Source organism: Granulicella sp. S156 (genome assembly GCF_009766105.1).
Lineage (GTDB): Bacteria > Acidobacteriota > Terriglobia > Terriglobales > Acidobacteriaceae > Granulicella.
In genome coordinates this window covers 253190-310860 of the sequence record NZ_LMUH01000025.1, presented here as the reverse complement: position 1 = coordinate 310860, position 57671 = coordinate 253190, and the positions used below count along the sequence as shown (strand labels likewise).

The following is a 57671-nucleotide window of genomic DNA, read 5'->3' as shown; positions in this document are numbered from 1 at the left end:
TCCTCGGCCACATTGAAGACGACAGTAATGGGCTGCAGCTGCGTGATAACGACGATCGGGCTCGCGCTGCCGGAAAAGATGGTGTTCCCTGGATCCACCAGACGAAGCCCCACACGCCCATTAATGGGGGATGTGAGATGGCAATAACTTAGTTGTACCTTCGCATACTGCACCTGTCCCACATCGTTCTTGACGGTACCTTTGTATTGCTCGACGGTAGATTGTTGATCTTCGAAGGTCTGCCTGGCCAGCGCTCCGGGTGTGGATGCCTGCTCGTAGCGTGCGAGGTCCATCTTCGCCTGTTGCAAAACGGCCTGATCGTGCTCCAGTTGGCCCTGCGACTCCTGGAGCTGTGCCTCATAGGGGCGTGGGTCGATGTCAAGCAGGGGATCGCCGCGGTGAACGATCTGGCCTTCTGTGAAGTGCACTGCCACAGCCACGCCATTGACCTGACTATAGAGATTGACGGTGGCTACAGGCGTTACTGTGCCGAGTGCTTCGACATAGTAACCAATAGATCCTCGATGGGCTTCGGCCACTTTAATATTGGGGATCTGAGGTGGTGGCGTAGTTTCCGAGGCTTCTTGCTGGCTCTTGTGTCTACGGGCCAGGATGAAAATTGCCGCGACTACGAGTAGGAAGATCAGCCAGCCCAGCCATGGTCTGCGTTTCCTGGTATGGACTACGATCTCGTCTTTGGTGGTCAGAGGATGATCCGTTGTGTCCTCGTGGTTGTTTGTCACGTTCTCTACCTCTTCTTAAAGTTTCTGGCTTAGGTTAGCGACTCTACGTCACGACCCGGGTCTCGCTGCAAGCCCCTGGTGCCCGATATACTGGTAATGGCAAGGAGGGGGGATGTTCTGCTTGCGTTTGTTTTCCTTCGCACGGTTAAGATGATCCTCTCGCGCTTTAGATCAATAACTTTCAGTGGAATCTTTCATCTACGCAGCGTCCTTCGTCTTCTCGTGCCCTTGAGGCACTCGTTCAAGAGGGAACTGAAGCCTGGCAGCAAACTCAGCAAGAGATTCGGGGTGGCTGCGTATTTGCATCCATGTATCCAGCAGAATAGCCTCGGCATTCGTTCGCGAGAGCGCGCAGTAGCGGCACGCATCCGCAGTTGAGATTCCTTCCCATATCCGCAGTACGAAAAGAATACGTGGAAAGTTCGAGCAGAACGGAACGGGCAGTGAATCGCTCCAGCAGGTATCGTGAGCTTTGCCGAGAGATGCTTCAGTGTTTAGCTTGCGAATGTGTTCGACGCTGGCTGAGATCAGGCAATGTTTCACCCAGCGAGTGTGCCAGTTAGGCTTCACATAGGTAGCCACCCTGGCGCGCTCGTAGGTGTCTACAAGAATCCTTTCTGCCGATACTGTATCTCCACATAGCACAAACGCAAGTCGATAAAACTCCCAGAGATGTTGCCAGAACACCTCATCCACGGTCACATCGGAGGCTAGTGGTACCCGATGGTTCGGTTGGGCAGAGCTCGTTGCAGAGAGCTGCCGCCGCAAACCATGGAGAGTGGAGTCCCAGGCCCGCATAGTTATTTGTCTCCAGTCCACCAAACCGGCGGTAGCGGGATATGCGGTACATGGATTTTTCTTAGGGCATGGCCGAGGTCCGGTGCAAACTCTTGCAGAAGGTTCTGGCCCGCTAATCCTCCAAAGGCATCAATGCTTCTCTGGCCCGCATGGGTCAGATTGTCGAAGCCGGGAGGAAGGTATAGGTTCCCGATAAATCCATTGGCTGCCGCTCCGGTGAAGTTTGAAATCGCAGGAGTGAGACTTCCACCATCTGTCCTGTCGACGAACGTGTAGCTGAGGGCATGCGCTATGCGCATGGGAACGAAGGTGCTGGAGGAGCGTCGATAGCGAGGGTCCTCGTGCAAAAGCGTCGAGGCCGAAAAGCGTCCAATACTCTCCGCTCCGTTGCGAGCAAAGCTATCTCCGTAGAGGCGCCCATACGCTCCTATGCCCGAGTGCCAATCGTGAGGATAGCCTTTGGGTGGGTCTGCCATGCGTATTCCGGTGCGAACCGCCGTGCTGAAAACGGCACGAGGCCCGAATGCGGGCTCGATAAAGAATTTGAACTTGTCGTCAAGGTCCATCGGCTCGTCAAGCTGGCCATAGCGATGCATCCAGAAAGGAGTCTGTGATTGGGGGTTTTGTTGTGCGGGTGCCGGCGCGTCGGGCAGATTCTGGCTTTGGGGGTCCGAAGACGATGTAGATTCAGCGATAGTCTGAACTTGTGCCCTTAATACGGAGCTTGTTGAAATAGCGATAACCACCGGAAGCAACAGCCTGATAGAAGGTCGTGGCCGCTGCTTTGTAAAGAGGGATGAAAGTACCACGCTGTATCGATTTTTCCATCCATTCTTCGTCCAACAAGTACTCAATTGCGCCATACGGGTCATGCCTTCGACATCTGGAGTGGTATTTCGTTCTTGCGATTGGACTCTCCGAGTTGCAGAAGTTATGTCAAGTTTGGTCAAGTGCGTGTCGAGGATTGTCAAGGGAAAGGGGTTGACATTTCTCGACGGCGCAGTAGAAGAGGAGACCTACAATGAAAGGTGCGGCGAGAAGCCTCGTAGAAAGGTAAAGCTGAGTGCCTCATGCCTGTGGCGGATTACAAATCGGAGTCGGTGGCGGGACGTATCTTAGTCGTCGACGATGATGCAGAGCTCTGTAAGCTGGTTTCGCGCTTCCTCGGGGCGGAAGGATATTCGGTCCAGACGGTTCAAGCCAGCGGACTAGGTGTTGAACGGGCTCTTTCTGATACGTACGATTTAGTTGTCCTCGACGTAATGCTCCCGGACATGGATGGTTTTGAGGCTCTCCGGCAGATTCGGACGAAGTCCAGTACGCCGGTCCTGATGCTCACCGCCCGCGGCGATGATCCCGATCGGATCTTAGGGCTGGAGATGGGGGCAGACGACTATCTCTCCAAACCATTTATCACCCGTGAACTCCTGGCGCGCATCCGCGCTATCTTGCGTAGAACGAGCTCGACGAAGACCAATGGCGCAATCTCTGGAGCCGCCTCGATTCAAATCGGCGATATGGAGCTGAACCCCGGTGCGCGAACGGTCCGGTGCGGAAGCGTAACGCTCAATCTAACGACCGTCGAATTTGATCTCTTGGAGAGACTGCTGCGCTCGGCGGGATCTGTCGTGGGGCGCGAAGAGCTCACCAAAGATGTATTAGGGCGAGAGTTTTCGCCCTATGACCGAAGCATCGACACGCATGTCTGGAGTCTGCGAAAGAAGGTTGGCAACGCTCCGAATGGCACCGAACGAATCAAGGGTATTCGTGGAGTCGGCTACCTTTATGCTCTGACGGATCGAGCAGGGAGCGAATAGGGAAGATGCGAAACCTGTTCCTCAAGATTTTCCTTTGGTTCTGCCTGGCATTTCTGATGATTGCTGCGACTCTGTTTGTTGGCACACTCATTACGGGCATGAATGAATCATTGCGTAAAGAAATTCTGAACAGAATATCGCTCTATCTGCCTCTCGAAGCAAAGTTGGCCGCGGATATCTATGAGCACGATGGTCCCGCAGGCTTGAAAAATCATTTGCATCGTATGAATCAAAGCGGCGATGTAGATGCATACATCTTTGATGCAAGTGGCAAAGATGTATTGGGTCGCAGCCCTTCTGCCGATGGGATAGAGGTCGCGAGATCTACGAGCGATGCGGAACCTTTCGTCGGAAGAGTTGGAAATCGAGGCAGCTTCGCAGCCCAGCAGACGGTTGCAACGAGCGGACACAGATACACGATACTGCTCGTCATCCCTGCTCCTTCCATGATTAAGATGGCCGGAAGACTCGGCTTTTCCAGGTTGTTCGGCTTGCTCACAATTATTTTGGTTGGAGGGGGCTTCTGCTTTTTGCTTGCCCGTCACATCTCTAATCCGGTCGTGCAGCTAAGCACCGCTGCAGGCCGAATCGCAGATGGCTGGTTGGATACGCGCAGCGACCAAAGCATTAGGTCGCGACGCGATGAGATTGGACGCCTCGGCAGGAGCTTTGACCGAATGGCCGAGCGAATCGAATCCCTGGTCCAGGGGCAGCAACGGCTTTTGGGAGACGTCTCCCACGAACTGCGTTCCCCTCTGGCTCGCCTCAGCGTTGCAGAGGGCTTGCTGCGGCAATGTCCTCCAGAGGAACGGACAGAGTATCTGGACCGCATCGAGTCGGAGGTGGAACATCTCGATCAGTTGATTGGACAGCTTCTTACTCTTGCCCGCATCAACAGCGGAGCAGATCCGAGCCCTCAGGAGACGGTAGACCTCACCAGCCTCGTTCAGGAGCTTGCCGTCGATGGAAACTTTGAGGCACAGACCAAACAATGTGCTGTCGTCGTCTATTCGTCGGACCCATGCGCGACCAGGGCCACCAAGGAGCAGTTGCGCCGGGCCATCGAAAATGTAGTCCGCAATGCCATTCGCTACTCGCAACCCAACAGCAAGATAGAGATCACAATAGACAGGCAGATCTTCTCCGAGCACTCGTGGGCTGTAGTTCAGGTGCGCGATCATGGTCCTGGTGTGTCCGCGCAACATCTTGAAAAGATCTTCCAGCCTTTCTATCGGGTACTCACAAATAATGCTGAGCAGACTGGAGGCGCGGGTTTAGGGCTGGCGATTACGGATCGCATCGTCCGAATGTATGGCGGCACGGTGAAGGCAACGAATGCTTCGACCGGCGGACTCGTCGTTCATCTGGAGCTACCCCTTGCGGTGTGATGTTCCGCCGCCTAGCTGTATTTGCGATTGAACCGGCGGCTATAGTCGCCGGCTGTCACCCCGAGAATGCGTAGAAACGTGCGGCGCATCGAGTCGGCATTCTGAAAGCCGCAGGCATCCGCGATCTCTTTGAGGCCCATATCGGAGCTGTCGATCATCTGTTGGGCTGCTTCTACCCGCATTCGATCGACAAATTGCCCTGGGTTCATCTTTGTTTCGCGTAAACACGTGCGGGTAAAGTGGCGAGGACTCATGCCCATCCGCTCCGCCAGGCGCTCAATCGTCAGGTTGTCGCGTAGGTTCTCCATCATCCACACCTGGAGCTCGCGGAGTGGTTTGGACGTAACCGCCTGGTGTGACAGCATATGGCTGTACTGTGCCTGCCCGCCCGGACGAACAAGGAACATCACCAGCCGCCGGGCTACATCAAGCGCCACCTTATGTCCGTGGTCCTCTTCGACAAGTGCGAGCGTAAGGTCGATGCCTGCGGTGATACCAGCTGACGTGTAAACAGACCCATCGTGCATATAGATAGGATTGGGGGTTACGGTCACAGCCGGAAACTCGCGTGCCAGCCGATCACAGAAATCCCAGTGAGTGACGACTCGCTTCCCATCGAGCAGCCCCGCTGCCGCCAGGGGGAATGCTCCGGTACAGATGGAGGCCACGCGTCTTGAGCGCTCAGCCGCCTTGCGCACCCAGCCAAGAAAACGCTCATCGTATTGGCCGCTCTCTGCTCCGGGGCCACCCGCCACCATCAACGTATCGATAGGGCCGTCAAGGTCGTAGAGGGATTTCGCAGGGCTAAGGGAGATTCCGCGGCTGGTACGCAGGGCATTGTCCCCATCGGGGCTTCCAAGAACGATCTCGTAGCCCGGTACTTGGGAAAATACCTCGAGCGGCCCGGTCACATCGAGGATCTGTACCGGTGGAGGTCCGGTAATGACGATGGTGCGCATGGCCTTCATTGTATGGAAACAAGTTTGGTTTCTTGCCTAGTCTGGCCGTATGCTCACATCATCACGTTCTAAATTTCCCCACTCATTGGAGGTAACATGCGATCCGTCGTTGTAGGTTTCACGGGCTTCAGCACTCTAGTGCTTTTAACCATCGGGTTAAATACAACATCCGTTCAGGCTCGAGAGGACGCTTCGAAGCCTGAATTTTATACAGCCCGCGTTAAGCCGATCTTCGATACGAACTGCGCACGTTGTCATGGTGGAATCAATCATCGCGGTGGCCTGAACATAGACACGCGCGAAACTCTGCTCAAGGGCGGACATACTGGACCCGCGCTCGTGCCAGGCGATCCGTCCAAGTCTCTTCTGCTCACGCTGATCCGTCACGAAGGCCCATCGTCGGACCCGAAGGATATGCCTCCGAACAAGCCGAAGCTCTCAGACGCTGACATCCAGACCGTGACGGATTGGATCAAGGCTGGAGCCATCATGCCGGCAGCAACTCCCAAGTAAAGAAAAACACTTTGCCAGAAAGAGGCGTGTGCGATATTCGCACGCGCCTCTGCTTTCCTAGGCCCTACAGTCAAAAAGCACGTTTTACGGCATAGTCCAACAACACCGAAAAGGGCTACTTTGAAGCGCCGTTATAAACGGCAGGCTCCCCAAGGCTACCGGCCTTAGGCAGATGGCGAATATAAAGAACCATCTCCCACATCTCGTCATTGGAGAACTCGCCTTTTGACGGCGGCATACCGGAAGGATAGATTCCGTTCTCGATGATCCACTTGAGCTGGCCGTCTGTATAGGCCTGAACCTGCGGCAACGCCAGCGAGGGAACAGGCGGAGAGATGGTTGCGGCAAAGGGAACACCGGTGTTCTGGCCATCGAGGCCATGACAGACCATGCAGTAGGAAGTAAAAAGTTGTTTTCCTTCTTCGATGTTTTCAGCGCTCGCCTTAATGGGATTGACATCCTTCTTTCCACCGATAGTGATGTGGTGCTTGGTCCAGTAAGCGACCTTGGTTTCGGTGGACGAGGGCGGGGTAGCGCGGCAGCCGGCAAGGGCTAGCGTCGATAGCAATGAAATAGCTGCAAAATGCTTCATGGTTCCGTTCACTATAGCAATTTTTCGAAGAGGGAACTCCGCTCAAAGGCTTTCTGGTGGCGTCTGTCGGGAATGCTGTCCAGACGGAGCGGAAGAATACAGAGTACGAGCCAGGGCGCGGATTCCCGAGTCGATGCGTTCGACTGGTATCGAAGAATAGCCAAGTCGAACGAAATTCTCTGGTGGATCCGGATGGTCGAAGAACACCGATCCGGGGTCGAACAGTAGTCCTAGCTTCGCAGCCATCTTCACCTTAGAGTCAAACGATATTTCGGGCGGTCCTTCTGCCCATAAAGCCGAACCACCGGTTGGCAGATCGAACGCCATCTCCGGCAGATGCAAGCGTAACCCCTCGGCTAACGCTGTCGCCCGGCTCCGGTAGGCCGCGATAAGACGCTTGATTGCAGTGTGGTAATGGCCTAGTTGTAGAAAGAGTGCGATGGCGCGTTGGTTGTTGCTGGGAGGATGGCGAACCGTCAACCGTCTCATCGCCCGTGCCTCAGCAATGAACTCCGGAGCTGCAACCATGTAACCCAGGCGCAAGCCGGGGGCGAGTGTTTTAGACAGGCTGCCGATATAGATTACCCGGTCATCTTGATCGAGCGCTTTGAGTGCGGGGCTGGCTTCCCCTGCGAAGGTCAACTCGCTGTCGTAGTCATCCTCAACGACCAGGAGATCGTGAACGGCTGCTGCCTGCAACAGTTCGCGCCGCCTGGATAGTGATGTTGTTACGCTCGTTGGGTTCTGATGGCTTGGCTGAACGAACAGGAGGTCGCAGTCGGCGAGGGCGGCAGTTAGGCTCAGTCCTTCCCGATCCATCGGCAAACCGACGATGTGCGCACTAAACTGCCGGCAGACATTGCGAATGTCCGGGTAGCAAGGCTGTTCGAGACCAACGGTTCTTTCCCGGTTAAGCAGCAGGGCTGCCGTCAGATATAGCGCTTGCTGTGCGCCGATTGTGATTAAGATCTGATCCTGCGAGGCCCATATGCCTCGCCGCGGCAGAACTTGTTTTATTAGTTGCTCGATGAGCACGGGATCGTCTGCATCGACCTGATCTCCAGCCCACGTACGGATGACAGGAGAACGCAGCGTCAGTTGCACGGCTTCGCGCCACTCTGCCGTTGGGAACAATGTCGGATCGGGCTGACCGTAAACAAAAGGGTAGGGATAGTTGTACCAATCCACCGGCTTGGTCACGTGTCGAGCACGCGATGGCGCGTGTAGCAATCGCGTGTTCCAATCGGGCCGTCTCCGATAGATTTCTGACTGTTTCCCGGCCGCTTGTGACGCATTCTCCAGCGCGGAAGGATTAACGACATGCCGCGCCCGGCTCTGCGCAAGCAGAAAACCATCAAGAGTAAGCAGATCGTAGGCGGACACTACAGTGTTTCGGCTGATACCCAGCATCTCGGCCAGCCTGCGCGACGACGGCAATGTAGTACCCGGAGGCAATCGGTGATCGATCACAGCTTGTGCGATAGCGCCTCGCACCTGGGCTTGCAGCGTCAGATCGGGCCGGTTCGACAGCACTATCAGTTGCGGCCACAAAATGTCTTCGGCGGACATGAATTGCTCCTGCGCCGCCACACCTGTGGCGGCATAAAGTCACAGGGAATTGCATGTCCCTATCACAGACACCGCGCTCAGAAGTAAAACGACTTTCTTGAGCTACGGGAGAATGAAATTATTATGACTAGAAACGAGCGAATTGTAGCATGCCGCCGCACCCTCCCTGCATCTATTGCAGGAGCCGGACTCCAGTTAATGGAGCATCCTCCGCCAACTTTGGGATCCGTCACAGTGGTATCGAAGAAGGCCAATGCGCCGTAGGGAACCTCATCGGAAGTGGAAGTCGATGGCGATTCACAGACCAGACACTGGATGAAACCATACCCGTTGTCCGATGCATTCGATATCCCCAACTGCCTTCGTGTTAAGGGTTTTGTCCCAGTCGAACAATAGTTTGATGAACTCAATAAACTTTTCGAGGACGTTGACAATCTCGTTCCACAACTTCGCCATCCACTGAAGGATGACTTCCAGCGCGTCGCGAATGTCGTCAATCGTGGTCAGCATAAAGTTCTTGGTCGAGTTGTAAATCGAGACGGCGATGGTAGCCGTCTTCTCAGCGATCTCCAGTGCGATCTGTGTGATGTCATTCCAGGCTTGTTTGCAGAAATGCGCAAAACCGCCCCAGGCATCACCGAATACAGATTCGGAGGTTCCTGCAATCGCGGCATATTCCTCATGGGTAATCTGCCGACAGTGCAATTTTCCTTCGCGGATCTGCATCAGACTCGATCTCCGCGCGCCCTTAAGGGCGCTGCTCGAGGAGCCAGTGCCAAGGTTGACGGCCACGCCGCTCAACTGCTGCAGATTGGTGGCTAACTCATTCGAATCATCTGATGACGCGCTCGCTGGCAGCACACCGCCGGTAATGAGGCTCTGGCCGTTATAAATAAAGCCTTGCCCAGCGATCCTCTGATGCAGTTGCAGGTCGCCGCGATAGCTGTTTGCTGGGGTTCCGGTTAATGCTGCACCCGTGACCGACAGAATGGGTGAAGCCAAGCCAGTGGCAGCCGAAGTAACGGTCAGATTGCCGCTGGGATCAGTTTGGACGATCGCCGGAGAGGTTGGCGAAGAGTTGTAAGCGATGTTATTGATGACCAGCACCTGGGCCGGGTTTGAATAAATACTTAGGACTTCCCTCGGCATCACCATACCGGTTGATGTCGAAGTTAACGTGAATTGCTGACTGTAGCTCGCCGTCTCAGTGATCGGCTGCGTGTCCAGTGAGGGCGTTGCAATGGGCAGCGTGAACCAGGAACCCGTGCTTGCACGCTGTGTGATGTGCGACACAATTGTTTTTTCACTGCACAAGAACATCTCGGGCCCGCCCGCCATAAACTGCGGTGCGGCGATTGCGATGCCGATATTGCCCATCGGTACCCAGGCGTAGCTTCCCCCTGAGGAGGTCTGGGTCAGTGTCCATAGGGAATTTGAAGCAGCATCAAGTGCAAAGGCTGTGAAGGCACCTCCACCTTCCTGGCTTCCACCGGTGATAGAGATTAAAGCTGCCGGTTGATTGGTTCCACCGGTGATCTGCGTGGCTGTAGCTGCGGGACTCCCATCAAGACCATTGCCAACCACCAGGTATAACGACTGAGCCTGAGTGAGTAGAAGAAAGCTCGGCTGGGGGGCTGAACCGCGCGCAATCGGAACAACTGTATCCGCAGTAAGGTCACCGACGCCGAGGTCCTGGCTACTGGTCTCTCCCGTCAGGCTGATGCTTCCGGCCTCTTTGATCGCGCTCGCGAAGGTTGCTGTCGAACACTGTAGGCTCATAATGATGAGTTGTTTGTTCTGTGTGCCCGAAAGCAGCTTATAGCTGGCACCTGTGATCGCCGGTCCCAAATAGAGCGTCGTCAGTTCGAATCCATTCGGCTCCACGCCGACAATGACGAGGGTCGCCTGGTTGCTGAAGCTATACGTCACGCCATACAGATAGCCCATGCCGTCTTCATCGAAGAACAGCGAGGCCTGAGTCATCTGCAACAGAATGGATCGCAACGGCGAGGGCAGGCTCGCCTCAGCCCACCCTCTGGACTCAGTCCATTGCATGCCTAACAGTTGAGCGGTAGTCACTCCGTTGCTCGGTTCATTGCCGTACTCGGCAAAAACATAGAGCGTCTCCCGCTGATAGAAGGGCAACAAAGCAGTCGGTAGAATCGGGCCATTGCTATCCGTTGGCGCGTCATAAATAGTGCTTACTTCATGCGACCAACCGGAATTGGAGCTATGGTCTGGATAAAACCAGATCAGGCCATTGTCGGGGTTGACGGTCACCAACTCAGTCCTCTTCGCGTGCTTCGGATGACGTTGGACCGCGAAGAAGGCGTTGGCCATTTGGTTCGACACCGGTGGCTGCATGATCTGCTGATAATCCTGAATCATGCCCTGAGCTTGTGTCAGAGTGGCGGCTGGGCCGGAACCTGTCTGAGCTTTGCTGCGTGATGCGCTGCTGGACCTAGCCATGATGGTATCCCCGAGGGTGTGTTTGAGTGGTGGGTGCTGCGACCCCAAACATACTCGCGGCATAAATGCCCGGGTAGAGCCAGATTCCAGGTTTCGATGGTGCCAGATCCCCAGATTTATTGAGGGCGAAGCACGATTGTGCCCATGCTCAAGTGGCGTCGTTTCTGGTGAGACCACCCTGCCGTGTGTTCGATGGTGTGGAGTCTTTGGTCTTACTTGCCTTGTATAGACCTGATCTCTACTTGATCAAGAACTTGGAAATGCTTGTATTTTTAGGGGGGAACTATTCTGAAGGCTCTATGAACCGTATTCTTGCAATCAGAACTTGAATCGATTGGAGTCCCTCGAGCTTGCCGCCTAAACTGCTGATCTTTGACTTCGATGGGACACTTGCAGACACTTTCGCTTTATCTTTGGAAATCTTTGATGATGCAGCGAGAAAGTTTCGATTCAGGAAGCTCGATCGGGAGAATCTGGCACTCCTGCGGGGCATGACTGCTCGCCAGATCTTCGAACATCATGGTGTGCCGCTTTACAAGCTTCCATTGCTTGCAAGATACATGCGAGCAAGCATGCAGAATCATGTGAACGAGATATCTCTCTTTGGTGGCGTGGATACGATGCTCAGGGAGCTATCAGAGACGCGCGCCATATTAACGGTCTTGAGCTCAAATGCCTCAGCTGTTGTAGAGCATGTCTTGTCGCCCACGCACGTTGGGCGCTTTCGCCATATCGAGTGCGGGAGTTCTCTCTTCGGTAAGGCGTCACGCATTCGCAGAATTTTGGGTATGACTGGGATTGCGGCGTCCGATGCGCTCCTGATAGGAGATGAAATCCGGGATGTTGAAGCTGCTGGCCAGATCAAAATTCCCTTTGGCGCTGTTGCCTGGGGCTACACTCGGCTCGATGTGCTACTACAGCACCATGTCCAGCACGCGTTCTTGAGTCCAGAGGCGGTGGCGGTGGAGCTGTATGGAGAATCGTTTCCGACGTCAAAGCCGCAATAGCCAGCCAAGTAAGTTCGATTTTGAGTCAGATGAAGGTTCAGCAGGAATCGATGGAGGAGAAAGTCGTTGAAAGTAGGTTTAGGGAGTTCTTATTTGGGGGTTGGTTTGGGGTTGAAACCTCGTGGGGTGGGCTTGATTTTGTGAGCCTTGGATCGTCGCCTTTTGTTCGCATTTCCGCTTCGGGATTTCTCACCAATGGTCGTTGGATTCGTTTTTCGCTTCCGGCGACCTCATAAGCTGTATCCCAAAGATTAGCCAGCCGACGGTGTGTGTCGCTCGTTGCCGTTTACGGCGGGACTGAAAGTCCCGCCCCTCCAAAGCAAGGACTTAATCCGAGGTTCCTCAGCACTTCGTCGTGATCGGACCGGAACAACTGCGGGGCTTGTCCGTAGCGGACCTGTCAGAGTTTGGGGGCCGGTGGGGCGGCCGCTGTAGCTGCCGGTTCAGAACTAACCGGGAGCGGCTTGCGAGGATCGGGGATGGATGTCTCCGGCATGTCGGTGTCGCTGATCTCCTGGTCGCCGATGTTCAGGACCGTCGCCCCTTTGGGCAGCTTCAGACGGCCGTCGGCCAGATAGGCAACGACCGCTCCACCGGTCAGTTCAGGAGCGAACACGGCCAGGGGGATGACATACTTTTTACTCTTCACCAGGGATTCGGCTACGCCATCGACAGGATGGCTGCGGGGTATGCTGCCAGGCACCTGCCGGATGATGAAGGCGGTCATGTTGACCTCGGGATACTTCTTCCCATACTCCACCAGAGAGCGTGCTACCTGCTTGGGCGTCGTGAGGCCTACATCGGCGATGAGGTTGCGGTGAACCGCGTGCGGCATATAGATATCGAGCACCACGCGAGAGAAGTCCGCGCAGTTGTGGAAGAGCAGATTGAAGTGACCGACGTTTTTGCGGTCGTTGAAGATGGCAATGAAGCGCTGATCCTGCTCTGAATTGCTGTCTACCTGGAAGCCGTGAATGGTGCGGTCGTACGACGATCCCACCAATTCGGTCCACTCACCCTTCGGGACGCCACCCTTTTTATCGTCCGGGGCGAGATCCAGCAGATGCTGCTGGCGATAGGCATTGCGCAACGCCGCGACTTGGTCCTTGTCCACCGTCGAAGGAATACCGCCGGGTGCGTCGACGGCATAGAGATACGCGACTAAAGGAATAGCGATCCAATCATAGCCGTCGATCTTGTGATAGCGGCTGATGACAACGCCAAACTCCCCATCATGACAGGGCCGAAGGACGATGGGAGAATCCGCGCAAATGTGATTCAGGTAGATCGCCGCATGGCCGGTTGGATTCATGGCCCCGAACTTGCCGTAGGGTTCTTCCATCAGCAATGCGACGGAGGCATGTCCATAGTTCTCCATCACCAAGAGGCTGAGCAAGGCAAGGGAGACCGGAAAGAGACGTTTCGAGCAAGTTCTGCCAATTCTTACGCTATAGTTCACCCTTGATAGGATGCTAACCAATGGGATAGACCGTGCCTGCGAACTGGAAACGACTCCGATTTAGGAAAGTTTTTCCTGAATGAGCGCAGTGATCTTTTCCCATACAGAGGGGTCGTTCTCGATCTCAATATGAGGTTTCATGAAAACCCTGGCAATCCAGGGATACTTCGCGCAGGAAACGGGGCTGTGTCTGTAGGATGACTCGAAATTTCCCAGGATCGTCGTCTTTGCCGGGTCCATGGCCACAATCAGAGTGCGGCCATGCAGCAGTCCCTCGGTCTGATAGAAGTTGATTGCTTCACGGACATTAGGTGGAATATCTGCATCATTTTCGTTCTGTTTCTGGACGCTATCCACCTGAATGGTCAGCAGCACGGGAATCTTGAGCACGTTAAGTTGCCTGGCGAAGGCGACGGTCTCCGATGCTCCCCAGCTATGTCCGTAGATCACAATACGGGCAGAGTTCTTTTCGGTCGCGCTCAGATGGCCATCCTGATTCCGGTCCAGGAGATGCAGGACGAGTCCGAGAGCATCTTGCGCATGGTGATTGGCAAAGACGGCAGCATCCACACGGAGTGGATAGCTCTCTTGCAACTCCTTCGCGAGCTGGGCTTCTCTGTGTATGAGATTGCCGCCCTTGACCCGCCCTCCCATAAAACCGATCACGATAAGTCGTGGTGCGATTGCGGGAGAACTCGCTTCCACCGCAGAGAAACCCGCCGAACGAATGCATCCTGTGTATCCTGGGACTCGGTCTCGATTCGGAAGGCCGGCACGAAGGATGGTCGATGAGGTGGAGAGATCGCTTTCGGCAGGGCAAGCGAAGTGCATGCCTTCCGCCTGAACCGCTTGAAACAGCAAACATGAAAGGAACAAACCTGAGGAGGCACCGAAGCAAAGCCTTCGAAGATACGGCTTGGCTTGTAAAGCCTTGCTCTGGGAGTCAGATCCGGTTGTATCGAGCTCAATTCTTGCCAGGAAAGCGGCCTCTCCCGCAGGACTACCGATGGGGAGCTGTTCTGCACTCTCTTCAAAACGCAACCGCGAAAACCACACTGCGACTCCCTTTGAAAGGGGGCCCAATCGATATTTCATAGACACGCTCTGTCAGTTCAAATTGTACGCCGACGTGCTGAAGAGGTGCTGGCACTCGAATGGGAGGACATCGACTTCGCGAACCTCAGTATGAGGGTCGTCCGAGCCGTTGTTCACGGTCGCGTCAAGATGGTGAAGACGGAGTACTCCGAGGATGAGCTTCCGCTCGATCCTGAGTTCGCGACGGTTCTTCTGGACTGGAAGCTTCAGTCCGAGAGGGAGGCCGCAACCGAGGATCCAACCCCATCCATGGGGTTGGAATTGGTCTTCCGCAGCCACGTCCCCTGGCGTCACTACCATGCGGCTCCCATCCAGCAGGACTATATCCGGCCTGCCGGGTGCTGCCTAGTTGAGTGTCCGAAGTGCGGTGCCGGGGGCGGAGTCTGGTGCCGACAGGACAGCCCAGTTCCGAACGGCGGTCGCTTGCCGATCCATGAGGATCGCTGGGAAGCAGCAGGGAAGTATGACGGGATCGGGGGGCACACCTTCCGCCACACCTACCGTTCCTGGCTGGATGACACGGGAGCGCCAATGGGGGTGCAGCAAAAGCTGATGAGGCACGCCCAAATCTCGACCACGATGAACGTCTACGGCAACGCGTTGATGGAAGCGAAACGCGAAGCAAATACGAAAGTCGTTAAGGAAGGCACTGAGGAGCGCATAGCCATGCAAAGGAACCTTGCAAACGCACCAAAACCCCACGGAGACCTGGAGTCGCTCTTACGTGGGGTTATTTGGGGTTGGCCTTTCGGCTAAGTGGTTGCGGGGGTAGGATTTGAACCTACGACCTTTGGGTTATGAGCCCAACGAGCTACCGGGCTGCTCCACCCCGCTCTTTGACTATAACGTTACAAGGCGGCAGAGGTCAATTCGGGCTACGGCCTCATGGGGTGTGCTGAAGAAGATGCACCTATAAGAAACCGGAACTTTTCTCTTGGAATCGCGTCAATGATAGTGCGGGGCAGCGGCCCTTAGATAGGAATATTGGCCGGGTTGGCAAGGTCAATGGAGTTGGTCTTATGGTCGCTAAATCCCCTGGAGGGAGAAAAGTTATGAGTTTTCGTCAAATAAATCATCTGAGTGGGGTCGTGCTGGCCGGTGGGCTTGCATTTGCTGCGGTAGGCGCGCAGGCGCAGGATAAGCCGACTGTTTCGGATGCTCAGATTGAAGCTAACGTCCTCCGGCAATTGGCTACTGCTCCCGAGCTTTCTACGCAGAACATCCAGTCCACGACTGTCTACGGTACTGTGACTCTCTCGGGAAATGTGCATGACGAGGCCGCACGCAGCAAGGCAGAGAACCTGGTAGCACGCGCCGATGGCGTGAAGAAGGTGGTTGACGAGCTAACCCTTGGTGACACTCCAGCGGCGGTTGCCGACAACAATGGCGACACTCAGCAACAGGGTGCACCGGGCAATAACCCCGGTTCCGATCCAGGGAACAACCCTGGTAACAATATGGTTCTACAGTCGGACGGAACGTATGCTCCGGCGCAGCCCGGCGATCAAGGCCAACAGCCTCCGGTGCAGGCAGACAACAGCAATCAACCCTCACAGCCTGGATACGGCAATGGCGCACCCGCTGGTGGGCCACCTCCGCCTCCCAATGGCCAGCCTGGACCTGGACCACGTCAGCCGTTGTATAGCAATAACTATGCGCCCGGCTCTCCCAACGGTGGACCTCATGCTGGTCAGCGGGCTGGCCTGCAAGTTACAGTGCCCGGTGGGGTGGCGTTGCAGGTACGTATCGATCGGGGCCTGGACTCTAATCATGTCCAGCCAGGAACGCCCTTTACTGGAATTGTGATGAATGACATCGTAGCGAATGGCGCAGTTGCTATTCCACGTGGCGCCTCGATTCAGGGAACGGTAGTCGACGCGAAAAAGGCTGGCACCCTAAAGGGACGGGGAGAGCTCTCTTTGCAGTTGACGAGCCTCACGCTTGGCGGTCAGACGTATCCTTTGGCAACGAACCCCTGGGGACAAGCCGGTCGTGACAAGACGACCGGAACGGTGAATAGTGCGATTGGCCTGGGTGCGCTCGGAGCGATCGTTGGTGCGGTGGCAGGCGGTGGTGCTGGTGCAGCCATCGGTGCGGGTGTTGGCGGTGCAGCGGGTGTCGCAAGCTCGGCTGCCTCGCCTAACGGGCGCGTGATTGTGCCACCGGAGTCTGTACTGACATTCACGCTTGCCCAGCCGACTACGGTAACGACGGTGTCGCAGCAGGAGATGGCACGGTTGTCCTATGCTGCAGGTCCTACACCGGTTCGCTATGGCCCCGGTCCTTATCCCTATGGCCCGGTGTACTACAGGCCGTATTAAGCTGAATCGGAAGACAGAAAGCCAAAGCCGCCGGAGAGATACTCCGGCGGCTCAGTTTTACGTGGAATCACAAAGTCGTGCCTTGGCGATGTTTGACTTGCGGCGAACCGAACCGGTTGCAAGGCACTGCGAAGTCCGGACCAAGACCGTTTAGGCCAGTTTCACAATACCGTGGCAGAATTTCTGAACATCATCCCTCAAATTTGCCATAGCGCCCCTGAGGGTTGCCGAAGGAGCGGATGGCGGGAGGTGCTCCTCTCGGTTGGACCAGGTAGCGGCGTTTATACCTCGATTGCCATCTTTTGCAGCGGAGCGCCGTGCTGCGCTGATTTATACTTTAGAGCGAGCCCCTGCAAGCAGGCGTGGTGCGTCCAACAGTATGGGACGGAGCATCAGCCGTGCGCAAAAATCCCGGGCACGCGAGGTTTCCTCTCTGGACTCGCGCGAAGTGAAGGTCGTTAGCCAAGCATGATTCGTATTCTGCAGCAAGACAACCGGCTCACCAAAGCCATCTTTGCGCTCGTTATTGGCGCTGCCATCATCACGATGGTCATCACCCTGGTTCCCGGCATCTTCGACAATGGCGCGAGCAACAACCCAGCGGTCTACGCGACGATCCATACGCCGGGTATCTTCGGCAAGATCCTCGGTGGCACCGCTCAGGTGCAGACAGCGGAAGTGCAGCGTCAGACGATGCAGCAACTCCAGCAGCAACATCTGCCTGAGCAGTATGCGCCGCTGTTGATCGGTCGCATCGGCCAGCAGCAGGTGGAGCGCAAGGTGCTTGGGTTGGAGGCCGACCGTTTGGGCCTGCAGGTGAGCGACGACGATCTGCGGACTTTCCTGCGGACGGGAACCCTCTCCCAATACCTGTTCCCGGGTGGCAAGTTCATTGGTCAGGATCAGTACATCAACTTCGTGCAGCAGTACTTCGGCATCTCTGTGCCCGACTTCGAGACCGAGGTGAAGTCGGATCTTGAACTGCAGCGCCTCCAGTCGTTGGTTACGGGTGGTGTCACTGTCTCGGACAGTGCCGTGCGAGCGGACTATATGCAGCAGGGAACCAAGGTCAAGTTCGACTATGCTGTGATTTTGTCCAGCGATATCAAGAAGACGATCAATCCCAGTGACAGTGATCTGCAGGCCTTCTTCACGCAGAATGCTGCTCGCTATGCAAATGCTGTTCCCGAGACACGCAAGCTTGAGCTCTTCTCCTTCGACGCCTCCAACCTTCCGGGCGGCAAGCCCCAGGTGAGCGATGCCGATGTGCAGGCCTACTATAGCGCGCATCAGGACCAGTACAAGGTTGCAGAGCAGGTGAAGACACGGCATATTCTGATCGCTGTCGCTAAGGGCGCGGATGCGAAGACGGATGCTGCCGCTAAGGCCAAGGCTGAGGACATCTTGAAGCAGATCAAAGCTGGTGGCAACTTCGCGGATCTCGCCAAGAAGAACTCAGACGATCCCGGCAGCAAGGACCAGGGCGGCGAGTTGCCGCTGATGCCGACCAGCGGGTTTGTTCCTGAGTATTCAAAGGCCGCGATGGCCTTGAATCCAGGCCAGACATCGGACTTGGTGCGTACGCAGTTCGGCTATCACATCATCCAGACCGAGCAGAAGGACGAGGCGCACGCGAAGTCGCTGGCTGAGGTCAAGGACACGATCGTTCCTCTGCTGGAACAGCAAAAGGCTGGAGCCGCGGAGCAGAACTATGCCAACCAGCTTGCCGCTGAAGCAAAGAAGAATGGCATGCAGAAGACCGCGGATGCTCACAGTCTGCATCTTGTGACGACCGACTATATTGGCCACGACGGTGTGATCGCCAGTTTGGCCGACAGCTCCAGTGTTCTGACACAGGCATTCACTGTGACCAAGGGCGCCGCTCCGGCAGCGGCTTCTACGGGTGAAGGCTATGCAGTATTCCAGGTAGACGACATTAAGGCGGCACATGCGCCGGACTTTGCTGACTACAAGCCTCACATTCTCGACGACTACCGCGCGCAGAAGACCCCGGAGATCCTCAATTCTGAGCTGATCAAGCTTGCAGATCGTGCCAAGGTGCTCAACGATTTGAAGAAGGCTGCAGCAGAAATGAACCTCCCGCTGAAGACGAGTGATTTGGTCGGTCGTGACGCTCAGGTTCCCGATCTGGGTGCGCTCACCGGACCGGCTTCTGTGGCGTTCTCGTTGCCCAAGGGTGGTATCTCTGGTCCCATAAATGAGGGCCCTGGTGGCGGTGTGCTGCAGCTTGTTGATAAACAGGAGCCTACTGCGGACGATATTGCAAAGAACCTTCCGGCTAGCCGGGAGAAACTCTTGAACGCGCAGCGCGAAGAGGTATTCAATGTCTTTGTCGGCTCTCTGATGGACAAATACGAGAAGGCTAAAGCGATTGTGTACAGCGCCAAGCAGCCTGCTTCGCCGTTCGGCGGGCGTTAGTGAAACTGCATCATTCTTTTCAGCGCCGGGAAGCGACTACGCATCCCGGCGCTGCTTGTTTACGTCCTACGTTTTAGATCGATTGGCGCTAGGGGGTTCGATGGCCACGGAGCGCATCTCAGGGGTCTTGTTGCATGTAACGTCACTGCCTTCTTATGGTGGTGTCGGCGATTTCGGTCCAGCGGCCTATAACTTTGTAGACTTTCTGGCCGCGGCAAAGCAGCGTTTGTGGCAGGTGCTTCCGCTCAGCCCGACGGGCTACGGCAGTTCGCCCTACTCCGCACTCTCGGCGTTTGCTGGAAACCCTCTTTTGATCAGTCTGGAACGGCTCGCCGAAGCCGGATGGATTGGATGGGATCGCATTCAAGGGCTTCCCGGCAACGACGGCCCGTGTGATTTTGGGGCCGCCTTTTCGCTCAAGCATCCGCTTATTGAAGAAGCGGCGGCGAATTTTCTCGACCGCGCCGGTGACGAAGACCGTGCGCGCTTCCATCGTTTCGCGCAGGACAATACCTCATGGCTCACCGACTACTCGATATTCAACGTGCTGCGCCAGCGTTTCGGCTATGCGAGCTGGATCGAGTGGCCTCCCGAATACGCCTTGCGCGACACGACTGCGATGGCCACGCTGCTGAATGAAAGCAGCCGCGAACTGGCGATCGAGCAGGTTGTTCAATTCTTCTTCAACGAACAGTGGATGGCGCTGCGCGCCTACTGTGCGGAGCGCAAGATCGCCATTCTGGGCGATGTCGCGATCTTTGTCAGCTACGATAGCGCCGACGTGTGGACGCATCCGGAGATCTTCGAGCTCGACGATCAGCGCAAACCAATCCGTGTCTCAGGAGTGCCGCCAGATTACTTCTCGAAGACGGGCCAGCTCTGGGGCAATCCGCTGTACAAATGGAAGTTGCTGGAAGAGCATGGCTTCGACTGGTGGGTTGCGCGCATCCGCCGTGCGCTGACGCTCTATGACAACGTACGTCTGGACCACTTCCGTGGTTTCGAGGCCTACTGGTCGGTTGCTGCGGAAGAAGAGACCGCTATCAATGGCCAGTGGGTGAAAGCTCCTGGCCGGCCCCTGTTTCAGCGGCTCAAAGAGATCTTCGGCGATTTACCGTTCATCGCTGAAGATCTCGGCCTCATCACTCCTGAGGTCGACGAGCTGCGCGAGTACTTCGGTATGCCCGGAATGCGCATCCTGCAGTTCGGCTTCGCGGACAGGGGTGCTCATCTATATTTGCCGCATCGTTATGTGCCCAACACCGTGGTCTACACGGGCACGCACGACAACAATACTACCCTTGGCTGGTGGCGTGATGACGCCTCGCCGGTAGAACGCGCCAATGTGCAGATGTATCTGCAGCGCATCGACCATGATGGTGACATCGTCTGGGCGATGATCCGGGCGGCGGCCGGTTCGGTTGCGACGACCTGTATCTTTCCTTTGCAGGACGTTCTGCACCTCGGTAGCGAGGCCCGCATGAACGTCCCAGCGGCTGCGAGTGGTAACTGGACATGGCGTTATGCGCCGAATGCGCTGCATCCGGACTTCGCGACGAAGTTGGCTGCGATCATGGAGATGACCGATCGCGACGGCTACGAAAAGCCGGTCGAGGGTGAGGGGGCAGGCGGTCCAACGGATGAGGCCCATTTCCGTGTGGATGAAGGGTCTGTTATTTGATGGAGCTAACCAAATTGCTCGCGTGGTGGAATGGGTTTCCCTCGTTGCGGGCGCGTACACTTAAAGAAAATTGAGGAGCTATTCGTGCCACTTTCTGGAGAAGCTATTCGCACCATGAACTACGTTGACGATATCTCAGTAACCCTGCGCCGCATTTTGTCCGTGCTGCCGGTGCTGACACCCGAGGAGCGTGAGCGCGTCGCCGAGCATATTCGCAAGGCAGACCCGAGCTACGAATCGGTTTTAACCGCCGTCTCGGCCAAGTAACGGTTTATGTCCGCTCAGGAGCACGGCGCCTTTCATGTGCGATCGGTAGCCGTCATTGGTGCTGGTTCTGCAGGGCGTGCCTTCGCGTTTCGTTGTGCGGGCGCTGGGGTACAGGTTGTGCTTGAGGATGTAATGCCCTCGAACCTCCGGCGCGCGCAGGATGAATATGTAGAGTTTGTTGCGGCGGTGGGCGCGACGGGTTCCTTGCGCTATGCTGGCACCGTCGAAGACGCTGTGCACGATGCGGACCTGGTGATCGACTTCGTTCCTGACGAACTTGAATCCAAGCTGGAGATCTTCAGTCTGTTGGACCGCATGGCTCCGCCACGCACGATCCTTTGCACGCCCACGCGCGCGTTGAGCATCACGGATCTTGCCTCCTGCACCTATCGCTCCGGGCGTTGTGTGGCGCTGCGTGGCGCGACGGCTAATCTGCTCGAGGGCGAGTTGGAGATCGTGCGCAGCCGGTTTCTCCAGGCTTCGATTGCCGATGCGGTGAGTGTTTTTTTGCTCGACATCGGGTTTTCTTCGCGGATTGTTGAAGATACCGAAGAGCCGATGCTGGTGAAGAACGCCAACTTGCGCCTATAGCTTTAGTTGGTCGCAACCTGCTCGCGCTGGTAAGGCTTCTGCATCAGTGCGCGGGCTTCGTTGATCGCACCCTGGGTGTTGTCGTTGGTCTGTACGGCGAGGCGGTACTCGTTGACGGCACGTTCGCGCTGTCCAGTCACGTCGAAGATCCTACCCAGATTGATGTGGCACCAGACCTCGGTCCACTTAGGGTCGCCGTCCCCGCGGAGAGCATCGCGGAAGGAATTGGCGGCGGATTGATAGTTGCGCTGGGTGAAGAAGATCTCTGCGAGGCGGTAGTTGGCCAGCGAACTGGCGCGATTGGAGTCGAGTGCCTTCTGGTACTCAGCGATGGCGGCCATCAGATCCCCTTGTGCGACCTCCTGCTGGCCGCGCAGCACGGCAATACGGACGGCTAGGTCGGGTGTGCTCTTAAGCACCCAGTTATCAGGATCGATGGTGATGCGACGCGGGCGTCCAAAGGTCTCGATAGAGTAAGCCGATTCCGTTCCGGAGAGATCGACACGGCGCTCTTCTGTTTTGCCCTCGGTTTCGATGCGCAGCTCGATAGGCATACGGAAGAGATCCAGGTCCTGTGTGACGGAGCCGACGGTGCGGAAACCCTTACTGTTGCCGAGTCGGAAGACGGTGAAGTTATTGCCGAACTCGGGTGCACCGGTGCCGTCAAGCCACTGCGAGAAGAAGGGAGTGAGTTGAAGCTTCGATTGTGCCTCGGCGACGGTTAGGACGTTTGCTGTATGGACAGATTTGTCAGTGTATTGAGAGAGCAGAGAGCGCAGAAACTGCTGAAAGACATCATCGCCCATCTCCCAGCGCAGCATATGGAAGACCATCGCGCCCTTTTCAAGGGTCATCGACTGAAATTGCGGTGAAAAGGGATCGAGTCGGCCGAGCGTGGTGAGAGGTTCGGTGTCGTAGGCCAGTGCACCTGCTTCTATGTCGGTGATGGCGGACTGCATGGCGTTCTTGCCGGCGGAGTCTTCGAGGTAAAGGAGTTCGGCGTAGCGCGACATGCCGTTGGTGATCCACGCGTCATTTAGAGACGCAGGAGATATCTCCGATCCCCACCACTGGTGCGCCACGGTGTTTGCAAACAGCCGTGTATTGGCCCGGTCGGGGCGGATGGCGACGATCTCGGGCGCCCAGGCGGCGGAGACCGAATCCGCCGGGAGTTCAACAACTTCTAGACGCCCTGACTCTGCACCTCCAAAGAGGTTGGTCATGAACTCGAATTCTCTAGCGACTGTGGAAGTGAAGTCGTGGCCTTTTTCCTTGTACTTATCGGTGACGAAGGCACGAATATTAGGAATGCCCGGTGAGCTGATCGGCGGGAGAAACTTGCCCGCGATGATGGTTCCGGGAAAGCCTGGCTTGGTCCAGTTGAAGACGAACTCGGTGCCGCCGCCGGGGAGTTTGTGTTCACCACTTACGCCGCTGCCGACGACGCGTTCGCCCTCGGGTACTGTGATGTGCATCTCGGCGGTGAAGCGGTCTGTGAAGAGACCGGTCATGGGAAACCAGCGACCCGCATAGAGCAGGATGCTGACGGGATCGGCTACCTGGACGAGCTTAATGCCATCGACCGGACTGGTTTCGACCGTTGGCGCCCCGGAGTAGATAAAGGTGTAGGTTGTCGAGGAACCCTTGGCTACCAGAGCCGGAGGCGTAACCCGGATGGTCGAGTCGGTGACGTTGCGCTCGGAGTTCAGTGTGGCGTTGGTCGAGTCGGTAATCTTGCTGACCTGCAGGCCGTTGTTCAGGCCGAAGACGACGACGTTGAGGTCGTCGAGCGCGGTAAAGGTAACGGCCGCCGTGGCGCTCAATTTTCCGGTCGCTGGATCGAGGTCGGCATGAATCACATAGCCGGTGATGTCGATCTGCGGTCTCCCCGGGGGCGCTGCGTGGAGAGCAAGTGGCGAGAGTCCAACCAGAAGGATGCAGAGGCTGCGGAGGTGTTGGATCATGCAGTAAAGTCCTTGGGCGAAGGCTGCTTGCCGCGGTTCCGGCACTGCGCCCCTATCGTTATGGTGCCCCGTCGTTTGGGTTGCTGGATGAATGATTCCGGTTCAAATGTCTTAGACGAGATTGTACGGTTAAGGGCTTACGGACTGTTCGGTGGAGAGAAGATCGACTACGGCTTCGGCGAGACGATTGATGGGAGACCCCTCTGTCTGATCCGTCGCACGGAGCTTGTTGCGGACTTTGGCCAGGGCTGCGATCTGGGTCTCGCGTTCTGGCCCCTCGGCCAGCAGTGGGGAGAGGGCAGAGGCGACGTTGGCGGCGGTGAAACGGCTTTGGAGAAGCTCCGGAACGATACGCCGTTCGGCGATGAGATTGACCATCGCTACCGGCAGGTTGCCGTCGAGATCGAGCATATTGGGGAATTCGGAGGGGTACTCGACGAGCTTTTTGGCCAGTGCAAAGGTCAGCGCCGAGACCCGGTAGACGACGATAAATGGATTGCCAACAATGGCCGCCAGGACGGTTGCCGTGCCGCTGGCAACGACCGAGGCGCGAGCATGGAAGAGTGCTTCGGAGGCGTTTGGGACCAAGGTGAGGCGTAGTCTGGAGGCCTCCGGGCCGAAGTACTTCAGGTGCTCGGCGTTCAGTTGGTTGATGTAGATCCGAAGCCGGGTCGGATCGATGGTGGAGGCGACGGGCAGCAGGAACTCATAGAGAGTATGGGCTGCTGGATCTCGTGGCTGCCGGACTCTGTTGCCGTCGAAGGTCGTATAGGCTGCGGAGCTGGCGATCAGGTCGCTCATGGCCAATTCCTGAAGCGTCGGGAGATTGGCGCGAATCTCCTTCCAACGGCTGCCGGGCAGAAGAGCGATCCAGGTCTTTGCCGGGTCCAGTTCGTGCTGCTCGGCGTATGCCTCGCGAGAGATTGAGGGCAACGGAAGCTCGGCCAGGGGGTGGCCGACGAATTGAGCATCGACACCGCGTTCGCGGTAGAACCTCTCCTCGAAGGGGAAGATGACGAGCATCTTGTCGACACGTTGCTGGACCCAGCGCAGGCGGCGACGCTTCCAGGCCCAGAGTTGGGGGCTGACGAACCAGACTACGGGGACTCCGGCTCGATGGAGATGCTTGGCTAGCCGGAAGTTCACATCGGGGAAGTCGATAAGTACGGCGATGTCAGGCCGGTTGGCGCGGATGGAGCGGACCAGTTTGCGGTAACTCGCATAGATATGCGGGATGTGGCGAAGGATTTCAGTAACGCCCATGACGGCGACCTCTTCGGCGCGGACGACGCGCTGCTGGCCAGCGCGCTCCATCTGAGAGCCGCCCAGGCCGGTAAAAGCCGCACCGGGAAGCCGTTCGGTCAGGGTATCGATGAGGGCAGCGCCGTAGGCGTCGCCGGAGGCTTCGCCGGCAGAGAGGAAGATGCGCGGATTGGGCTTCATCGCGATAGTTCCAGTGTAGTTCTGTTGAGCGAGGATTCCAGATGCTCTGAAGAGGGCATCAGTTTTGTGGCGTTTCGTGGTGGGATGTGACGTTTGTCTTTGGATGGCGCTATATGGGCGAATATCGCACGCTGATTGGTTTGCTTGAGGGGACGCTTTATTGCTTATTCATGAAGGGGTGCCAGAAAAGCTTTGACGCAACGGGCGCTAAGAGAGCAACGTTTCGCGACGGCTATTGTGAGGTCAAGGAAGTCTTCCAGGCTGGTCTTTTAGGTAGGTGAGAGGACGCGAGCGTGGAACAATACGAGTATGGCCTTGAAATCGAAGCCGTCGAAACGCGACGCTATTCTTGATGCGATGCTCGACATCGTTGTCGAGCGCGGCTTTCATGACGCGCCAATGTCGCTGATCGGCCAGCGTTCCGGGGCTAGCGCAGGCGTCATCTATCACCATTTCTCCAGCAAAGAAGAGATCATACAGGCGCTTTACGTGCGTATCTACGCTCTCAAGCTTGAGGCGTTCCTCGCTGATTTCGATGTCGAAAAGGAACCTGGTCACGTCTTCGTTCAGATATTCATCAGTCTCTACAACTTCTATCGCAAGCACCAGCGAGAGATGCGTTTCTATGAGCAATATCAGCATGCAGGTTTCGCCTGCACTCCCGAACAGGCGGCCACGGACGAGCGGTCAGTAGCTTTCGCCAAACGCTTCTCCAGCAAATCGCGAGGAGGCGTCCTCAAGGAATGGCCCTCAGATGTGCTGGAGGAGATGACACTCGGCGTTGTCACGCGTCTTGCGCGCCAGCCGAAAAAGATTGCCACACCCCTGTTACGCGAGATTGCCGAAAGTATGTGGGAGATGGTCAAAGCCTAAAACTAGAGCGAACGTTCGGTCTATGTGTATACTTTTTCCATGAGTAAAGACCTCGTTCTCGTCACAGGCGGCTCCGGTTTCGTTGCCATTCACTGTATCGACCAACTTCTCCGTGCTGGGTACCGCGTGCGCACGACCGTACGGTCACCCGGCCGGGAAGCGGATGTTCGTGCCATGCTGACGAACGCGGGCACGCCGTATCCGGAGGCGCTCACCTTCGTTACTGCGGATCTCCTTCGGGATGCCGGTTGGAGCGAAGCTGTTGCGGGGTGCCGCTTTGTTCACCACGTGGCTTCACCCTTTCCTCGATCACTGCCGAAACATGAGGACGAACTCATCGTCCCCGCCCGCGATGGTGCCCTTCGCGTGTTACGCGCTGCCCGTGATGCAGGAGTCGAACGTGTTGTTCTAACGTCTTCGTTCGCCGCCGTCGGATATGGGCACAAGCAGCAGACCGCTCCATTTGACGAAACGGTCTGGACCAACACCGATGCTCCAGGCGTGGGCGCCTACCAGAAGTCCAAGACAATTGCCGAGAGGGCGGCATGGGATTTCATCCGGAGTGAAGGCGGCAATCTCGAACTCTCCGTGGTCAATCCTGTGGGTATCTTCGGGCCGACCTTTGGCCCTGATTTCTCGACATCCATCTTCCTCATCCAGAGGCTCATGGATGGATTCCCCTTTTGTCCCCACATCGCCTTCGGCACGGTCGATGTCCGTGATGTGGCTGATATGCACCTTCGCGCGATGGTCAATCCGCTTGCCAGCGGCGAGCGATTTCTCGCTGTTGCCGGCGGATTGGTCTCGCTCCTCGATGTGGCAACTTTCTTGAGGCAGCGCTTAGGCGATGCCGGCCGCCGGGCACCGACCCGCGAAATTCCGGATTGGCTGGTGCGAACCTTCGCCCTCTTCGTGCCAGACCTGAGGCAGGTCGTGCATGAACTTGGAAAAAGAAAGAATGTCTCGAACGAAAAGGCTAAGCGCATCCTGGGATGGGCACCCCGTTCGAACGAAGAATCTATCGTTGCAGCGGGCGAAAGTCTGGTCCGCCTTGGACTGATAAAAAGCTAGCTCTTGCGTCTTTGCTTTTGTGCTCTTTGCGTCAAGGCTTTTGCTGTTGTTTGGTCTTCTCCCTGGCTCGCCTTTATGATGTCTGGCTGAGATACGCTGGTAGCTCTGGAGGCGCACTGTGGCAGGGAATCGAGCGAAGACATTCCAGGCAATTCTAGAGAAGGGTGACCGGGCTCTGGGCTGGACGATTGCCCGTGTCCCGTTCGAGCCCTCCGAGGTGTGGGGGAAGATGGTGCGGCTGCGTGTGAAGGGTGAGATCCGGTCTCCAAACGGTGTGGGTTTTGCTTTTCGCACCTCGCTCTTTCCTGATCCGCGCGGGGGATTTTACCTGTTGGTTAATAAAGCCATGCAGCGTGGTGGCCGGGTTGCGCCGGGAGCGATGGCGGAGTTTTCATTGCAGCCGGATATGGAGGCTCGTGCGGCGGAGCTGCCGGATGAGCTTGCCGTGCTGCTGGATGACGAGCCGGGGTTGCGTGAGTGGTACGACGAACTCACCGAGTACACGCGGCGCGAGTTAGGGAAGTGGGTCATGGGCGTCAAGAGTGACGACGCCCGTATGCATCGTGCCGAGCAGTCGGCTGAACGTCTGCTCGGCGCCATGGAAGGCGAGCGTGAGTTGCCGCCGGTGATTGCAGCGGCATTCCGTCGGCGGCCGAAGGCGAAGGCTGGGTGGGAGAAGATGACTATCCTCCAGCGGCGCGGGGAGTTGATGGCGGTGTTCCACTACCAGACGCCCGAGGCACGACAGAAGAGGGTGGAGAAGTTGTGCGATGCGGCAGAAAAGCGGGTAGTGGGATAGCTGCCGAATTACTTACCTATGCCGACTTCCCGGGAACGATTCAATCGTCGGGACAGTATTGGCGGTGTGGTTCTAATGGGCAGATTTTGACGCGGTGACCTTTTCGAAATCCGGGCGGGAACATATGATCGGCTTACTGTGATGAATCCAACTGGTTCCCGTTATCTTTCGCGTGTCTTGTGCCTTGCCGCAAGCTTTGCCGTGGCGTCGGCTGCTGCGCAATCGCACTCTGCCACCGAGTATCGGTTGTCCTTTCCGGATGCAGTACACCACGTGATGAATGTGGAGGCCACCTTCCACAATGTGCCGCAGCGACCGTTGCATATGCAGATGAGCCGGTCGTCGCCAGGACGGTACGCTGCCTTTGAGTTCGCCTCGAATGTCTTTGAAGAACGCTTCACAGACGGCGGTGGAAGGCCGCTCACCGTCACCAAGTCCGATCCGCGGTCCTGGTCTGTCACCAGTCATGACGGAACGGTACATGTTGTGTATAAGCTCTTTGGGGACAGAGTAGACGGTACCTTTCTAGCCGTTGATCTGACCCACGCGCACATTAACTTTCCGGCAACGGTGATGTGGGCGCAGGGTTTTGACGATCGTCCGGTGCGTGTCACGTTCGCTCTGCCCAATGGTTCCGATTGGAAGATCGCAACGCAGCTTTATCCCACACCGGACACGCAGACCTTCACCGCGCCCAACCTGCTATACCTCATGGACAGTCCCGTGGAGTTGAGTCACTTCGTCCTGCGGACCTTTCAGGTGCCAGGACTGAATCCCGGCAGCAAGGCCCAGACGATCCGCCTTGTGGCTCACAGCCAGGCGACCGATGCGGAGTTCGATACCTACTTTGCAGGGGTGCAGAAGCTGGTGCGCGAAGAGCAGGCGGTCTTCGGCGAGTTGCCGGATTATGAACCAGGCTCCTATACCTTCCTTGCGGACGCTTTTCCCTGGGACAACGGCGATGGCATGGAACATCGCAACAGCACTGTCGTCACGGGAAAGAAACTCTCGCTGGAGACCGCTGCGCATGAGTTCTTTCACTGCTGGAACGTGAAACGCATCCGTCCGGAAGGCTTGGAGCCCTTCAACTTCCGCGACGTGAATATTTCCGGCGAGATGTTCCTGGCCGAAGGCTTCACGCAGTATTACGGTAATCTTTCCATGCTGCGCAGCGGCCTCACGCCAGCCACTGATCTCAAAGCTTTTGCGGGAGACGTGTCTTACGTCCTGAGTGCACCCGGAAGCAGCTATCGCTCCGCGATGGATATGAGCCGCCTGGCGCCGCTGGTGGACGGCAGCAGTGATGACTTCCCGAAATATTGGAGCAATGACTTCGTTTCGTACTACTCATACGGAGATGCCGTCGCGCTGGGGCTAGACCTCACGCTGCGTGTTCGCTCCCAATCCCGCGTCACGCTGGACGACTTCATGCGCGCTATGTGGCGCGCCTACGGCAAACCGGGTGGACCCGCGCCGGGCCTCGTCGGCAAGCCGTACACCATCGCCGATGTGCAGACCCAACTGGCCGCGGTGAGCGGAGATCCAGCCTTTGCCGCTGAGTTTGTGAAGCGCTATATCGCAGGAACCGACAAGGTAGATTACGCTCCACTGCTGCTGCACGCGGGCTATGTGCTGCGAAAGCAGGCAGGGCCGGCATCCCTTGGACGTTTGCGCCTGGTGAAGAGCGACAAGGCTTTGCGCGTCTCAAACTCTACGATGATTGGCTCTCCTGCCTACAACGCTGGAGTGGATCTCGATGATGAGATTCTCTCCGTGGCGGGCACTTCGCTGGCTGCGCCTGAGGATCTGGTTAAGGCGCTGGCGGGACATAAAGCGGGAGAGACTGTGGAGATCGTCTTCCGCCGCCGCGGGCAGGAGGTGCGCGCGACCGCCACCCTCGCCGATCCGGGAGAGCTGGAACTGGTGCCGGTAGAGAGTACGGGAGTAACACTCTCGGCGGAGCAGAAGCAGTTTCGGGAAGCATGGCTGGGAAGCAAGACTAAGTAAGACGGAACACTGCGTCTTCTTTCGCTCCTTGCTACGTGCCGGGAGATGCGGCGGAGCTGCCGGATGAGCTCGCCGTGCTATCAGTTCTCTCTCTCGGCAGCTTCCAATGTGGGTAGGTCCAGTTTAATCATTCCCATCATGGCTGCCATGGCTTTGGGGTGGCTGACCAACTCGCTGATATTGCGTGGCACAATCTGCCAGCATAAGCCGTAACGGTCTGTGAGCCAGCCGCAGGCCATGGGTTTGCCGCCTTCGATCAACTTGTCCCAATAGCTGTCGATCTCTTTCTGGGAGTCGCAGCGGACGAAGAACGAGAAGGCAGGATTGAGCTGTTGCGAGGGGCCGCCGTTGAGGAAGACCATCTCCTGGCCTTCAAGCTCGATTGTGATCGTGGCAATCTTGCCCACGGGCCAGGGACCGACTCCTTTGGAGCGCAGCTCATCGAGCTTGCGAGCGTGCGGGAAGACGCTCAGGTAAAACTCAGCGGCTTCTTCGGCGTTGTCATTGAACCAGAGGAATGGCGCAAGTTTATTCATGGCGGGAATCGTACCAGAGGGGAATCTACTTCTGGCAAGCTGACTTTCAGGTAACCATTCAACCTTAGGGTGAGTGGCTCAGCTTTGATCAGGAACAAAATGGGTGCCCCACATCTCGAGATGTGGGTTGTAGGACAGGCCGAAGGATCTTGTTCCCTATCAACCGATGAGTCGAACGGTCACACTCAGGAAATCGTGCCACGACGAGTTCCTACGTCTATAGGACAAGAGAAGATCCAGACCACCTGCCGGTTATTCGTATCTGAGAGCCACCACGGGATCGACTCGCATGGCTCGCCGGGATGGGAGATAGGCGGCGAGTAGCGCGATGGTTAGAAACAAAAGGGAGACACCGATAAAAGAGAGGCCATCCATAGAATTGAGGCCATAGATAAGGCCTCGAAGCAGATAAGAGGCTCCTACCGCGAGAACCATTCCGGCGAGTAATCCGGCAAGCACGGGCCGCGTGCTTGTGCGCAGCATGAGTTCGAGGACGTCGCGCCTTTTGGCGCCGAGAGCCATGCGGATGCCGACTTCCCGTGTGCGCAGGACGACGATGTAGCTGACGGTGCCGTAGATGCCCATCGTGGCCAGCAGAAGTCCAAACACGCCGATGGTAGAAGCAATAGCGGCTGCTATGCTCGAGACCACAAAGGTTGATGTCTGTCGAAGCATCTCATCGAGAGTAACGGTGGAAGTCATCAGGCTAGGATCGATGGCCGCAACCGCAGGACCGATCGCATCCTTAAGCTGCATTGCGTCTGGTTGGGTCCGGATGAGGATTGGATGGTCTTGTAGATGATCTTCTGGTAACGGCAGGTAGACCTGCGCGGAGTCTCTGCCGTCAGACAAGACTCCACGTGTGTCGCGAGCGATGCCGATCACCTGGTACGCCGGTCCATCGGGTAGAGCTTCGTTCTTTCCGTGGTACTGCTCATCAGTGCCCATACGGAGACTGAGGCCGATAGGGTTCTTTCCCGGCCAGAGTCGTTTCGCTGCTGATTCGCTGAGGATGACGAAAGGTTCAGGCTGGCCCGACCGCAATCGAAAGTTGTGGCCGGAGAGCAGCGGAATGCCGAGGGTTTGAAGGTAGTTCGGTTGAACGTAGGTGTAGTAGAGAAGCGCCCGCGTATTGTGGGTCGAAGGTTTTTCCCCGTTGAGCGAAATGGCAGCCGTTCGCATGCTGGGGCCGTCGGGTGGTTCGGCGATGGTGATTTCGGTGACTCCGGGCAGAGTAGCGAGGCGCGTGCGAATCTCGCGGACGGTAGCTGTTTCACGGCTGGCTGTGTACTGCGATTCCTCGGGAAATCGGAGATTGAGATTAATGACGTGCTTGCTCTCGTAGCCGGTGTCCATCTTAAGCTGGTGAATGGAACTACGAATCAATATGCTTCCAGCGATCATAAGCATCAAGGAGATGGCGACCTGGCTGGCAATGAGGATGTCGCGGAGCCGACGGCTTCGAACCGGCGAAGTTCCCGCGTTCGTTTTGAGTGCAGACGAAAGAGCGGAAGCGGAGCTTTCGAGTGCCGGAGCGAGCCCGAAGAGAATGCCAGCGATCAGAGAGATTGCGAATACATAGGCGAAGATCTCGATGTCAGGTGTTACATGAACGATGAATGAGCCATACTCGACGGGCACGGCTCCGGCGGCTATGTTTGACGCCACCTGGAGAAAGGCCCATGAGAATAGGAACGCAACGACGCCTGCGAGCAGACCCAGCAGAGCACTCTCCGTTAGCAACTGCCGGATAAGGCGCATGCGGCTAGCTCCAAGCGAGAGGCGCATGCTTAGTTCATTTTGACGGGAAGCAGCGCGGGCCAGTTGCAGGCTGGCAACATTGGCGCAGGCGATCAGCAACACCATTCCGACAGCAACCATAACGACTAAAATAGCGAACTCAAATGCAGGAGGCATCTTGTTGGGGAACGGAGAACCTGGCGACAGCTGTGCGGAGGCGGGCTGGCTCAGCTCCAAGTGTGGATCGTGCAGGGTTCGGAGATGGTCGGCGAGTAGTGTCATCTCTGCCTGTGCCTGACCGCGGCTGACGCCGGGAGCCAGACGGGCATACAGGAGGTAGCCTTCCTCTTCGCGGTCGCGCAGGAAATGAAAGCCGGGATGAAGGAGCGGCAGTTCCGTGAGCGGAAGCCAGAAATCTGGTGCTGCTATGCTGGTGCCGGCGAAGTTGTGAGGCGTGATCCCAATGATGGTGAAGGCGACTCCATTGAGACGGATGGTTTTGCCCAGCAGCGTTGGATCACCTGCGAACCGCCTCTGCCAGTAGTTTTCACTGATGAGGACATAGGGTGAAGCAGCAAGCTTCGACGCATCTCCAGCCTCGAAGGTGCGGCCGCGCAAAGCCGTAACTCCGAGAACCTGGAAATAGTTTTCAGACACAATGAATGCGCTGGCGAGCTCTGCATTGCCGGGAACGGCGGGGGGAGGGATCAGACCGAGTCTTCCCATCAGTGAGCCGGCAGCTTTGCGCTGGCCGCCGATGTCACCGACGCCAGAGAGGGTTAGCAAATCGATGTTGATCGCGGCAATTACGCCAGTGAAGGAATGCAGGTGGTCCCGGTACGCTTCATAGTCGGGATAGCTGAACAGGGAATCGATGCCTGAATGGCGGACCAGCGCAAGATTGACCATCTTGCCGGGATCGCGGGCATCAAGGGACCGGGCGATCATCCCTTTGTAGGCTGTAAAGGTGGCTACGTTAATCCCAATGCCGAGAGCTAATGCGAGGACAGAAACGATGGTAAATCTGAGTTGACGGTGGAGCATGCGCGCGCCGTAGCGCAGGTCCTGCAGGATGGTCTGGGGCAGGATCATGAGATCGATCTCGTTCATCCGCTCTCGCCAATAGGTAGGATTGCCAAAGCGGCGCCGGGCGTCGCGGCGAGCTTCCGCCTGTGGCATTCCGTGATCGACGTTCCATTGCTCGCGCATGGAGAGGTGGAATTCGAGCTCTTCCTCCAAGCCTTTCGCGAGTTTGTCTCTTCCTAAGAGTGCGCGTAAACGGGAGATCCATGCCATTGAGAGCCTCCTCGACTTATGCCTTTCCGAAATCCAATACCAGGGCAACCGCACCGGTGATCTTCTGCCAGTTTTCCTGCTCGGCGCTTAGCTGCTTCCGGCCGAGTGCCGTGAGCCGATAAAAACGTGCGCGACGATTGTTTTCGCTGAGACCCCACTCGGAGGCGATCCATCGCTCCTGTTCCATGCGATGGAGCGCCGGGTAAAGCGAGCCTTCTTCGACACGCAGTACTTCGTGCGATACATCCTGAATATGCAGCGTGATGCCCCAGCCATGCATCGGACCCTGTTCAAGGCTTTTCAGCACAAGAAGAGCCAGCGTCCCCTGGAGGTTGTCGTTTTTCGACTTAACCATTGCGAACGTCTCCCCTAGATATCTATAGAAGAGTGCCGGAGTTCAGGCTCATCTGTCAATGAGGCAGGAGGGTGGGCCAGATTTAATCAGGGACAAAATGGGACCCGTCCGACGGCACGCACTGTTGCGGGGACGCTATGAGGTATGGGCTATCTGCCAGATACACAACGAGCGGGAAGTAGAGCAGCGCCCGGCCAGCAGAAGGGGCTTCGCCCTGCGGCGCACCTTCACACACCAGCGCTCGCTTACCGCTTCTTCCACATTGCGAATGCTTTTTGCATGCGCGGATCGGTGAAGAGTTTCACGCAGACCTCGCGCTCGACCGGCCCGGCCACTACGCAGTGCAGGTCGGTCCGCTGCGCCACTTCTTTTGCTGGGATCGTAATCTGCGAAACGAACCGGCTTGCATCGGCAATCGTGGCGCCGAAGACCAGCCGATCAAGGCCCGACCAGAGAGCACAGGCCATGCACATCGCACATGGTTCGCAGGTCGTATACAGCGTGTATCCCTTGAGTGACACCGAGCCCAGCTTGGCGCATGCTAATCGAATCGTCAGGGTTTCTGCATGCGCGCTGGGGTCGTGATCGGGGCCCACGCGATTCACCGCGCGCATCAACCGTTCACCAGTAGACGTGTTCACGATGTCTGCGCCGAATGGCACAGGATGGTCCGTACTCAGAGTCTCTGCCGTGAAGGCAGCCACGGATCGCATTCTCTCCTGGTCAACCGCACTCACATCCTCCGCAGCCAGCGCGTGTGTCGCCAAGGTTTCTGCGCTAAAGGCGGCCGCGCCTGCTTGCGCCAGAAAACTCCGCCGACTTACGCTCATACGTTCCCCCCATGGAGCATTTTCATGATTACTGTGAACCGGCCTGACGCATGACATCGTTGTATGTCTAGAAGGCGGTTCTCTATTTATGAAGCCGGCCAGTAAGAAAGAGGTCAATCGCGACATCGTTGTCCGCTTTCCAGATCAAAAAGCTTGGATTCTTCAGTCCCCATTGGACGTACGGTACGACAAAATGAGTCCTGGCCGTTGCGGTTGTGCCTTCAAGATGGACAAGGATGGGGATGGTGATCTCGTGAGGCGTGCCGAGGAGTGTGAAGGTACCAGCTACCTGAATGGTCGAGTCTCCTGAGGTGGCGATGGTGCCAGCGTAGGACTTCGGCTCAAACGAGACAGTTGCGTGCTGTTCGACCTTCAGGATGTCGTTGTACATCTTTTTGTCGCGGCTGCCATTGCCGGTTTTGCCGCTGCCGGCGAGGACGACCACCGAACCCGACATCTTAGGAGTGCTGCGGTCAAACTCAATCGATCCGGATTGGATGTGAAAGGTGCCGTTGACGATTTCGTGGGTTGTTTTGAGGGTCATCTTGACCTCGCTGGCATCGGGACTGACTACGAAGGTCTGATGCTGGGCGAGTGCGGCTGGAGCGAGGGTGAGCGCGAGGGCTACGACTGCGAAGGATTTCATTGCATCATCTCCCCTTAAAGGTTTAACTGCCAAGAGTTGTTTTGGCGTAATCGATTTCAGTTGGCGAAGGCCTGTGGAGCAACAGGGGCGGGCTGGGTGACACGCGTGAGTCTAGCCGTTACGCGCATCGCGCCGGGCCAGACCCTGAGGCAGAACGGTAGTACAGCGCGCGCGAGCGCGTTGTTCAAGCCGTCGGCGGCGACCTCGGCAAGACGCATCTGGGGCAGCATTGCGGAGCGCAGTTTTGGCTGAAAGACCGGCGCCGGCTCCGCCGCAAGATAGGCAGTGGCGGCACGACGGGCAGTATGCAGGGCGATGGATATGCCATCGCCGGTGAACGAGGGGATTACGGCTGCCTGATCGCCGATGCAGTAGAGCCCATCTTCGGTTGTGCGGCGGAGGTAACCGTACGGGATATGAGTGATCGTGATTGGTTTGTCGAGCAGCGGCACCGCACCGTCAAGCCGCATCGCGAGGTGGGGACAGTCCTGCTGCATCTTCGCAAGGAGGCCCTCCCAGCGAAGACCCGCACGTGCAAAATACCGCCGTTGCACCACACAGCAGAAATTCGTAATGCCGTCTTCCACCGGTTGGATACCACCGTAGCCTCCGGAATAGAGCGTCAACTCGGAGGTGTCCGCCAGGTCAGCGGTCTGGGCGGCAGACAGTCGGTAATACATCTTGAAGGCGACCCATTGGTGAGAGTCCTTTGGGCGACCGTGGCCGCGCAGATCGTGCTTGCCCGTGGAGAGAAAGGCGGTTGGAGCTTCGTATGTGGTGCCGTCGTCGAGCTTCGCCTGCCAGAGGTTGGTGGTCGCGCGGCTAAGCGACTGCACAGTGCGACCGCGCTCTACGCGGACTCCCGCGGCGATGGCTGCGGCGATGAGCGCCGTATCGAGCGCCTTGCGTGTGAGCGAGGCCGCGGGAAAAGGCAAGGGAGCCTCCGCGGCGCGTCTGGCTGCGGCAAGGCGAACATAATGAATGGGCACCGCGCCAAGCGAGGCCACATCGATACCAAGTGCGTGCAGGTCTTCAAGGGCCTCACCGCTTAGGAATTCTCCGCAGACCTTATGGCGAGGTGTAGGTTCGCGTTCAATCAGCGTGACGCTTCGTCCCTTGCGGGCGAGCGCGATCGAAGCGGCACACCCTGCCACTCCACCACCCAGGATCAAAACTTCGTCTTGCAAATCAATGCTCCTAATTCACTTGGAGGTTCAATCAGTTTGTAATGAGCTTCCATATTTCTAGTAGACGTCCAAAAAGCAATTTGAAATGTCATTCTGTACAAATCGTCATTTTGGCATCGGTAAGAAGCCTGCGGTGGTGAGGATAGTTGGGTCGTTACGGGCCTGTGATCAACTCGGCGTTGGTGTGGACCAGCTTCGGGAAATAGAACATTTTGCAAGCCCACATCTCAAAATCTCGTCACCCCTAGCCGACAATCAGTCATGACGGGTGGTGAGTTCGCGCCAGTTTAGGCCGAGGTCCACGATCAGCAGAGAGGCCAGGGTGAAGGCAATCACACCGACGGCGGATAAGACGTCGCCCAGGTGGCTCCAGTAGGCGGGCACAAGATTGAACACGCGGCTGGAGACGAAGGTAAAGGTAACTGCATAGGAGCGGGCCATCCATTGGCGGTGCTGGGTGATTTGACGATTACGCGCGGTGATGAAGGCGGCGGTGGTGCAGACCATCCAGGCGGCAGCCTGCATGGAGGTTCCGGGAAGACCTGGGCGGCCGGCTGCGAGAGCGATCCCCGTGAAGGAACCGACAAACACGGAGATGACGTAGATGCGGCCGAGGACGCGATGGAGTTGGAGGTGACGCCCGCGGATCCGCGAGGAGAAATTGATGGGGCCGATCAAAAGAGCGAAGGTTCCGGCGAGTGTATGCGGGATGAGGAGATGGCGGTCGGCGATGACCTGCAGACGGTAGGCGTGGTACATCGGATAGTCCGTGATGAGGAGGAGCTCTGAGGTAATGAAGACGAAGACTACGGTGAGGCCAAGCGAGACCCAGAGAATAGTCTTGAATCTGGAACTGGCGGAACGGGGTGCTAGCAGAGTGGAAGTTGGCATTGTTCGCCTCTTGGATGTTTAGACGTGATGAGATGTGCCACGAAGGCAACGGAGGCGATAGGCTTCCTATCTCTTAGTCGAACGAGATGCTTCAGAATCACCGACCTCACTTCCACCTCCCCACACATAGCCGTCCCGGCCTCCAATGCTCGACAGTCACTGCCTCCCGCGGGATCTCAGCCGTCGCCAGCAACCGGAACCAGTCCTCCTCCCGGAAGGCTCGCCGGAAGGACACCGGCCCATCATGCCGCACAAACCGGTGCCACCCCACGACTCCCGCCACCCACCCAAACATCCGACAACTCCGCTCCGACCGCTCCAGATCATTGATAAACCAGCTTACCTGCGCAGTCGCTTCCATCCACCGCAGCAGCGCGACGATCTCCTCATCCTCAAGATGATGTGCCATCAGCGAACTCACGACGATATCTATCGGCTTCTCTGGCCGATACGCCAGAGCATCGCCGGTTACCCAAGTGATTCCGAGCTCCTTCGGCGTAGACTCCGCTGCTGCACGCGCCGCATAAGGATTCAAGTCGATCCCCGTTAACTGCACCGCGATGCCCCATCTCCGTGCCCAGCCTGCAATCTGACGCAACAGGCCGCCACCGCCACTTCCAACATCGACGATGTGGATCGGATAACGCGGCCTATGCGGCAACCGCTCCAGCCAAGCCAGCGTCGGCCGATAACCCAGCAACCAGCGATTGACTTGTTCCAGACTGAGCAGGCAGTCGCGGAAATCCTCATAGCTACAGTCGCCATCCATCAGCTCCGGCAACTCGCGTGGAGAGACCCGACGATTGAAATCAAACTCGGCACTAAACCGCATGGAAGCGCATTGTCTCCGCTGTCAGCCCCGGCCCGAACGACATCGCACACCCGAGCTGCCCCGGCCGCGCCTGCTGCATGATCCGCTGCAGCACAAACATCACCGTTGCCGAAGACATGTTGCCGAAGCACGACAACACCTCACGCGACGCCGCCAACGCATCGGGTCGCAACTCCAGTCCCTTCTCTACCGCATCCAGGATTGACCGCCCGCCGGGATGCACCGCCCACAGGTCGATGCCATCGCGCTCGGACATCAGCTCGCCCTCATGCAGCGCGCGGCCCAACTCTCCCGGCACCTGTCCTGAGAGCAGCATGTCGAACCCGAGATCGCGGATCTTCCACGTAATCAGCCCCTTCGTCTCGGGCACCATCACCGCCTTGAAGCTGTCCAGCGCAAAGCCCTGCTCGCACGCGGTAATCAGGCTCGCCGCCGCACCATCCGCGAAGACAAGGAAGGAGAGCACCTGCTCCAGATCCTGCGTCTCCTGCAAGTGCAGCGTGCACAGCTCCAGGTTGACCATGAGAACACTCGCCTTCGGATCTGAGCGCACAATATGCCGCGCCAGCTTCAACGCATTGATCGCGGCATAGCATCCCATGAATCCGACCATCGTACGCTCCACGTCCGCCGAAAGCCCGAGGTGGTCGACGATCTCAAAGTCCAGCCCCGGCGCATAGAGTCCCGTGCAGCAGGTCACCAGTACATGCGTAATACCGGAGCGTTCCTTCTCATTGAGCCAAAGCCGGTCCACGGCCTTCCTCATCAGCACTGGAGCGCTCTGCTCAAACAGCTTCATACGTCGAGCCGTGTTGGGAAAGTTGCCTAGCCGATAAAACTCATGCGCGTCGTGCGCGGAACCTTTCTGCGGATCGAGGAATGAATAGCGATGCGCGATGCGAGCGCGGCTCGCCATGCGGCCGAAGAGCATGCGCAGCCGCGGGTCGGCAAGCATATTCTCTGCGTAGACGACGAAGGCATCATGCACATCGTGCTCTGGTACGGCAGTGGCGATGCGGTTCAGGTAAGCCGTAGTCATGTGCAATGGGCCCTCAGCCCGGAATATAGGGAGTAGATGTCGCGTGTGTGTCTTGGGGAAGCTGGATCACGAAGAGACGACAATCCGGCGACAGCCGACTACTTGAGAGAACAGGCTCCGTATCTCAATACAACGGCTACTCTTTGAGACGAGACCGGTGCTCTCTTGATAGCACTTTGCGGGAAGAGAATAGGATGACGATTTGTTCATGGAGGACGCAGTCCCCTAAACACTTGCTGTATCGACGTGTCCGCGCATCATGATGGGATGGAAGTATGCGCGCCGGAAATCGGCCGTTCTGCTCACCCTTGCGGCAGGAGTTCTTATTCCGGCTATGTGGATCTTTGTATAGCGCAACTCGATTCATCTATTGCTGCAAGATGACATAATCGTCATCTTGCAGCCTCGTAGTGTATGCAACGCCTGAATCAAAATGTCTTACCATGATCTATGCGACTTCTGCTGGTCGAGGATGAACCCGAGATTCGGAGCTTCGTCGAGCAATCCTTGCTTGAGGCGGGATACGAAGTGGATACCGCGGAAGACGGGAACGCCGCAACTCAGTTGGCGTCCAAGCACGTCTACCATGGTCTCATTGTCGATTTAGGACTCCCAGATCAAGATGGTATCGAACTCATCCTGCAATTACGCAGATCCGGGATCACTAGTCCGGTGCTGATCCTTTCGGCGCGGCGGTCGGTAGATGACCGGGTGAAAGGTCTGGAACTTGGTGGCGATGATTACCTCACCAAGCCATTCGCCATCGCAGAATTGCTTGCTCGGATGCGGAACCTCCTACGACGCAACTCCTCACAGACTGAAGATGCGACGCGTCTCCGGGTCTGTGACCTGGAGTTGGACATGCTTAAACGCAGGGCCAGCCGAGGCGATGAAATTCTAAACCTGAGTCCGCAGGAGTTCGTGCTTCTTGAGTATCTCTGCCGGCACGCCGGTAGAGTTGTAACTCGTTCCATGCTTTTGAAGGAGGTCTGGGGAATGCGGATTCAACCAGACACGAACGTGGTGGATGTTCACATTTACAGGCTGCGAGGCAAAATCGATACGGTCGGCCGTGAGCCGTTGATCAAGACACTGCGAGGTATTGGATATGTCCTCAAAGGCAACTAATCCAATCATGCGAAGTGCCGCCTGGCGTATCTCGCTCTGGGCTACACTCGCGTTCGCAATTGGAACCATGCTGGTATTCGCGATGCTCCACCGGTTCGTCGCCAATGACATTCAACGGCGAAGCGATGCATGGCTGTCTGGCGAAGTTTGGGTCCTTGGTGATGTGGCCCAAAGAACTCCGAAGGACCGTCTGTACCGCCGCGTTGTTGGCGAGGTCGCGGAGTTAGCGAGCCGGGAAGTCCCAAATCGTCAACGTTCAACCGGCAACGAAAACGACTCCGTTTTCTTCCTCCAGGCGGGGGACGACGGACCAGCCAAACTCTGGGTCGGTTCAGGAGACGGGTCCGCCAATCTTGCAGCAATTCGCTCTACGAAGGCCTTGGTCGATGTTCCTTACGATGTTCATGTAAAGGGATTCAACGTTCCATTTCGAGTAGCCGCAGTTCGGATTGCGGATGGCAGCCACATCTATCTCGGACTCTCAGAGAGGGATGAACTGCGAGTATTGCGAAGTTTGAGGGTTCGCTTTCTTACGCTCTGGCTCGCTATTGTGCTGCTGGGTTTTGTGATCGTGTTTTATGCAACACGGAGGATGCTGGGGCACGTCCGTGAGATTACGGAAGCGGCATCGCGCATTGGCCAATCGGACCTGAGTAGCCGCGTTCCCAACAGCAGAGGAAACGACGAAGTCGGGCATTTAGCTCGCACGCTGAATCATATGCTCGACAGGATAGAGAACACCGTTCATCAGTTGCACACCATTACGGATTCTCTAGCTCATGACCTGAGGAGCCCTCTTACCGCGATCCGAGGCAAGTTGGAGACGGCCTTGTCCAACGATGGGAGAGCCGATCAAGCCGAACCGATTGTTTCGGCTATCGACGAACTCGACTGGCTCACCGATTTTCTCAACACGTCGCTTGATGTGGCTGAAGCGAAGGCGGATGCCCTCAGGCTGTCGCGCACCGAGATCGACCTGGATGAGCTTGTGAAAGGGATGCTTGACCTTTACGAGCCTTGCATGAGCGACAAGGGGCTCAGCGTCCAGATTCGCAGTGCGGGATCGGTCAAGGTGCTCGCGGACCCAGCACTTCTTCATCGTGTCATCGCCAACATGCTAGACAACGAACTCAAACACCTGCCCGCATCTTGCAGTGTCTACCTGTTGCTCGAGGCCGACGAAGATATGGCGATGTTGACCGTAGAGGATGATGGTCCTGGGTTTGATGTCGACGTGCGTCGCCAGCTCTTCGAGCGAAGGGTTAGAGGTCGGGAGTCACGCGGACACGGACTCGGTCTTGCTTTCGTCGAGGCCGTCGTCCGTGTTCACGGAGGTAGCGTCACGGCGACCAATCGTGCCGAAGGTGGGGCTCGACTCTCCATCACGCTCCCGTTGTGGAAGGCCGCGCCTGAAGCGGAATCACATACCCTCGCTCTGACGAAGGGATAGTTCCATGACGCTGTGGTGCAACGTGGGAACTGCCGCGAAGCCATCTTCCTAGCCGATAAGGAACTCTCGATCGATGGGAATTTGCAGGGAATTGGCCAGGGTATTCGTTTCCGCCGCCATGCCGATGACCGCCAGGAACTCAGCATACTGCTGGTCGGAGAGGCCCTTGGTGCGTGCCGCGGCTGTGTGCGAATGGACGCAGTAGCTGCAGCTGTTCGCCGTGGATACCGCTATATAGACCAGCTCTTTTGTGAGCGGATCGAGCTCTCCGGGTTCCATCATCACCTGCTTGATACTCGCCCACGTTCGCTCAAGAAGGGCAGGCTGGTTCGCGAGAGCACGCCAGAAATTGTTCACGAAATCCGACTTGCGCGTGGCGCGTATATCGTCGAATACGGCTTTGACCGCGGGGACGGAGGCTACCTCCTCGTCGGTCAAGAGCTTTACTGTGGCCATCTGATACTCCTCCAATTGCAATCATAGAGTGACGACGATCTTACCGATCTGGGCGTTCGACTCCATGTAGCGGTGGGCCTCGACGATCTCAGCGAAAGGAAATGTCTTAGCGATAAGAGGTTTGAAGGCACCTGAAGCAAGATGGTCGAAGATGTATTGCTTTGCCTTGGGGAATACTGGATCGGGTGTGACCTCAAAGAGCGTGTAGCCACGGATGGTAAGACCTTTAGCGAGTGCTGTGAAAAGAGGGTAGGGAGTGGGTTCGGGCGCCAGGGCTCCGTATTCGAAGATGATGCCCTGGTGGGCCGCTGCGGCGGCGAGCGGTTCGAGGATCTTGCCACCGATGGGATCGAAGACGATGCGTGCGCCTTTGCCTGAGGTGATCTCATGAATGCGGGCTACCAGATCTTCCTCGTCGGTGACGATGACATGATCTGCCCCTTGCTTGAGGAGCTCGGCTTTCTTGGCGGCTGTGCGCGTGACGGCGATGCTGATGGCGCCCTCGACCTTGACCATCTCAATAGCAGCTATGCCTACGCTGCTGCTGGCTGCGGTGATGACGACAAAGTCCCCTTTTACTATTTGGCCAAGCCAGATGAGTGCACCGTATGCGGTGAGGTACTGCATCCAGATGGATGCTCCTTGTTCGTACGAGAGCGTTGAGGGATATTCGGCGGTCCCATGCAGAGGGACGACCGCGACTTCGCCATAGACTCCGTGGCTGTTGAGTTTGAAAATTCCAGGAACAGTGCTGACGGTCTTCCCGATCCAACTGGAATCGACCCCTGGGCCTGTGGCTTCGATTACGCCAGCGGCTTCGTAGCCGTTTTTTGACGGATGGACAGGCGTCTCGAGGTATTGGCCGTTACGAAACATGACCTCGGCGCGGTTCAGTCCGAGAGCTTTGACGCGGAGACGAACCTCGCCCGGGCCAGGCTCAGGGAGCGGGAGTTCGTCAAACTGAAGGACTTCGGCGGGCCCAGTCTTATGGAAGCGAACGATCTTTACGGTGTCGGACATGTCTACCCTCAACTACAGATATTTCACTTAGATGATCATGAAAGGATAAGGACGCAACTGCTTCGTAGAGCCGATCTGTACCTTAGGCCTCAGGCGTAAGCAACCCAGCCCCGAAACGCGAAACCCGCATAGAACTGACTGACGCCGGAGAACCCTGCATCGCGCAGCATGCCTTCGTCCTGCTCAGGCGTGAAGATGTTCAGATGCTTGTCGATGGCAGCGCTCGCGCTTTTCGCCTTCTCAAGGTCTATTCCAGAGGCTGCAGCAAATGCCGCATACCTGGATAACCACAGTGCCCGTTCGTCTCCTGCCTGAGGAAAGCTGAGGTGCGCAACGACGAAGGGCGCGCCGGGCTTGAGACGGCGGCGCACCTCGGCTATCGTGCGGCGCCGTTCCTCCGCGCCAATAAAGTGCAGCGTCAACAGGCAGGCGGCTCCATCAAACGGCCCTTCTGAGGCTGCGTCGATATAGCCTTGCTGCAGTTTGACGCGCTCGCTGAGAGGCCCCAACATCTGTTCCGCCAAGGTAAGCATCTCGGCGGACGGATCTACTCCTTCGAAGCGCCATTTTGGATGAGCCTGTGCGAACGCTTTCAGTTCCAGTCCTCCACCCGCTCCGAGAACCAATATGCTTGCCTCTTCGGGCGCATGCTCCTCGAGGAGAAGAGTTGCCATCCGTTGTAAATCAGCAAAGCCAGGCACCACACGCGGTGGATTTTCCGCGTACCGGGCGACCGCTTCAGCACTTGAGAATGGGTTGGATGGATCATTCATCCTTCCATGATACGAAGGAGGCTGGTTCTCAACAGGTTTGCAATTTCTTTTGTTCCGTTCGCTGCTCGCGTGCGAGTTTGCGAATCAGGTTCCTATTCGTGTCGTAGAACAATCATAAGATCTCCCCCTTGTGGCCCGATGTGCAGGGATGAAGGTGGCAACTGCGGGCGTTCGCCAGTAGAACTCCGATTCAATGCCGGACACGGGGGGGCCAGACTTCTTTCTCCGCTTCGAGCATCAATCCGTATCTTTGAGGTAAGAGGAGATTTGCCCACCCACCCAGAGGCGTTTCAGCGGAATTGGGGCATTGGACGGAGATTTACAGCTGTAGTCCCTGGCTGACACTCTCCCTTCTATCTCCTCGTCTTCCGTTTCAGTTATCCTTGGTTTGATCAAGGACAACATACGGCACAGTGGATGGTTTTGCTATCCAGAAAGGACTCAACATGGCAGCAGTAATACAGTACCGATGTGAGATTTGCGGCACCGAGAGCTCGAACCCGATCCACTGGTTCATGATTCAGTGCAATGCGGAGGAATTGAAGGTCCTCAAGTGGAATACCGAAGCAGCATCGTCCTACGGCGCGCGCCACTACTGCGGCGAAGCCCACGCAGGCATCTATATTAGCCGGTGGCTCGAGGCCTCGTGCACACCCTCAATCCCTGACTTCAATCGGGCTTCGTCCAGCCTGTAGACCGTAGAGGGCAACGATGAGCGCCCACGTCTCAGATGCGAGACGTGGGGCACCCGCATCCGGGACGTGATTCATCGATTCAGAAATAGAGCTTACCCTCAAGTTGAATCTGTCTTGGCGTGTTGACCTGCGACGAAACGGGAGACCCGCCGATCCACCCGAAGTACGTGTCCGTTGGAGTCGTGTCCACGTTGCCAAACTGCGGATGGTTGAACGCATTGAATGCGTCTATGCGTAGTTGCAGCCGCAGAGCATCGTGGATTGGAAAGTTCTTCCGCAAACCAATATTCCAATTGTTCAAATAAGGGTTCCGCACCGATCCGAAGGTTGTCGGGTTGTCGCTGATCCAAGTGTTGAAATCGTTGTAGACTCCATTCTTCGATAGGTCCGAAGACGACGTCGGCGACCAGTTTGCACCAGGCAGTCCCTGGGCTCCGGTCCAGACCGGATACGCGGCCAACTGCTGCACGGTGGTACTCCGATTCGGAAATGCCTTGAACTTAGATGTGTTGAACCATTGAGTCTTGCTCTTGGTGATACCAGCCGCGGGATCTCCGCCCTCGAAGAAAGCGGTATTGGTGGGCAGTGTAAGCGGCGTTCCGGAGTAGAAGTTGTAGATCGCCGAGATCTCCCAGCCGCCAATGATCTCATCCACGATGCGATCGACATGTCTCCCAATCAGCTTGCCCTGGCCGAACGGGAGGATATACGTGGGGCTCGCGACAAACTGGAACTTCCGATCATTTGGACTTATTACTCTGTGCAGGGTCTGTGAATAGACAGACGGGGTGAAGTAGCCGGTACTGTCCATTTGCTTACCCCAGGAGAAGTTTGAGGAGATGCCGAAACCGTCCTTGAAGTGGCGCTCGACACGGGCCTGCAAGGCATAGTGTATGGACGTGCCTGTGTAAAGATTTTCCGTCATCCCATTGACCAGGGGATTGGGACGAGCCAGTTGGTAGGCCGTTACGGTGGTGTTGGTTTTTAGAGATGTCGTGATGTACGGCGCGCCCTTGAAGGGATTTGTAACCTGCACATTGCCGGGTAGGGTATCGACTGGCCGTCCCGTGGCATCGAACTGCGGATCGAACGCCGCATGCCAGGCCGCGAGATCTGGATTGTCGATCTGATAGCCGACCACGAGACCAGACGTGCGTTCGAAGACGCCACCTATCTCAAACAGATAGTCCCGAACCTGCTGCTGCAGACGGAGACTGACGTCGTCGGTGTACTGCCGCTTTACGTCGGAGGTGTAGAAGCTCGACACTGACCCTATGCTCGTTAGTGCGCCGAGAGAGTTCCCGGTCGGAGTCACAAGACCATTGGGGAAGGGGTTATCGAGCGTTGAGGCAGAGGTGTAGTAGTTATCGTTCGATGCGGTGTACGGCGTTGTCGCGCTGTATCCCAACTGGTTGGCGTGATTTGCTACGAAGTTCGCCTGGACGAAGCGACCTGCGCCTCCACGTAAGACTGAGTTCGGCGTGAACTGGTAGGCAAAGCCAACCCTTGGCTGAAAGTACTTGTATTGCAGATCTGTGAGCGAACGCTTTGTGCCATTGAGCCCAGCGTACTCAATAGCGCCGAGAGCCTGGAAGCCCGAAGCGCTGCCTCGATATTTCTGCAGAAGTGCGATGCCAGGATTCGTGGCAGATCCGCCGAGCAGGTTTGCGTAGAGCGGCTGGGCGTAGTTCGTCACAGGCGCGATGTTTGCGTTGGGATCAAAGCGGGCAAAGTAACGATCGTGCCGCTCGGTAAGGCTCAACTGGATGTCCCAACGAAGTCCCAGATCGAGTGTAAGCTTCGGTGTTACGCGCCAGTCATCCTGCACGTAGGCTCCGGTGAAGGGCTGAGTCCAGAAGGCAGTCGCGTTCGTGGAGATCGATCCTGAACTCGGCAAGCCGAGCAGGAAGGATGGGTTCACTGCATCCGCGCCGGCTGGAGCCGCGTCGTTGGGGTTGGGAGAGGTCCAGGCATCGCTGAAATTCATCGCACCAGTCTCGCCGGCCAGGTTGCCCGTGGCCTCCTGCTGGAGCAGATACTCTGCACCGTAGCGCAGCGTATGCGGACCCACGATGTGAGTTACGAATCCATGGCCCTCCCACTCATAGTCGTTCTCATATAGCGGGCCGACCGTGTCCCCTATGCTCAATCCAAGCGCGCCGGTGATGTTCGGAAGGCCCTTATGCGGTTGGCTGTCCGCGAAGTTCTGCGGGAGTCCATACTGCGTAGGATCAAGTGTCGCCCCATGTGAGCCATCAGTTGTCTTGAAGGCGGTGCCGTTTAGATTGATGGAGACGATAACCTTCGGGTTCACGACCCAGGAGTGGTCCAGCGTGAGACCGTAGTTGTCGCGGTTCAGATCCTCGGCAACCAGAATGTTGCCGGGCCCAAAGGGATCGCCCGTATGCTCCCTGAGTTGGTTGCGACGCCACTCGACGTAGCTGTGATGGTTGTTGTTCCACGTCTGGTCGACGCGCGCCGACCAACTGTAGAAACGATCCACCTTCGGGTCGTTTTCCAAGTAGTCGTTGGCATCGGTGCCAGCTGCCGTATGTGGAACGTTGGGCAGCGGCATCAGAGACAGAATCGCTTTCGCCGTAGGGCTGATGCGACTCTGCGGAACCATCGCGTTTGCAAAGGGCTGACGATTGCCCGTCGCAGTGTTGATCGTCAACGGATCGTAGATCGTGATCGGGTAGGATACGCCATTCACCACCTCGAAGGAACTGCTGAAGTCGCCGTTGCGCTCCGCCTGGGTTGGGATGCTGAGGAAGCCTGTCCCGGCCGGCGAAGTATTGCGAATCCCATCGTAGGAAAAGAAGAAGAATGTCCCGCGCTTGCGACCGTCATAGATCTTAGGAATTAAGACCGGACCGCCGACCGTGCCACCATATTCATTGAAGTGGATCGTAGGCGTAGGCTGGCCGGTCGCTCGGTACTGCACGTAGTCGGCATTCAGGAAGTTGTTCTGGTTGCGCTCATACAGGACTCCATGAAACGCGTCTGTTCCCGACTTCAGTGACAGATTCACTGTGCCTGCTGCGGTACGCCCAATGGATGCGTCGTAGGCATTCGTCGTGACTCGGACTTCGGCGACAGAGTCCATTGGAGGGATATAGGCGATCTGGCCACTTGAGACGATAGAGTTCGTCGCGCCATCGACGACATAGTTCACGGCGTTCGTGCCCGAACCGGAGGCGTTCACCGTGACCGCAGACTCCGAGTTGGTCGACCACAGATAAGCCGCTCCGCCGGACGGGGGAGACTGGAAGACGCCTGGCGCCAGCGCTATGAGCTCCGTCGGCGAGTTGGTGGAGGAGGGCAGCTCTTCGAGTTGCGCGGTCGTCAGCACGGTGCCGGAGACCGCGGCGGTGGTGTCGATCAGTGGCGTCTCCGCCCGCACCACCACCTGCTCGGTCACGCTGCCAATCTTCATCTGCACATCGACAGACTTTACGTCTTCGATCTGGAGGTCAATCGCGGAATGCTCGACTGTTGCGAATCCCTGCGCGAGCACGGAGAAGCGATAGTGTCCGGCGACCAGGGAGTTTACCTGCCACAGGCCAGCATCATTCGTCCTGGCGTGGGTCTCTACCCCTGTCTCCTCCGAGACCACTGTCACGTCTGCGCCGGTAATTACATGCTGGTTCGGATCGGTAACCCTCCCACCCAACGTTCCAGTGGTGCCCTGTGACCATGCCGGGCAGCAACTGCCCATTACGAGGCAGACGATACCGAGTAAAAGAACCAGGACTCCATAGGCACGTCGAGGCGTTCGGCGACTGACACCTTCTGTCAGCCGCGCATCATTCTGCGATCCCATATTTCGAACCTCCGATTTACTGCAGCCGTCAAACGTCTGTTTCTCCCAATGCGCTTTCCGCGCTATAGAGGAAAGCGCATTGGCCTGGTCGCAGCGAGTCTGCGACAACTTGCTTTGCGCGGCACGTTTGTGTCTATTTTTCGAACCATCCATTCCTATGGGCGCATGGTCCCCTGTGTCACGGTTGGACACGGTTTCTTACGGTAAGGAATTTGGATTATTCTCTGATTTATCAATAAGATGCGATGGTCTCTCCGGGTGTATTCCCGAAGCGGAAATGATGCCTCGTTGCCGTCTAAAGTGAATAGGGCGTACACTTCGGCTGTTAATGAGTACGCTTCTCAATCAGGAGATCGAGCCTTCGGTCGATTTATCCGGCGTCAATCCGGACGCGGTAAGGGCGGAGCTTCGACGAATCATCACCAGTCGGCACTTTCGCTCCAGTAAGCGGAGCCGACAGTTTATTGAGTATGTTGTCGAACAGAAACTGCTGGGCAACGATTCCTTCATCAAGGAACGCCTGATCGGAATTGAAGTCTTCGGACGGAAGAATAACTACTCGACTGGGGATGATCCGGTTGTTCGGGTACAGGCAGGCGAGGTCCGCCGCCGCCTGGAGCTATACCAGGCCGAATCACAGAATGTGGATGGTGTTTGGATTGACCTTTCCACGGGTAGCTATGTGCCGGTATTTCGCAGTCGGCAGGCTGCAGCAACCGTGGAAGCACCGACTGCCGGCTCGCTGATGTCACAGGATAGCTCTACGTCGGCCGCCCACATTCTCGCAACTGTACCCGTGGACAGCACACTTCCACTCCACCCCATATCCTCTCGCCAGATGTTGTTCCTCCCCGGGACGGAGGTGTCGGAGAGGTCTCTGCTATCCGCCAGAATGGTCGCTTTCAGTCTGCTTTTGCTGGTGATCGGTGGCGCTATAGGGTATTTGATCCGAACCCCAGAGCATGTGACCGCAGCGGTGTCCAAATTTTGGGGCCCAGTTCTTTCGAGCCAGAAATCGATTGTCATCAGCCTGGGTAGACCGTTCGTTTATGCACCTTCCGCGCGATTGTTCGAAGAGTACGCGAAGAACCACCCCGGAGCTTTTGCGAAGGGAGTTGATCGACATAACCAATTTTTGCCCCTTGATGGAAGCACGCCCTTGCAGTGGTCAGATTTAGTCCCTGTGGGCAATTCCGGCCCGGCGATCGGCGGCGTGCGCGCCGGGATGACCTTGACGTCGTTCCTCGGCAGGTTTGGGAAGCCCGTGAATGTGCGATTCGGAGATGAGGGCTCTTTCCTCGAATCGCGCGACTCACCTGCGATCATCGTGGGAGCCATTAATAACCACTGGACCACCGATCTGGATAAGGACTTCCATTTCGGCATTCACGACAACAATTCGTATCAGTACATACAAGAGATGGGTACAGGTCGCATATGGCGAACCGAGTATTCTGACCGTGGAACGAAAGACTATGCGCTGATTACTCGTGAACCCACAGGGTCCACCGGTCAGTTTCTACTAAAAGTAGCAGGGCTGGAAGATGGCGGAACAGAGGCAGCGTGCGAGCTCGTCACCAATCCGGAGATGCTGCAAAGCGTGGTTCGTGGGCTACCTCCACATTGGGAGACGAAGAACCTGCAGATACTTATTGCGACAGATGTCATCGGCCGGAAGGCTGGACCACCGCAAGTCGTTGCTGTCCATGTCTGGTAGATCTCCGATCTGATGCAGGACGTGGAGAGTTGTTCAACGCCTGAGATTGTGTCACGACGGGTGGCCCACGTCTCAGAATCAAGATATAGGCCACGCGTCCAACGCATCTTCCGCATCTCTATCCGCTGCATCTTCCATCTATCGGAAGATGGCCTTGTTAGACCTGAGCGAAGCCGCCATCCACAAAGAACTCTGCTCCTGTGATGAAGCTGGCATCATCGCTGGCCAGGAACACAACTGCGCTGGCGATCTCTTCCGGTCTCCCCATACGTCCGAGCGGGGCACTATTCGAGATGAGTTCACGGCGTGCCTGCCCTTGCTCGCCGCTTGTCAACAGCGCTTCCATGCCTTCTGTATTGATTGGGCCTGGGCTGACCACGTTGACCCGGATCTTTCGTTGTTTCAAATCGGTGGTCCAGGTGCGCGCAAAGGAGCGTACCGCGGCCTTGGTGGCTGCATAGACGCTGTTGGCGGGAAGACCCTTGCTGCCAACTACCGAACCGTTCAGGATGATGCTGCTTCCATCCGGCATCAATGGCAGAGCCGTCTGTACGCTGAAGAGGACACCTTTCACGTTCGTTCCGAAGATCCTCTCATACTGGGCTTCGTCGATTTGTCCGAAGACTCCGTATTCTGCGATTCCGGCATTAGCAAATACTATGTCTACTCGACCGTGGTCGGATCGAATCCGGTCGTAGAGTGCCTGAATGTCCTCTTGTTTGGCAGTATCTCCAGCAACCGGGATGCATCCCTGGCCGATTTTGGCAGCTGCCGCTTCGAGTGCTTCCTTTCGTCTGCCGGTGATATAGACCGTAGCGCCCTCCTTCACAAAAGCCTTCGCGGTTGCGAAGCCGATACCACTGCTGCCACCGGTTACGACAGCGATTTTTCCGTTGAGTCTTTGCATCGAATATCTCCTTGTGTACGCGTGAATTCGGGGTGAGTTTTCACCTCGAATATTTAGATTGCAACTGCAATCTAATTTACTTTGATGGCGCTCGCAACTAAAATTATGCAAAGATTTGAGGAATTTAAAAGATGCGAGTTTCTAAAGAGCAGGCTGAAACAAATCGAACCTCGCTCCTGCATGCCGCCAGCCGTCTGTTCCGAGAGAAGGGCATTGATGGTGTTGGAGTGGCCGAAGTCGCGAAGGAGGCTGGACTGACTCACGGTGCGCTCTACGCGCATTTCCCCTCAAAGGACGCGCTTGCGGCAGAGGCCTTTTCTGATGGAATCGCCCATCGCCTGGTAGCGATGCGAGGCCGGAAGTGGGCATTTGAGAAGTATCTCGATGCGATGTTCTCAACGGAGCATCGCGACAATCTGGCAGATGGGTGTCCGATGACGGCATCCGCGAGTGAGATTGCACGGCAGGGAACTGCAGTCGCTGAGAGCTTCGCGCAGGCGTTTGAGGAGACCGCGGCGGTTCTCGAAGGGGCGATTACGGGTGAGATGCCAGCCTCTCAAAAACGACATCTCGCCATTTCGGCTTTAGCCGCGCAGATCGGCGCAATAGCTGTGGCACGGGCGGTTGCCAAGGTTGACGCCTCGCTCTCAAAAGAGGTGCTTCAGGCCGTCCGCGAGACGGTAACGTCTACCCTTCCAGGCAACGGACATAAAGCCAGAAGATCGCGTCGCCCACATCCCACAAGGCCACGGGGTACTTCCAGCTAACGGCTATGAACTAACTGCGTGATGTTGACAACGGTGGAGGCGTAACGACAAAGACTCTTCGCTGAAGTATTCGGACCGCTTATGCGCGAGCTCGATGCTGTCCAGGTCTACTGCTCGCATTCAGAGATTTGGGCTGTAAATTCCTTCGTGAACCAAAGCTTATAGGCAAGCCACAATATTGTCGCCGCCGTAGCTGCAGGCGAGATATAAAGGTAGGCGTATGGGCAAGGGGCATTCCAGCCCATTGGGAAACCAGGCCAAGGACGGTTCAATATGCGTGAAGAGTTAGAGAAGAACGGTGAGGAGCTGGTGCGTGAAGATTCCGCTGCGCTGGACCGCAGGAGTTTTCTGAGGCTTGGAACTGCGGCGGCGGCAGTCTCGGCACTCGATCAGAATCGAGCCTATGGCCAGACGAGCAGCGTTCCGCGCGAGAACTGGAGTGGCACCTATCACTTCCACACTGACCATGTGTTTCAGCCGCAGGATGTCGCAGCCGTTGTGGAGGAGGTCCGATCGACTGCAAAGCTGCGTGCTCTCGGCACCCGGCACTCGTTCAACGGGATTGCGGATTCCAGTTCGGCGCAGATTTCCATGCTGGGTCTGAAGAACGTGGACGTCAATGCCGGCGATCATACGGTGCGCGCAGGCGCGGGAGTTCGGCTGGGTGACCTGGCCATCGAGATCGATAAACAAGGCTGGGCCTTGCACAATCTTCCCTCGCTGCCGCACATCTCGCTCGCCGGATGTATTTCGACCGGAACGCATGGTTCAGGCATTCATAACGGAAACATGTCCACGGCTGTGCGCGAGATTGAATTCGTTGGGGCAGATGGAAAGCTGCACAAGCTATCTCGTGCGCACGATCCTGCAACGTTTCCGGGTGCGGTGGTGGCGCTGGGAGCCCTCGGCGTAATCACCAACCTTACGGTGGATGTGCAGCCTCGATTTGAAGTAGCGCAAGTCGTCTATGAGAATCTTTCTTTCGATAAGCTCGAATCGCATCTGGCCGAGATCATGGGAGCAGCGTACAGCGTCTCGCTCTTCACCCACTGGCAGGACAACAAGGCCACGCAGGTATGGCTGAAGCATCGGGTAACTGAGGGCGCAAAACCTCCCATGCCTACTACTTTTTATGGAGCTACGCTCGCGGATAAAAAGCTGCATCCTGTCGGCAGAGAAGCGGATGCGACTCCCTGCACCGAGCAGGGCGGCACGCCCGGCCCATGGTATGAACGTCTGCCTCACTTCAATCTGGCTTTTACGCCCTCCGTTGGACACGAGATCCAGACCGAATATTTCGTTCCACTCGAAAAGGGCTATGAGGCAATCCGCGCGGTGGAGACACTGCGCGACCGCATCACGCCGCATCTGTTGGTTACGGAGCTTCGCACCATTGCCGCGGACGATCTATGGCTGAGCATGGCCTACGAGCGTCCTTCGCTGGCGATTCATTTCACCTGGAAGCCTGAAGAGGCTGCTGTTCACGAACTGATTCCACTGATTGAAGCCAAGCTGGCGCCGTTTGAGCCAAGGCCACACTGGGCCAAAGTCTTTTCGATTCCGAAAGAACAGCTCGAACGGAGCTATGTGCGTTCAAAGCAGTTCCGGAGTCTGGTTGAAACCTATGATCCCGCAGGGAAGTTTACGAATGAATTTCTGCGCCAAGTGATTCTTTGAGTTGCTGGCGGAGACTTGTTGTCTCTATCGACGAATGCCGCGCGTGAGGCGCTCCCAATTGGCATGCGCGATCTTCTCCTTGTCGTCATGGCTTACGGGTAGTTGCTCTATGAAATTTCTCGGTCCTCCGCCAGGCCGATATTGATAGGGGTAGTCGGTTGAGAAGAGAATACGGTCGATGCCGACGACTCCTAAGGCATGTTGATAATTAGACTGACTGAACATGCCACTTGGCGTTACGTAGAGGTTCTCGCGCATCGTATCGACGACGGACCGTTGGAGCTTGGTCACGCGAGAGAATGCTTTCAGACGCTCTGCGTAGAAAAGCACAACTTCGCCCCAATGGCCAAGAATGATCTGAAGATCCGGGAACCGATCAAAGACGCCCGCGAGGGCAAGTCGAAGAAACTGGATCCCACAATCGTAGTGCCACCCGAGACCGAACGTCGCAAATGCCAGGTCCACCTGCGGGTCGAAGCCGGAGTAGTAGGCCTCCCGTACTGCGCGAGGCGGCGTCTGAGGATGGATGAACAGTGGAATATGCAGGTGAGAAGCCATCTCGAAGATCGGCCAAAAATCGGGATGATCGAGATTTTTCTCCATGGTTCGACCAAAGAGCATTACCCCTTTCAGCCCTAGATCGCGAACAGACCTCTCCAACTCCCTCACTGCCTCTTTAGGGGCCGTGGTAGGGATTGTGGCGAAACCGTCGAATCGGTCTGGGTGGCGCGCGATCGTTGCAGCGATAAGGTCGTTTGTACGGCGTGCGAGGGCGATGCCCTCGGCGGGTGCGAGATTGTGCAATCCTGGGCTGGTCAGGGACAAGACCTGTACATCGATCCCACTTTCATCCATTCTCTCCAGGCGTTCATTGCTCAACTCTTCCAACCTGTCTTGCATTTCTCCGAGGTGGAGCGATGCACTTGCGTCTTGATCTGCGCCGGCCGCCACTGCCCAGGATGCTCGGACATCCGGAGAAAGAAAGTGCTCTTCGATTCCAATAATCTTCATGAAACTCCAAAAAAAGTAAGTGCGTTCGTTGTATTCATCTGCACATAATCCTCATAATGAGGATTCTCACTAGTTGACACTGGAGATCATGAGCGCGTCAAAGGCAGCCGACCAGGCCGAAGCATTGTGCAACGTCCATTGGTATATGCGACGGCGTGTAGACGCTGCGATCTCCGCCGAAGGGCTCTCACTGACACGCGCAGAGCGCCACGATTGCTGGCCTGCCCTATACAGCATTGCGCGATGCCATCCTTGCCCACCCGACCTTGATGGAAGGACTAATGGTGCTGTTCTCTCTGCGCCGGTTATCGTAGATCATCACTGACTTGGATTGCTAGACAATAGATCGTGAAAGGAACAGAGATGAAGGCATACCTCGTAGAGAAAGCTGATGGCCCGTTTCGTGAGGTGGAGATGGCGAAGCCGCAACCGTCCTACGATCAGGTGCTGATCAAGGTCCACGCATGTGGGGTCAACCCGTTGGACATCAAGATCCGTGCCGAAAAAGCCGCACATGCCAAACAGCCACTTCCACAGGTGCTGGGCTTGGATATGGCTGGCGTCGTCGAGGCTGTTGGTGCCGGCGTGACAGCCTTTCGTCCTGGCGATGAAGTCTACGGAATGGTGGGTGGCGTTGGAGGCCTGCAGGGAACGCTCGCAGAGTTCGTCGCAGCAGATGCGGCCCTGCTCGCGCATAAGCCAAAGGCACTCACGATGCGGCAGGCTGCGGCGCTTCCGCTGGTCACGATCACTGCCTGGGAAGGCCTGGTCGATAGAGCGAACGTCCGCGCGGGGCAGACCGTTTTGGTTCACGCTGGAGCTGGAGGCGTGGGATACGCAGCGATACAGATTGCGATTGCGTTCGGCGCAAAGGTCTTCGCAACCGTCTCCGATAACAAACGATCGATCGTAGAGGAACTGGGTGCAACCGCGATCGACAGGTACGCTGCAGTCGAAGACTATGTCACGCAATTCACTGGAGGGGACGGCTTCGATGTTGTCTACGATACGTTGGGTGGGCCAGTACTCGATGCATCGTTCGCGGCTGTCAAACGCTACACAGGACATGTAGTCAGTTGTCTAGGCTGGGGAGCACATTTGCTTGCACCGCTCTCCTTTCGTGGCGCTACGTACTCCGGGGTGTTCACACTCTACCCGTTACTGTCAGGGATGCAGCGTGCTCATCATGGGCACATTCTTAGGGAGGCGGCCAAGCTCGCGGAGCAGCATAAACTTAAGCCGCTGCTTACCCCTCAGCAGTTCGGCCCAGACAACATCGCAGCTGCATATGACCTGGTGGCGAAGGGAAGTACAGGCAAGGTGGTCGTAGAGCTATAAGCCCGACGCACAAGCCAACCTCTGTCCACGCAAGACATTATCCAATCAGCCCTGACATCCATGGGGATGCGTCTTACTCGATATCTGAGTACGGATACTTGAGCCCCAAATTGGCCAGGCGATAGTGCGAGAGTATTGAGCTCTTCGCACTATCGCCTGGAATTGCCGGTTATGTATTTGGATTACTCCGACGTTACCGAGAGAACAGTGGTATCGCCTTTAGGGATTTAGAAACGAATCACGTTAGCCCGTGATTCCCTTATTGACAACAATGGTAACGACCACTCGCCGGTTCTGGGCCTGTGCGCTGCGTGTGTGATCGCCTGAGACTGGGTTGGTGGTTCCCATCGCGGCAGGCGCCAAAATTCTCGTCATCGGAACAGAGCCCGACTGTTGAATGATGGCCAGCACTGCGTCGGCCCGTTCACTGCTCAACCTCTGATTCAATGTTGCTGAACCGACGGAAGAAGCGTAGCCCTGCACCTCGATCATGAACCCCGGGGTATTTGCAGCCGACTTCACGAAGTCGGTTAGCTGATCCCTGTCCTTCTTGCTGACCGTGGCTTTTCCATTGGCGAAGTTAACGGTTATGCTCCCCTTGTCCTCGTACTGGTCCAACGTGGTGAACCGCTGATTAGCCTGGCCGATGCCTTGCGTATTCGACGCTGTGACAGCGTTAGTCGATGCAAGCCCTTGCTTGGTCGTGTCGATATCCTGCGAGTTTTTCGCAGTGTCCTGCTGGTTTTGATCGATGTCCTTACGATCGCTCTTCAGCTGATCCTGTGCAGCTGCAACCTGCTGGTTTACAGGATTCAATCCCGCGTCAATCTGCCTTGCCGTGTTCATGGCAGTCCGCGAGAATGTGACCTTTTTTGCAATCAACTGATGATCGGTGTCATAGGAGCCTTCCACCTTCACAGCTAGACCGGGAACCAAGTCAACGATGCCGGGGTGCTTTCTGTCGAGACCAAGAAATCCGCCCTTTTCTGTCGCCTTCGTGCTGTCCGATAGAAGCACGGTGAGCTTAGGGCTGTCTCCGGTTCTGACCAACATCGTAGGACCGCTTCTTCCAACAACCAACCCTTCAACAGTCGCTTCCTGAGCACTTGCCGTAAGACCGAGCGACGTGACCATCGCCAAAGACATTGCCAAGCCACAGGTAGTTCTGAGCCGACGCTGAATATGCATGTATTTCTCCCTTTTCTTTAGCTAACTGGCCAGCGGCTTTAGACATCCACCATGGACGCCGTTCTCTCGCGACCGTACGCCCTGCCACAGCCCAATGTATGGGATGTATCAGGAACTTCAATCTTGGATGCATAAATGCCGAGACGGGAGGTTCAATCCTTGATTCCATAAATATCGAAAAGATGGGCAACCGGAGGCTAGCCTCGATCTATATTGTTAGCAAGAAAGGACTTGATTCGATTTTTGATATTTTGGACGTCCCCAGAAACTTGGCACGAGCTTATTTTTTTAAATCTCTCGATTGCTGAAACCGGATAAATCGCTCATCCAGTCGAAATAACCCCACAAATTTATCAGGATTACCCCAACACGAGCGATACACTCTGGAGCCAAATACGGGACTCCGCAGCGCTTTTTGTTCCACCTGTGAATGCCCGTGAGACGCCCCCAGAAAACGGTACTATCGGCAGCCATTTTTCTATACCTTGAGGAACCTTTGGATAC

Annotated in this window: 50 protein-coding genes and 1 tRNA gene (1 of these 51 cut by a window edge); 21 read left to right on the top strand and 30 right to left on the bottom strand. The window is 56.7% G+C overall.

The genetic code is table 11. From position 1 onward, the window contains the following. From GSQ91_RS20115 to GSQ91_RS20100, 4 genes are all read right to left on the bottom strand, one after another. A protein-coding gene (locus GSQ91_RS20115; RefSeq protein WP_158823539.1) for an efflux RND transporter periplasmic adaptor subunit crosses the window boundary here: on the bottom strand, window positions 1–743 show its 5' portion. Its footprint begins 511 nt before the window's first position; the window shows 743 of its 1254 coding nt (coding positions 1–743); its start codon is at window positions 741–743; its stop codon lies beyond the left edge, outside the window. A 198-nt stretch (window positions 744–941) separates the two neighbouring features. Continuing rightward, window positions 942–1541, bottom strand: a complete 600-nt coding sequence (locus GSQ91_RS20110) for a hypothetical protein (RefSeq protein WP_158823538.1) — start codon at window positions 1539–1541, stop codon at window positions 942–944. 2 nt (window positions 1542–1543) lie between these two features. Next, window positions 1544–2137: a hypothetical protein gene (locus GSQ91_RS20105; protein WP_158823537.1), complete on the bottom strand. Its 594-nt coding sequence runs from the start codon at window positions 2135–2137 to the stop codon at window positions 1544–1546. 91 nt (window positions 2138–2228) lie between these two features. Then, window positions 2229–2369, bottom strand: a complete 141-nt coding sequence (locus tag GSQ91_RS20100; protein ID WP_158823536.1) for a hypothetical protein — start codon at window positions 2367–2369, stop codon at window positions 2229–2231. A gap of 242 nt (window positions 2370–2611) precedes the next feature. Here GSQ91_RS20100 and GSQ91_RS20095 point away from each other — a divergent pair, with 242 nt between their 5' ends. Further along, window positions 2612–3358 carry a response regulator transcription factor gene (locus GSQ91_RS20095; RefSeq protein ID WP_158823535.1) on the top strand — a complete coding sequence of 249 codons (747 nt, stop codon included), beginning with the start codon at window positions 2612–2614 and terminating at the stop codon, window positions 3356–3358. A 5-nt stretch (window positions 3359–3363) separates the two neighbouring features. Beyond that, window positions 3364–4746, top strand: coding sequence for an ATP-binding protein (locus GSQ91_RS20090; protein WP_158823534.1), 1383 nt, complete (start codon window positions 3364–3366; stop codon window positions 4744–4746). Between the two features lie 11 nt (window positions 4747–4757). On the opposite strand, the gene GSQ91_RS20085 is transcribed toward GSQ91_RS20090, so the two are convergent. Continuing rightward, window positions 4758–5705 carry a GlxA family transcriptional regulator gene (locus tag GSQ91_RS20085; protein WP_158823533.1) on the bottom strand — a complete coding sequence of 316 codons (948 nt, stop codon included), beginning with the start codon at window positions 5703–5705 and terminating at the stop codon, window positions 4758–4760. Window positions 5706–5801: 96 nt separating this feature from the next. On the opposite strand from GSQ91_RS20085, the gene GSQ91_RS20080 reads away from it, so the two are divergent. Then, a complete protein-coding gene (locus GSQ91_RS20080) occupies window positions 5802–6218 on the top strand; it encodes a c-type cytochrome domain-containing protein (RefSeq protein ID WP_158823532.1) in 417 nt (138 codons plus the stop codon). A 115-nt stretch (window positions 6219–6333) separates the two neighbouring features. On the opposite strand, the gene GSQ91_RS20075 is transcribed toward GSQ91_RS20080, so the two are convergent. The 3 genes from GSQ91_RS20075 to GSQ91_RS20065 all read right to left on the bottom strand — a co-directional run bounded on the left by GSQ91_RS20075 (window position 6334) and on the right by GSQ91_RS20065 (window position 10848). After that, window positions 6334–6810, bottom strand: coding sequence for a cytochrome c (locus GSQ91_RS20075; protein ID WP_158823531.1), 477 nt, complete (start codon window positions 6808–6810; stop codon window positions 6334–6336). A gap of 42 nt (window positions 6811–6852) precedes the next feature. After that, a complete protein-coding gene (locus tag GSQ91_RS20070; protein ID WP_158823530.1) occupies window positions 6853–8379 on the bottom strand; it encodes a PLP-dependent aminotransferase family protein in 1527 nt (508 codons plus the stop codon). 297 nt (window positions 8380–8676) lie between these two features. Beyond that, window positions 8677–10848, bottom strand: a complete 2172-nt coding sequence (locus GSQ91_RS20065; protein ID WP_158823529.1) for a hypothetical protein — start codon at window positions 10846–10848, stop codon at window positions 8677–8679. 350 nt (window positions 10849–11198) lie between these two features. Between GSQ91_RS20065 and GSQ91_RS20060 the strand changes: the two genes are divergently transcribed. Continuing rightward, window positions 11199–11855, top strand: a complete 657-nt coding sequence (locus GSQ91_RS20060; RefSeq protein ID WP_158823528.1) for an HAD hydrolase-like protein — start codon at window positions 11199–11201, stop codon at window positions 11853–11855. 400 nt (window positions 11856–12255) lie between these two features. Here the strand turns inward: GSQ91_RS20060 and GSQ91_RS20055 are convergent, their stop codons facing one another. Further along, complete coding sequence (locus GSQ91_RS20055; RefSeq protein ID WP_158823527.1) at window positions 12256–13251, bottom strand: hypothetical protein; 996 nt, start codon at window positions 13249–13251, stop codon at window positions 12256–12258. 123 nt (window positions 13252–13374) lie between these two features. Continuing rightward, window positions 13375–14145 carry a hypothetical protein gene (locus GSQ91_RS20050; RefSeq protein ID WP_158823526.1) on the bottom strand — a complete coding sequence of 257 codons (771 nt, stop codon included), beginning with the start codon at window positions 14143–14145 and terminating at the stop codon, window positions 13375–13377. 309 nt (window positions 14146–14454) lie between these two features. Here GSQ91_RS20050 and GSQ91_RS20045 point away from each other — a divergent pair, with 309 nt between their 5' ends. Continuing rightward, entirely contained in the window at window positions 14455–15165 is a 711-nt protein-coding gene (locus tag GSQ91_RS20045; RefSeq protein ID WP_158823525.1) for a tyrosine-type recombinase/integrase, read from the top strand. Window position 15166: 1 nt separating this feature from the next. Here the strand turns inward: GSQ91_RS20045 and GSQ91_RS20040 are convergent. Then, window positions 15167–15243, bottom strand: a tRNA-Met gene (locus GSQ91_RS20040). Window positions 15244–15461: 218 nt separating this feature from the next. Between GSQ91_RS20040 and GSQ91_RS20035 the strand changes: the two genes are divergently transcribed. The 5 genes from GSQ91_RS20035 to GSQ91_RS20015 all read left to right on the top strand — a co-directional run bounded on the left by GSQ91_RS20035 (window position 15462) and on the right by GSQ91_RS20015 (window position 21708). Then, window positions 15462–16730, top strand: a complete 1269-nt coding sequence (locus GSQ91_RS20035; protein ID WP_158823524.1) for a BON domain-containing protein — start codon at window positions 15462–15464, stop codon at window positions 16728–16730. A gap of 468 nt (window positions 16731–17198) precedes the next feature. Beyond that, window positions 17199–19169: a peptidylprolyl isomerase gene (locus tag GSQ91_RS20030; RefSeq protein WP_158823523.1), complete on the top strand. Its 1971-nt coding sequence runs from the start codon at window positions 17199–17201 to the stop codon at window positions 19167–19169. Between the two features lie 100 nt (window positions 19170–19269). After that, window positions 19270–20850, top strand: a complete 1581-nt coding sequence (gene malQ, locus GSQ91_RS20025) for a 4-alpha-glucanotransferase (protein ID WP_158823522.1) — start codon at window positions 19270–19272, stop codon at window positions 20848–20850. An 84-nt stretch (window positions 20851–20934) separates the two neighbouring features. Continuing rightward, the gene (locus GSQ91_RS20020; RefSeq protein WP_158823521.1) at window positions 20935–21117 is read left to right on the top strand and encodes a hypothetical protein; all 183 of its coding nucleotides are present in this window, start codon (window positions 20935–20937) and stop codon (window positions 21115–21117) included. A 6-nt stretch (window positions 21118–21123) separates the two neighbouring features. Continuing rightward, window positions 21124–21708 (top strand): 3-hydroxyacyl-CoA dehydrogenase NAD-binding domain-containing protein, encoded by a 585-nt coding sequence (locus GSQ91_RS20015; protein WP_254064750.1) that lies wholly within the window; start codon window positions 21124–21126, stop codon window positions 21706–21708. 2 nt (window positions 21709–21710) lie between these two features. Here GSQ91_RS20015 and GSQ91_RS20010 read toward each other — a convergent pair whose 3' ends face one another. Together GSQ91_RS20010 and GSQ91_RS20005 are read right to left on the bottom strand one after the other, a co-directional pair. Then, a complete protein-coding gene (locus GSQ91_RS20010; RefSeq protein ID WP_158823520.1) occupies window positions 21711–23672 on the bottom strand; it encodes a M1 family aminopeptidase in 1962 nt (653 codons plus the stop codon). Between the two features lie 129 nt (window positions 23673–23801). Further along, on the bottom strand, window positions 23802–25115 hold the full coding sequence (locus tag GSQ91_RS20005; RefSeq protein WP_254064749.1) for a lipid-A-disaccharide synthase: 1314 nt from the start codon (window positions 25113–25115) through the stop codon (window positions 23802–23804). A 309-nt stretch (window positions 25116–25424) separates the two neighbouring features. On the opposite strand from GSQ91_RS20005, the gene GSQ91_RS20000 reads away from it, so the two are divergent. The 4 genes from GSQ91_RS20000 (at window position 25425) to GSQ91_RS19985 (ending at window position 29865) form a co-directional block, all read left to right on the top strand. Then, complete coding sequence (locus GSQ91_RS20000) at window positions 25425–25988, top strand: TetR/AcrR family transcriptional regulator (RefSeq protein ID WP_158823519.1); 564 nt, start codon at window positions 25425–25427, stop codon at window positions 25986–25988. A gap of 39 nt (window positions 25989–26027) precedes the next feature. Continuing rightward, window positions 26028–27059: an aldehyde reductase gene (locus GSQ91_RS19995; RefSeq protein WP_158823518.1), complete on the top strand. Its 1032-nt coding sequence runs from the start codon at window positions 26028–26030 to the stop codon at window positions 27057–27059. A gap of 118 nt (window positions 27060–27177) precedes the next feature. Continuing rightward, entirely contained in the window at window positions 27178–27858 is a 681-nt protein-coding gene (locus GSQ91_RS19990; protein WP_158823517.1) for a YdeI/OmpD-associated family protein, read from the top strand. 141 nt (window positions 27859–27999) lie between these two features. After that, the gene (locus tag GSQ91_RS19985; protein ID WP_158823516.1) at window positions 28000–29865 is read left to right on the top strand and encodes a M61 family metallopeptidase; all 1866 of its coding nucleotides are present in this window, start codon (window positions 28000–28002) and stop codon (window positions 29863–29865) included. Window positions 29866–29945: 80 nt separating this feature from the next. Here the strand turns inward: GSQ91_RS19985 and GSQ91_RS19980 are convergent, their stop codons facing one another. The 9 genes from GSQ91_RS19980 to GSQ91_RS19940 all read right to left on the bottom strand — a co-directional run bounded on the left by GSQ91_RS19980 (window position 29946) and on the right by GSQ91_RS19940 (window position 39217). Then, window positions 29946–30401, bottom strand: coding sequence for a VOC family protein (locus GSQ91_RS19980; protein ID WP_158823515.1), 456 nt, complete (start codon window positions 30399–30401; stop codon window positions 29946–29948). A gap of 252 nt (window positions 30402–30653) precedes the next feature. Continuing rightward, on the bottom strand, window positions 30654–33437 hold the full coding sequence (locus GSQ91_RS19975; protein WP_158823514.1) for an ABC transporter permease: 2784 nt from the start codon (window positions 33435–33437) through the stop codon (window positions 30654–30656). 16 nt (window positions 33438–33453) lie between these two features. Beyond that, entirely contained in the window at window positions 33454–33792 is a 339-nt protein-coding gene (locus GSQ91_RS19970) for a PadR family transcriptional regulator (protein WP_158823513.1), read from the bottom strand. A 245-nt stretch (window positions 33793–34037) separates the two neighbouring features. Beyond that, on the bottom strand, window positions 34038–34622 hold the full coding sequence (locus tag GSQ91_RS19965; protein WP_158823512.1) for a nucleoside deaminase: 585 nt from the start codon (window positions 34620–34622) through the stop codon (window positions 34038–34040). An 82-nt stretch (window positions 34623–34704) separates the two neighbouring features. Continuing rightward, window positions 34705–35268 (bottom strand): YceI family protein, encoded by a 564-nt coding sequence (locus GSQ91_RS19960; RefSeq protein WP_158823511.1) that lies wholly within the window; start codon window positions 35266–35268, stop codon window positions 34705–34707. 56 nt (window positions 35269–35324) lie between these two features. Then, on the bottom strand, window positions 35325–36455 hold the full coding sequence (locus GSQ91_RS19955; protein WP_158823510.1) for an NAD(P)/FAD-dependent oxidoreductase: 1131 nt from the start codon (window positions 36453–36455) through the stop codon (window positions 35325–35327). A gap of 255 nt (window positions 36456–36710) precedes the next feature. Continuing rightward, a complete protein-coding gene (locus GSQ91_RS19950; protein WP_158823509.1) occupies window positions 36711–37346 on the bottom strand; it encodes a DUF2306 domain-containing protein in 636 nt (211 codons plus the stop codon). Window positions 37347–37452: 106 nt separating this feature from the next. Further along, entirely contained in the window at window positions 37453–38178 is a 726-nt protein-coding gene (locus tag GSQ91_RS19945; RefSeq protein WP_158823508.1) for a methyltransferase domain-containing protein, read from the bottom strand. Continuing rightward, complete coding sequence (locus GSQ91_RS19940; RefSeq protein WP_158823507.1) at window positions 38168–39217, bottom strand: type III polyketide synthase; 1050 nt, start codon at window positions 39215–39217, stop codon at window positions 38168–38170. The genes GSQ91_RS19945 and GSQ91_RS19940 overlap by 11 nt, the downstream gene beginning before the upstream one ends. A gap of 450 nt (window positions 39218–39667) precedes the next feature. Between GSQ91_RS19940 and GSQ91_RS19935 the strand changes: the two genes are divergently transcribed. After that, window positions 39668–40345 (top strand): response regulator transcription factor, encoded by a 678-nt coding sequence (locus tag GSQ91_RS19935; protein WP_158823506.1) that lies wholly within the window; start codon window positions 39668–39670, stop codon window positions 40343–40345. Between the two features lie 7 nt (window positions 40346–40352). Continuing rightward, window positions 40353–41795 (top strand): ATP-binding protein, encoded by a 1443-nt coding sequence (locus GSQ91_RS19930; RefSeq protein WP_254064747.1) that lies wholly within the window; start codon window positions 40353–40355, stop codon window positions 41793–41795. 48 nt (window positions 41796–41843) lie between these two features. On the opposite strand, the gene GSQ91_RS19925 is transcribed toward GSQ91_RS19930, so the two are convergent. The 3 genes from GSQ91_RS19925 to GSQ91_RS19915 form a co-directional block, all read right to left on the bottom strand. Then, a complete protein-coding gene (locus GSQ91_RS19925; RefSeq protein ID WP_158823504.1) occupies window positions 41844–42251 on the bottom strand; it encodes a carboxymuconolactone decarboxylase family protein in 408 nt (135 codons plus the stop codon). 21 nt (window positions 42252–42272) lie between these two features. Beyond that, window positions 42273–43271, bottom strand: coding sequence for a zinc-dependent alcohol dehydrogenase family protein (locus GSQ91_RS19920; RefSeq protein WP_158823503.1), 999 nt, complete (start codon window positions 43269–43271; stop codon window positions 42273–42275). 89 nt (window positions 43272–43360) lie between these two features. Continuing rightward, window positions 43361–43945 (bottom strand): class I SAM-dependent methyltransferase, encoded by a 585-nt coding sequence (locus tag GSQ91_RS19915; RefSeq protein WP_216845341.1) that lies wholly within the window; start codon window positions 43943–43945, stop codon window positions 43361–43363. Window positions 43946–44490: 545 nt separating this feature from the next. Here GSQ91_RS19915 and GSQ91_RS19910 point away from each other — a divergent pair. After that, on the top strand, window positions 44491–44739 hold the full coding sequence (locus GSQ91_RS19910; RefSeq protein ID WP_158823501.1) for a hypothetical protein: 249 nt from the start codon (window positions 44491–44493) through the stop codon (window positions 44737–44739). A 79-nt stretch (window positions 44740–44818) separates the two neighbouring features. On the opposite strand, the gene GSQ91_RS19905 is transcribed toward GSQ91_RS19910, so the two are convergent. Next, window positions 44819–48562 carry a carboxypeptidase regulatory-like domain-containing protein gene (locus GSQ91_RS19905; RefSeq protein WP_158823500.1) on the bottom strand — a complete coding sequence of 1248 codons (3744 nt, stop codon included), beginning with the start codon at window positions 48560–48562 and terminating at the stop codon, window positions 44819–44821. Between the two features lie 328 nt (window positions 48563–48890). On the opposite strand from GSQ91_RS19905, the gene GSQ91_RS19900 reads away from it, so the two are divergent. Continuing rightward, window positions 48891–50279, top strand: coding sequence for a hypothetical protein (locus tag GSQ91_RS19900; protein WP_158823499.1), 1389 nt, complete (start codon window positions 48891–48893; stop codon window positions 50277–50279). A gap of 157 nt (window positions 50280–50436) precedes the next feature. Here the strand turns inward: GSQ91_RS19900 and GSQ91_RS19895 are convergent, their stop codons facing one another. Then, window positions 50437–51186: a glucose 1-dehydrogenase gene (locus GSQ91_RS19895; RefSeq protein ID WP_158823498.1), complete on the bottom strand. Its 750-nt coding sequence runs from the start codon at window positions 51184–51186 to the stop codon at window positions 50437–50439. Between the two features lie 131 nt (window positions 51187–51317). Here GSQ91_RS19895 and GSQ91_RS19890 point away from each other — a divergent pair, with 131 nt between their 5' ends. Further along, window positions 51318–51953 (top strand): TetR/AcrR family transcriptional regulator, encoded by a 636-nt coding sequence (locus GSQ91_RS19890; RefSeq protein ID WP_158823497.1) that lies wholly within the window; start codon window positions 51318–51320, stop codon window positions 51951–51953. 273 nt (window positions 51954–52226) lie between these two features. Next, complete coding sequence (locus GSQ91_RS19885) at window positions 52227–53630, top strand: D-arabinono-1,4-lactone oxidase (protein WP_158823496.1); 1404 nt, start codon at window positions 52227–52229, stop codon at window positions 53628–53630. 24 nt (window positions 53631–53654) lie between these two features. Here GSQ91_RS19885 and GSQ91_RS19880 read toward each other — a convergent pair whose 3' ends face one another. Then, window positions 53655–54641, bottom strand: a complete 987-nt coding sequence (locus GSQ91_RS19880) for an amidohydrolase family protein (RefSeq protein ID WP_158823495.1) — start codon at window positions 54639–54641, stop codon at window positions 53655–53657. Between the two features lie 69 nt (window positions 54642–54710). Continuing rightward, the gene (locus GSQ91_RS19875) at window positions 54711–54878 is read right to left on the bottom strand and encodes a hypothetical protein (RefSeq protein WP_158823494.1); all 168 of its coding nucleotides are present in this window, start codon (window positions 54876–54878) and stop codon (window positions 54711–54713) included. A gap of 126 nt (window positions 54879–55004) precedes the next feature. Between GSQ91_RS19875 and GSQ91_RS19870 the strand changes: the two genes are divergently transcribed. After that, entirely contained in the window at window positions 55005–55979 is a 975-nt protein-coding gene (locus GSQ91_RS19870; protein ID WP_158823493.1) for a zinc-dependent alcohol dehydrogenase family protein, read from the top strand. A gap of 243 nt (window positions 55980–56222) precedes the next feature. Here the strand turns inward: GSQ91_RS19870 and GSQ91_RS19865 are convergent, their stop codons facing one another. Continuing rightward, the gene (locus GSQ91_RS19865) at window positions 56223–57167 is read right to left on the bottom strand and encodes an OmpA family protein (RefSeq protein ID WP_158823492.1); all 945 of its coding nucleotides are present in this window, start codon (window positions 57165–57167) and stop codon (window positions 56223–56225) included. Window positions 57168–57671 lie beyond the last annotated feature (504 nt).

Bases quoted from the DNA above. Each gene is read 5' to 3' on its own strand.
- GSQ91_RS20110 (WP_158823538.1), bottom strand. From the start codon at position 1,541: ATGCGGGCCTGGGACTCCACTCTCCATGGTTTGCGGCGGCAGCTCTCT.
- GSQ91_RS20105 (WP_158823537.1), bottom strand. From the start codon at position 2,137: ATGCATCGCTATGGCCAGCTTGACGAGCCGATGGACCTTGACGACAAG.
- GSQ91_RS20100 (WP_158823536.1), bottom strand. From the start codon at position 2,369: ATGGAAAAATCGATACAGCGTGGTACTTTCATCCCTCTTTACAAAGCA.
- GSQ91_RS20095 (WP_158823535.1), top strand. From the start codon at position 2,612: ATGCCTGTGGCGGATTACAAATCGGAGTCGGTGGCGGGACGTATCTTA.
- GSQ91_RS20090 (WP_158823534.1), top strand. From the start codon at position 3,364: ATGCGAAACCTGTTCCTCAAGATTTTCCTTTGGTTCTGCCTGGCATTT.
- GSQ91_RS20085 (WP_158823533.1), bottom strand. From the start codon at position 5,705: ATGCGCACCATCGTCATTACCGGACCTCCACCGGTACAGATCCTCGAT.
- GSQ91_RS20080 (WP_158823532.1), top strand. From the start codon at position 5,802: ATGCGATCCGTCGTTGTAGGTTTCACGGGCTTCAGCACTCTAGTGCTT.
- GSQ91_RS20075 (WP_158823531.1), bottom strand. From the start codon at position 6,810: ATGAAGCATTTTGCAGCTATTTCATTGCTATCGACGCTAGCCCTTGCC.
- GSQ91_RS20070 (WP_158823530.1), bottom strand. From the start codon at position 8,379: ATGTCCGCCGAAGACATTTTGTGGCCGCAACTGATAGTGCTGTCGAAC.
- GSQ91_RS20065 (WP_158823529.1), bottom strand. From the start codon at position 10,848: ATGGCTAGGTCCAGCAGCGCATCACGCAGCAAAGCTCAGACAGGTTCC.
- GSQ91_RS20050 (WP_158823526.1), bottom strand. From the start codon at position 14,145: ATGCACTTCGCTTGCCCTGCCGAAAGCGATCTCTCCACCTCATCGACC.
- GSQ91_RS20035 (WP_158823524.1), top strand. From the start codon at position 15,462: ATGAGTTTTCGTCAAATAAATCATCTGAGTGGGGTCGTGCTGGCCGGT.
- GSQ91_RS20030 (WP_158823523.1), top strand. From the start codon at position 17,199: ATGATTCGTATTCTGCAGCAAGACAACCGGCTCACCAAAGCCATCTTT.
- malQ (WP_158823522.1), top strand. From the start codon at position 19,270: ATGGCCACGGAGCGCATCTCAGGGGTCTTGTTGCATGTAACGTCACTG.
- GSQ91_RS20015 (WP_254064750.1), top strand. From the start codon at position 21,124: ATGTCCGCTCAGGAGCACGGCGCCTTTCATGTGCGATCGGTAGCCGTC.
- GSQ91_RS20010 (WP_158823520.1), bottom strand. From the start codon at position 23,672: ATGATCCAACACCTCCGCAGCCTCTGCATCCTTCTGGTTGGACTCTCG.
- GSQ91_RS20005 (WP_254064749.1), bottom strand. From the start codon at position 25,115: ATGAAGCCCAATCCGCGCATCTTCCTCTCTGCCGGCGAAGCCTCCGGC.
- GSQ91_RS20000 (WP_158823519.1), top strand. From the start codon at position 25,425: ATGGCCTTGAAATCGAAGCCGTCGAAACGCGACGCTATTCTTGATGCG.
- GSQ91_RS19995 (WP_158823518.1), top strand. From the start codon at position 26,028: ATGAGTAAAGACCTCGTTCTCGTCACAGGCGGCTCCGGTTTCGTTGCC.
- GSQ91_RS19985 (WP_158823516.1), top strand. From the start codon at position 28,000: ATGAATCCAACTGGTTCCCGTTATCTTTCGCGTGTCTTGTGCCTTGCC.
- GSQ91_RS19980 (WP_158823515.1), bottom strand. From the start codon at position 30,401: ATGAATAAACTTGCGCCATTCCTCTGGTTCAATGACAACGCCGAAGAA.
- GSQ91_RS19975 (WP_158823514.1), bottom strand. From the start codon at position 33,437: ATGGCATGGATCTCCCGTTTACGCGCACTCTTAGGAAGAGACAAACTC.
- GSQ91_RS19970 (WP_158823513.1), bottom strand. From the start codon at position 33,792: ATGGTTAAGTCGAAAAACGACAACCTCCAGGGGACGCTGGCTCTTCTT.
- GSQ91_RS19965 (WP_158823512.1), bottom strand. From the start codon at position 34,622: ATGAGCGTAAGTCGGCGGAGTTTTCTGGCGCAAGCAGGCGCGGCCGCC.
- GSQ91_RS19960 (WP_158823511.1), bottom strand. From the start codon at position 35,268: ATGAAATCCTTCGCAGTCGTAGCCCTCGCGCTCACCCTCGCTCCAGCC.
- GSQ91_RS19950 (WP_158823509.1), bottom strand. From the start codon at position 37,346: ATGCCAACTTCCACTCTGCTAGCACCCCGTTCCGCCAGTTCCAGATTC.
- GSQ91_RS19945 (WP_158823508.1), bottom strand. From the start codon at position 38,178: ATGCGGTTTAGTGCCGAGTTTGATTTCAATCGTCGGGTCTCTCCACGC.
- GSQ91_RS19940 (WP_158823507.1), bottom strand. From the start codon at position 39,217: ATGACTACGGCTTACCTGAACCGCATCGCCACTGCCGTACCAGAGCAC.
- GSQ91_RS19935 (WP_158823506.1), top strand. From the start codon at position 39,668: ATGCGACTTCTGCTGGTCGAGGATGAACCCGAGATTCGGAGCTTCGTC.
- GSQ91_RS19930 (WP_254064747.1), top strand. From the start codon at position 40,353: ATGCGAAGTGCCGCCTGGCGTATCTCGCTCTGGGCTACACTCGCGTTC.
- GSQ91_RS19925 (WP_158823504.1), bottom strand. From the start codon at position 42,251: ATGGCCACAGTAAAGCTCTTGACCGACGAGGAGGTAGCCTCCGTCCCC.
- GSQ91_RS19920 (WP_158823503.1), bottom strand. From the start codon at position 43,271: ATGTCCGACACCGTAAAGATCGTTCGCTTCCATAAGACTGGGCCCGCC.
- GSQ91_RS19915 (WP_216845341.1), bottom strand. From the start codon at position 43,945: ATGGCAACTCTTCTCCTCGAGGAGCATGCGCCCGAAGAGGCAAGCATA.
- GSQ91_RS19910 (WP_158823501.1), top strand. From the start codon at position 44,491: ATGGCAGCAGTAATACAGTACCGATGTGAGATTTGCGGCACCGAGAGC.
- GSQ91_RS19905 (WP_158823500.1), bottom strand. From the start codon at position 48,562: ATGGGATCGCAGAATGATGCGCGGCTGACAGAAGGTGTCAGTCGCCGA.
- GSQ91_RS19900 (WP_158823499.1), top strand. From the start codon at position 48,891: ATGAGTACGCTTCTCAATCAGGAGATCGAGCCTTCGGTCGATTTATCC.
- GSQ91_RS19895 (WP_158823498.1), bottom strand. From the start codon at position 51,186: ATGCAAAGACTCAACGGAAAAATCGCTGTCGTAACCGGTGGCAGCAGT.
- GSQ91_RS19890 (WP_158823497.1), top strand. From the start codon at position 51,318: ATGCGAGTTTCTAAAGAGCAGGCTGAAACAAATCGAACCTCGCTCCTG.
- GSQ91_RS19885 (WP_158823496.1), top strand. From the start codon at position 52,227: ATGCGTGAAGAGTTAGAGAAGAACGGTGAGGAGCTGGTGCGTGAAGAT.
- GSQ91_RS19880 (WP_158823495.1), bottom strand. From the start codon at position 54,641: ATGAAGATTATTGGAATCGAAGAGCACTTTCTTTCTCCGGATGTCCGA.
- GSQ91_RS19875 (WP_158823494.1), bottom strand. From the start codon at position 54,878: ATGCTGTATAGGGCAGGCCAGCAATCGTGGCGCTCTGCGCGTGTCAGT.
- GSQ91_RS19870 (WP_158823493.1), top strand. From the start codon at position 55,005: ATGAAGGCATACCTCGTAGAGAAAGCTGATGGCCCGTTTCGTGAGGTG.
- GSQ91_RS19865 (WP_158823492.1), bottom strand. From the start codon at position 57,167: ATGCATATTCAGCGTCGGCTCAGAACTACCTGTGGCTTGGCAATGTCT.